The sequence below is a fragment of the Marmoricola sp. RAF53 genome (assembly GCF_052114005.1).
Taxonomy (GTDB): domain Bacteria; phylum Actinomycetota; class Actinomycetes; order Propionibacteriales; family Nocardioidaceae; genus Marmoricola.
The window spans coordinates 109,480-165,179 of sequence record NZ_JBFRDX010000005.1; the positions used below are offsets into that span (position 1 = coordinate 109,480).

Here is a 55,700-nt window from a genome sequence, read left to right on the forward strand (position 1 = left end):
TCGTGCTCGTGACCGTGCTCGTGCTCGTGGTGCTGACCGTGCTCGTGGCGGAACGTCGTCGCCTGCGCCGGTACGGCGCCGACGACGGTCATCCCGACGACGATCGCGCCCGCGACAGCCGCCCGTCGGACCAAGCTGGATACCTGCATGAGTGGTGCTCCTCCCTCGTGTCAGCCCTCCCTCCCGGAGGGCTGCTTTCGGCGCAACCCTCGTCCGTTACGGACCTCGTTCTCCACTCCGGGACGAGTTCGGAGGCGAATTTCTTTTCTTCGATCCAGGCCGTAAGGAAGGGGGTTCCAGATCGTCGTCCGGCCCGCCGGGACCCGCGCACCGGGCCTCAGGCGACTGGCAGCGTCACCCGCATCGTGGTCCCCTGCGGCGAGGAGTCGATGTCGATCGTGCCGTGGTGGCGCTCGACGACGATCCGGCGGGCGATGTCCAGGCCGAGCCCGGTGCCCTTGCCGACGTCCTTGGTGGTGAAGAAGGCCTCGAAGGCCCGGGCCGCGACCTCCGGGGGCATCCCGGGGCCGGTGTCGGTGAACTCGACGACGACGGCACCGTCGACGTGGCGGGTGCAGATCCGCAGGCTGCCCTCGCCGTCCATCGCGTCCACGGCGTTGTCGATGAGGTTCGTCCACAGCTGGTTCAGCTCGCCCGGGTAGGCGTCCACCCGGGGCAGCGGGTCGGCGTACGCGCGGGTGATCTCGACGCCGTCACGCAGCTTGTGCCCGAGCATCACCAGGCTGCTCTCGATCCCCTCGGTGACGTCGACGAGCTGGCGCGACGCGCGTCCCGTCTGGGAGTACGACCGCACCGAGGCGACCAGCTCGGAGACCCGCCGGGTCGCTTCCTTCACCTCGGCGAGGAGGGCGCTCATCGCGGTCGTCGCGGACACCCAGGAGATCGCCGGCGCCAGCGCCTCCTCCCGTACGGCGGCCGCCACCCGTTCGCACCAGGCGACGTCCGCACCGCCCGCGGCGAGCTCGGCGCCGAGGTCCCACGCGCCGGGGACGTCGTGGTCCTCCAGCCAGGTCCCGACCGCGTCCTCGGCCTCGGCCAGCGCGAGCGGGTCGCCGGGTGCGCGGGCCCCGTCCAGGTACCGCCGGAGCTCGTCGAGGGCGTGGAACTCGGCGGCGGTCAGGCCCTCCTCCGCCATTCCGCGCAGCGCGGTGAGCACCTGGTCGTAGACGCCGGTGATCTCGCCGACCGCCCGGGTCGCCGCCGCCGCCGGGTTGTTGATCTCGTGGGCCAGCCCGGCGGCCAGCGTGCCGAGCGTGACCAGCGCGTCCCGCTGGCGGGCGGTCGCCTCGATCGAGCGGGCGGTGCCGTAGAGCCCCTGGACCAGGTGGACGCCGAACGGGAACCAGGCGGTGAACCGGTCGCGCAGCGCCTCGGCGGGCAGCCGCAGCAGCCGGCCGGGCAGGGCGCCCCGCCCGGTCGCCAGGTAGACGCCCTGGGCGTCCCACGCCTGGAAGCCGCCGGCCCAGCGCCCCGGCTGGTCCATCGCCCCGACGACGACGTCCTCGTTGCCGACGTGCCGGACCAGCTCGACCTTTCCGTCGACGAGCACCCACCAGAAGTCGGCGTGCTCGCCCTCGTGGAACAGCTCGGCGCCCGGCACGATCTCGACCGGCTCCCCCAGCTCGAGCAGCTGTCCGACCTGCTCGTCGGTGAGCCCGTCGAACAAGGGGATGGCCCGCACGTCGGCGAGATCCATGGCGGCGCTCACACCGTGGCCAGGTAGCGGTGGACGGCGTAGACGGCCATGCCGCCCTCGCCGACCGCCGAGGCGACCCGCTTCATGGAGTCCAGCCGGACGTCGCCGGCGGCGAACACACCGGGCACGCTGCTCTCCAGCGGGTACACCGGCCGGGCCAGCGGCCAGCGGTGGGCGGCCTGCGTCTCCAGGTCGCGGCCGGTCACGACGAAGCCGTGGTCGTCGCGGACCACCTCGCTGCCGAGCCAGTTGGTCCGCGGCGCGGCACCGATGAAGACGAAGAGCGCCGAGGTCGGCACCTGCTCGGTCGCGCCGCCGTCACGGGCGCAGAGCGTGAGCGACTCGAGGTGACCGTCGCCGTGCGCCGCGGCGACCTCGGTCCGGGTGCGCACCTCCACGTTCGGGGCGTTCGTGATCCGCTCGACCAGGTAGCGCGACATCGTGGCGGCGAGCGAGGGCCCGCGCACCAGGACGACGACCCGCTTCGCGAACCGGCTGAGGTTCAGGGCCGCCTGCCCGGCCGAGTTCGCGCCGCCGACCACGTAGACCTCCTCGCCGGCGTACTGCTGGGCCTCGCTGGCCATCGCGCCGTAGTAGACGCCGCGGCCGGTCAGCTCGTCCAGGCCGGCCGCGTCGAGCCGCCGGTACGACACCCCGGTGGCCACGATCACCGCCCGCGCCTCGATCTCCCCGCCGCCCTCGAGCAGCACCGCCCGCACCGGGCCGCGGACCTCGAAGCCGGCGACGTCCCGGGCGAGCACCATCTCGGCCCCGAACCGGGATGCCTGCGCGAGCGCCCGCTGGGTCAGGTCGTCGCCGGTGAGGCCCTTCGGGAAGCCGAGGTAGTTCTCGATCGCCGCGCTCTGCCCGGCCTGCCCGCCCGGCGCCTCCCGCTCGACGACGACCGTGCTCAGGCCCTCGGAGGCGGCGTACACGGCGGCCGCGAGTCCGGCCGGGCCGCCGCCGACGATGCACAGGTCGTAGAGCGGCTGCTCGGCGCGGGTGCGGAGCCCGAGCGCGTCGGCGAGCTCGAGCAGGTTCGGTGCGAGCAGCGGGTCCTGGTCCGGGACCAGCACCAGCGGCAGGTCCTCGGGCGCCGCCTGGGCGACCTCGACGAGTCGCGCCGCCTCGGGGTCGCGCTCCACGTCGCACCACAGGTACGGCACGTGGTTGCGGGCCAGGAACGTCTTGATCTCGTGGCTGCGCTCGGACCAGCGCGCTCCTACGACCCGGAGCTCGCTGGTCTGCTCGGGGTTCTCGCGGCGCCAGTCGTCGAGCAGGTCGTCGATGACCGGGAAGAGCCGGTCCTCGGGCGGGTCCCACGGCTTGAGCAGGTAGTAGTCGAGCCCGATGTCGTTGATCGCCCTGATGGCGACGTCGGTGTCGGCGTACGCGGTGAGGAGGAGCATCTTCGCGCCCGGCGCGTGCTCCCGGGCCCGCTCCAGCAGCTCGATCCCGGTCATCCGGGGCATCCGCTGGTCGGTCGCGATCAGGGCGACCGGCTCGTCGCGGAGCTCGAGCTTGCCCAGCACCTCCATGGCCTCGGCGCCGGAGGAGGCCCGGACGACGCGGAAGTCGCTGCCGTACCGGTGGCGGAGGTCGCGCGCGATCGCGGCGGCGACCTGCGGGTCGTCGTCGACGCTCAGTAGCGTCGGCCTGCTCCCCCGGGTGCTCATCGCGAACCAGGCGCGCTCAGCTGCTCGGCGCTACCGGTCGGTCGCTCACCGGCGTGATCTCGGCCATCGCGACCCCGGCTCCCGGCTTGAGGAACTCCTGGAGGTGACCGACGTCGTCTGTCTCGACCACCAGGAAGGTCGTGTGCTGGGGGAACGCCAGCCAGTAGCCGTGGATCTTCACCCCGGGGTGGTCGCCGTCGAAGAGCGACCGGGAACCGCCGCGGCCGTAGGGGCAGTCCGCCGGAGCGTGGGTCTGCTTGATGTGGAACAGCATGCGCACACCTCCCTCGGGGCGCCGGATCACTTCCCGGGTCACTTCTGGGTGACTTCTGGGTCACCCGGGTGCACCCGTTCGCGAGTCTAACCGCGATGCCGGTGTTTGCGGAGGGGTGCGGTCGTCCCGGTCCCGGCCCCCGCCGGACCGGGGCGACCCGGCTTCAGAGCACCTGGGTGAGGCGCAGGATCCCGGTGAGCGTCCCCTGGTAGAGCACCCGCCCGGGAGCGGTGGTCCCGGCCATCTGAAGCGGGTCGACCGCGGTGGTCGCGCCGTTCAGCCGCCGCCGACGTACTGGTGCCCCGGGTGGGGCTCGAACCCACACTGTGCGGTTTTTAAGACCGCTTCCTCTGCCGATTGGGATACCGGGGCCGGTACCGCGCTGGGTGCCGCTCCAGGGTCATAAGTAGGTCTTGCGCGGGTGGATCGCGTGCGCGCCTGCGGCGCGGTCCAGGAAGAGCAGGCCGTCGCAGTGGTCGATCTCGTGCTGCAGGGCGCGCGCCTCGAAGGCGTCGGTCTCGACGATCACCTCGGCGCCGGTGAGCGGCGCCTGCCCCCGTACGACGACCCGGGTCGCGCGCTTCACGTCTCCGGTGAAGTCCGGCACCGACATGCAGCCCTCGCGGGCCTTCTCGTTCCGGGAGGCGCTGACGACCTCGGCGTTGCAGAGCACGAAGGTCCCGTGCTTCAGTCGCGCCTTCGGGTGCTCGGTGACGTCGACGCAGAAGACCTTCACGCTCGCTCCGACCTGCGGGGCCGCGAGTCCCACGCAGCCGGGCGAGACCCGCATGGTGGCGACGAGGTCGGCGGCGAGCTGGACGATCTCCGGGTCGGTCGGGTCGACGGCCGCGCCCGCGCGCGCGAGTACCGGGTCGGGGGCTCGCACCACGTCGAGCACCCGCCCCTCCGGGAGGCCGGCGAGGGTCCCCAGGTCGGTCACGGTCACAGGTCGTCGCTCTCCAGGGGAAGCAGGGACACCTCGACGCCGAGCCCCTGCGCAACCGCGCGCAGCGACTCGGTCAGGGCGCCGGCGTCGGCCGCCGGCGGCAGGTCGACCTCGGCGGCGAGGACGTACAGGTCACCGGCCAGGCGGGTGGTCAGGTCGGTGATGTTGCCGCCAACCCGGGCCACCTCGCCGACGAGGCTGGAGACGATGCCTGGGCGGTCACCGCCGTGCACGCTCAACAGGTACGACGACCCGCTCGGCGCGCTCGACCCGGCCGGCACCGCTCGCACCGAGACCGACAGCGACCCGTCCGCGGTCAGCCCGCCGAGGGACTCCTCGACGGTCCCCCCGTCGGCATCCCCCGCGGTCACGAGCATCATCGCGAAGTGCCCGCGCAGCAGGGTCATCGTCGAGTCCTCGATGTTGAGACCCAGGCCCGCGAGGGCGGCGGTGGTCTCGGCGATGATCCCAGGGCGGTCGTGGCCGAAGACGGTGATGGCGAGCAGCGGCATGGGGGAAGTCTTCCACGACACCGACCCCGGTCGTCGAGCTGTGGCCGTCGAACTGTGCCCGTCGAGCCGGCGTGAGCAAGGCAGGGCCCGTCCCCGAAGCCGTCCCGATTCCCCTGTGGGCAAGCCGAATTCCGACACCAAGACTGTCGGTGCCGTTCCCTAGATTCATCCCATGACCACCGGCACCCTCGACGCAGCAACGGCACTGACCGCTGCGCGTCGTTTTCGTGCCGAGGCTGATGCTGCCGAGGTCGGCCTGCTCGTGCAGGCGGTGTCGTGGGCCAACCAGCACACCGTCACCGACCCGGACTTCGCCGCGACCTGGGGTGACACCCCGGTCCCGCTGGCGGGCGAGGGCGCGCCGCTGGTCTCGAACTTCTGCGTCACCGAGTTCTCCGCCGCGCTCGGGATGTCGGACCGCTCCGGGCGCGCGCTGATCGCCGAAGCCTTGGAGATCGCCCACCGGCTGCCCCGGGTCTGGCACCGCATCACCACCGGCACCCTGAAGGTATGGCGAGCGCGACTGATCGCCTCCAAGACCCTGCACCTGTCGATGGACGCGGCAGCGTACGTCGATGCGCAGGTGGCAGGCTTCGCCCACCGGATCGGGATCGTGGAGACCGACCGGCTGGTCGACGCAGCGATCGCGACGTTCATGCCCCAGACCGCCCGGGAGATCGCCGAACGTCGCGCTGATCAGCGCCACGTGGCCGTGGACCACCACCAGGTCTCCTTCGAAGGCACCTCCCTGATCCACGGCGAGCTCGACCTGGTCGATGCCCTCGACCTCGACGCCCGCCTCTCGGCCGACGCGGCCCAGCTCAAGGAATGGGGCTCGGAAGCCTCCCTGGACGCCCGCCGCGCCGAAGCACTGGGGAACCTGGCCCGCGGCGAGATGGTGTTGCCCGGGGGTTTCGAGACAGGCGCTGCGCGCCTTCCTCAACCACCGGTGGGCGCAGGGCGCCTTCCTCAACCACCGGTGGGCGCAGGGCGCCTTCCTCAACCACCGGTGGGCGCTGCGCGCCTTCCTCGACCACCGGTGGGCGCAGAGCGCCTTCCTCAACCACCGGCCCCCCGCCGCCCCATCACCCTCTACCTCCACCTCGACCCCCGCGAACCCTTCGGCCGCCTGGAGAACCGCGGACCCCACCTGATCTCCCAGGAACAGATCCAGGGCTGGCTCCAAGCCCCCGGCGCCCAGATCACCCTCCGCCCGGTGATCGACCTCAACGAAGAACTCGCGACCACGGCCTACCAGCCCTCCGACCGGCTCCGCGAACAAGTGATCCTCCGAGACCGCACCTGCGTCTTCCCCTACTGCACCCGCAACGCCCGCGCCTGCGACCTCGACCACATCGAGCCCTACGACCCCGACGGCAGTCCCGATCAGACCCGGACCTCGAACCTCGCCGCCCTCTGCCGCCACCACCACCGCCTCAAAACCCACGCCGGCTGGCACTACGAAATCCAGAGACCCGGCTCCTACCGCTGGCGATCACCAGCCGGCTACACCTACCTCCGCGACCAGACCGCCACCCGCCAGCTCACCGCGAGGCCCGTCGACCCACCCGGGGAGCGGCGAGGGCTGCCCCCGGACTAGCGCGCTCCCCCGGAAGGAATCACGCGGGCGTACGGTCGAAGCCGGGGAGACGCACCACGAAGGAGTGGGACATGCCCAGAGTCGTCATCGTTCATGCCATCGAGGAGAAGGACCGCTGGCTCGCCGGTCACGGCGAACGCGCCGCGGCCATCGAGGGCGCCACCGGGAGCAACGTCACGGACTTCCTCGCCGCCGACGGCAGCAACAACGCCGCGATCACCGCGGACGTCGAGGACGTGGCGGCACTGGACGGCCTGCTGTCGTCGCCGTCGCCCGAGCTCCTCGCGGTGATGCAGGCGCACGGGGTGGTGCCGCCGATCAGCGCCTACGTCCAGGCCTGAGCTCTCACACCGAGCGGTCTGCCAGTTCCCGGGCGCGCGCGAACACCGCGTCCAGCATCTCCGGCGTCAGCCGTCCGGTGAAGGTGTTGTGCTGCGAGGGGTGGTAGCAGCCGAGCAGGGTCAGCGGTCCGTGCGGGCCGGCGAGGACGATCTCGACGGCGTGCCCGAACTTCGGTTGCGGGCGCGGGACGTCGTACCCGGTGGCGCGCAGGGCCCCGACCGCAGCCGCCCAGCCGTAGGCACCGAGGGTGACGACGACGCGCAGGCCCGGGGCGACGAGGGCGACCTCGCGGTGCAGCCAGGGCGCACAGGTGTCGCGCTCGGCGGGGGTGGGCTTGTTCTCCGGCGGTGCGCACCGCACCGCCGCGACCATCCGGGCCCCGACCAGCGCCTGGCCGTCGCCGGCGTGCACCGACGTCTCCTGGGTGGCGAGGCCGACCCGGTAGAGCGAGGCGAACAGCCAGTCACCGGACGAGTCACCCGTGAAGACCCGCCCGGTCCGGTTGCCGCCGTTCGCCGCCGGCGCGAGCCCGACGATCAGGATCGCCGGGTCGGTGGCGCCCCAGCCCGCGATCGGCCGCCCCCAGTACGGCTGGTCGGCGAAGGAGGCGCGCTTGGTGACGGCGACGTCCTCGCGCCAGGACACCAGCCGCGGGCAGGCCGCGCACACGGAGACCCGGGCGTCGAGCTCGGCGAGGTCGTCGGTGCGGGCGAGCGCCGCGACCTGCGCGGCCGTGCCGGCCACCGGCGTCCCCGACGGCGCCGGGTCCTCCGGCCAGCCGGTGCCGGGCGGCACCGGGCTCGCGAACAGCTCCCCGGTGAGCGGGTGCGGCAGCCGCGTCATCAGTCCTCGTCGGGCACCGGCTGGGTGATCGGCCCGTACGGCGGCGCACCGGGCCGGCGCGGGAAGGACTCCCGCATGACGACCTTCTCCCGGCGGCGGCTCTCCCGGGCCGTCGGCGGCGGGCCGACCAGGGCGAGCAGCTCCTCGGCCGGCATCTCGGCCGCCTCGTCGGGCGCCCCGACCGGCGGGCCGTCCGGGGTCCCGCCCGGCTCCGCGACGACCTCGTCCTCGGCCGCGCGCGTGCGCCGGTTCCGGTCCCGGACGGCATCCAGCTCAGCGCCGAACAGCAGCGCCAGGTTGGTGATCCAGAGCCAGACCAGGCCGATGATCACGCCCGCGATCGAGCCGTAGGTGCGGTTGTAGGCGTTGAAGTTCGCGACGTAGAACGCGAAGCCCGTCGAGGCCGCCGCCCAGACCAGCAGTCCCAGGAAGGAGCCGAGCGAGAGCAGCTTGTACCAGGCGCCGGTGCGCACGTTCGGGGTCGCCTTGAAGAGCAGCGCGACCACGAGCACCACGACCATCGCGAGCACCGGCCACTTGGCGATCTCGTAGATGTCGACGACGTTCTGGTCGACGCCCAGCTCGTCGGCCAGCGACGTGGCGATCGGTCCGGACGCCACGATGATGAACAGGGCCAGCGCGATCATCACCACCGACAGCACGGTGATCAGCAGCATCAGCGGCTTGAGCTTCCAGAACGGCCGGGTCTCCTCGACCTCGCGGACGGTGTTCATCGCCCGGCCGAAGCAGCTCACGTAGCTCGAGGCCGACCACAGCGCCGCGATGACACCGACGGCGAAGGTGAGCGGTGCTCCCGAGGACCGGACCATGCTGTTCAGCAGCGGTTCGAGGTTGTCGATCGTGTTCTGCGAGACCAGCGGCTCGAGCACGTCGATCACGGCGGTCACCACGGCGTCGGCCTCGCCGACCAGGCCGAGCAGCGACAGCAGCGCGAGCAGCGCCGGGAAGATGGCGAGCATCGAGTAGTAGGTGAGCCCGGCGGCGACGTCCTGCCCGCGGTGCCTCAGGAGGCTCCTGACGGTGTCCAGCAGCGTCCTCATCGCACCGTGCTCCAGGCGATCCCGTCGAGGATGTCGGACTCGGAGACGACCAGCGTCGACACGGCCGTCCGACGCAGCACCCGCTCCAGTATGAGCGCCCCGGCGCCGATCACGTCCGCCCGGCCCGGGTGCATGTAGCCCAGCGCGCGCCGTTCGGCCACGGTCATGGCGACCAGCTCGTCGACGGTCGCGTAGACCTCCTCGACGTCGAGGGCGGCCAGGTGGACCCGGTCCCGGTCGTACGCCGGCAGCGCGAGGACGCCGGCGGCCACCGTGGTCACCGTGCCGGCCACCCCGACGACGGTGCGCGCGAGCCCGGGGTCGACCCGGCAGGTGTCCAGGACCGCGTCGACGTCGGCCCGCAGCGCCGCGACCTCCGCTGCCGTCGGCGGGTCGGAGTGCAGGTGCCGCTCGGTCAGCCGGACCGAGCCGATGTCCAGCGAGTGCTCGAGCTCGACGGCACCGTCGGTCGACCCGAGGATCAGCTCGGTCGAGCCACCGCCGATGTCCAGCACCAGGCAGGGGCCCTCGACCGGGACCGACGCCTGGTGCAGCACCCGCGTCGCCCCCTCGTACGACGCCCGCGCCTCCTCGTCGCCGCCGATCACCTCGACGTCCACGCCGATCCGGCTGCGCACCGCGTCGACGAACCCGGCGGCGTTCTCCGCGTCGCGGGCGGCGGAGGTGGCGCAGAACCGGATCACGTCCGGCTCGTACTCGGTGACGAGCATGGCGTACTCGTCGAGCGCGCCGAGGGCACGCTCCATCGACTCCGCGGAGATCCGGCCGGTGCGGTCCACGCCCTGGCCGAGGCGGACGATCCGCATCTCCCGGACGTGCTCGACCAGCTCCCCGGTCCCGGGGTCGAGGTCGGCGATCAGCAGCCGCAGCGAGTTGGTCCCGCAGTCGAAGGCCGCGACCCGGGTCATGCGTCGCCCGGGGTGGACTCCGGGGTGGACTCCGGGGTCACGCACGGGCCCTTGGCCCACCAGTCGCCCAGCTGGTCGAGGACCTCGTCCCCGAGCGGGTTCACGCCGCGTCCCTGAGCCAGTGACTGGCCGGCGAGGACGTGCAGGCACTTCACCCGGTCCGGCATGCCGCCGGCCGAGATCCCGGCGATCTCCGGGACGTCGTGCCCGGCCTGCCGTTCGATCTCGCCACGCGCGGCCAGGTAGGCCTCGTGCGCGGCCCGGTAGGCGGCGGCCAGCTCGGTGTCCTCGGCGAGGCGGTCGCTCATCTCCTTCATCAGGCCGGACGCCTCCAGCGTGCCGATCAGCGAGGAGGCGCGCGGGCAGGTCAGGTAGAAGGTCGTCGGGAACGGGGTCCCGTTGTCGAGCCGCGGCTCGGTGGTCACCACGTCGGGGTTGCCGCAGGGGCACCGGTGCCCGACGGCGTGGATCGACCGTGGCGCGCGGCCGAGCTGCGCGTGGATCGCGCGCTCGTCGGCGGCGTCGATGGGACTCACGGGGTGGTGTCCTTCGGCGTGATCCGGTCGGCCGGAACCGGCTTCACCAGCTTCTCCGGGTGGTCGGCCGCGTCGACCGAGTCGTGCAGCTTGACCCACCACGCGGTCGGCTTCTCCGGCGCGACCGAGGCCGGGTCGGTGAGCTCGTCGTCACCGGTGAGCGGCCGTCCGTCCGCGTCGAGCACCTGGTAGGCGACCTCCCCCGGCAGGACCCAGCCGAAGCGGCCGCGCGCCTGCTGCTCGACGTACGAGGGGTCCTTCCAGCGGCGCTTCTCCCGCTCGGCGGCGGCGATCTCCGCCTGGGAGTGCGCGATCTGGACCTTGAGGTCGTTGATGTGCGCACGCTGCTGCAGGTAGGCGCGCATCGAGGAGGCGTAGGAGACCATCAGGACGGCGAAGACGACGAGCAGGATCGCGGCCCGGTTGGTGAACCGCGGCCGCGCCACGACCTGGTCGGGCCGTCGCGTGCGCACCGCCCCGCCCCGTTGTCCGGGGCGGGTGTTGCGGGGTGCTCCCCCGCGCGGCGGCTTGCGACGGTCCGAGGCCATGGCTCTCCGGGTTCCCTCTGGGTCTCCCGGGCTCAGCCCTGGTAGCGCGGGAACGAGCCGCGACCCGCGTAGCGGGCGGCGTCGCCGAGCTCGGACTCGATGCGGAGCAGCTGGTTGTACTTCGCCACCCGCTCGGACCGGGCCGGAGCGCCGGTCTTGATCTGGCCGCAGTTCGTCGCGACCGCGAGGTCGGCGATCGTGGTGTCCTCGGTCTCGCCGGACCGGTGGCTCATCATCGAGCGGTAGCCGCTGCGGGTCGCGAGCGCGACCGAGTCCAGGGTCTCGGTGAGCGAGCCGATCTGGTTGACCTTGACCAGCAGGGCGTTCGCCTGGCCGCCGTCGATGCCGCGCTGGAGGCGCTCCACGTTCGTCACGAACAGGTCGTCGCCGACGAGCTGGGTCTTGGTCCCGAGCTGGTCGGTGATGGTCTTCCAGCCGTCCCAGTCGTCCTCGTCCAGCGGGTCCTCGATCGAGACGATCGGGTAGCTCGCGACCAGGTCGGCGTAGTAGGCGGTCATCTCGGCGGCGCTCTTGGACGCGCCCTCGAAGGTGTAGGCGCCGTCGGTGCAGAACTCGCTCGCCGCGACGTCGAGCGCCAGGACCACGTCCGTGCCCAGGGTCAGGCCCGCCTGGCCGATCGCGTCGGCGATCAGGTCGAGCGCGGCGCGGTTGCTGCTCAGGTCGGGCGCGAAGCCGCCCTCGTCGCCGACGCCGGTCGCCAGGCCCTGCTTCTTCAGCACCGACTTGAGCGAGTGGTAGACCTCGGCACCCATCCGCAGCGCCTCGCGGAAGGTCGGGGCGCCGATCGGGGCGATCATGAACTCCTGGATGTCCACGTTGGTGTCGGCGTGCGCGCCACCGTTGAGGATGTTCATCATCGGCACCGGCAGGACGTGCGCGTTCGGGCCGCCGACGTACTTGTAGAGCGGCAGGCCGGCGCTGCTGGCCGCGGCGGAGGCGACCGCCAGGGAGACGCCGAGGATCGCGTTGGCGCCCAGGTTGGCCTTGTTCGGGGTGCCGTCGAGGTCGAGCATCTCCTGGTCGACGAGGCGCTGGTCGCTGGCGTCGAGGCCGATGATCCGCTGCGCGATCTGCGACTCCACGGCCGCGACGGCCTTCTCGGTGCCCTTGCCCAGGTACCGGTCGCCGCCGTCACGCAGCTCGACCGCCTCGAACGCACCGGTCGAGGCACCGGACGGAACCGCGGCCCGGCCGAAGCTGTCGTCGTCGAGGATCACCTCCACCTCGACGGTGGGGTTGCCGCGGGAGTCGAGGATCTCGCGGGCGATGACGTCTTCGATGGCTGCCAATTCGGGGCTCCTGGGATGGTCACGGGACGAGCCCGGCCAGCCTATCCGGGCCGGACCGCGATCCCCGGCAGCACCCGGCCGGCGGACGCGGCGGGATCCCGGAGAGGCCGTCAGGCGTCGTTGCCGTCGAGGGGGATACGGCGGACGCCGTCGACCCCGCGCACGATCATGGCGCTGTCGTCGAAGCCGAGCACCGCGGGCGGGCTCTTCGCGTACCGGGCCGCCAGGTCGTCGGTCGCCGGGTCGCCCATGCCGTCGTACGTCGCCCGCAGGACCTTGCCGGTGCGGGCGTCGTACGCGACGGCCAGGGCGAGCCGGGTGCCGTGATCGTCCATCGGGCCGTGGCCGAGGTCGACGAACCCGATCCGGCTGCCGTCCGCGGAGGCGACCGGGCCGGTGACGTCGTCGAAGCCGGTCGAGCGCGCCTGGTCGAGGTCGGTGAACCAGAGCTCGCCGTCGTTGAGGAAGAAGATCCCGCCCGGGACCACCGCGACCTTGTCCGCGCGCAGCGGCGCCAGCCGGATCGTGCGTCCGTTCACCACCAGGTTCGTGCCCTCCGGGTGCACCGGGTCACCCGGAGCCACCTTCCCGTCGCCGACCGGGAGCGTCGGCAGGTCCGCCGGCAGCTCGGGGGAGGCCGTGGTCGTCCGGGTCGGGCGGGTGGTCTCGTCGTCGGGGGTGCCGCACGCGGTGAGGAGCAGTCCGGTCACCACCAGGAGCACGCCGGCCAGCACGGGCCCGAGACGCGCTCGGTTCATCCCGGGTCCGATCCGACCAGCGACCGGACCGCGGCGCGCAGCGCCTGCTCCGGGTCGGTGCCGGTCGCCCGGGCCTCGGCCGCCAGCGCCAGCAGCCGGACGCCGAGGTCCGCGCTCGCCGGGTCGATCTCCGGGACGCCGCCGGCACGGTCCAGCCGGTCCAGGGCCTTCACGGCCCGCAGCAGCGCGGGCAGCTCCTCCGGCACTCCGTCCATCATCCCGCCGCGGCGCTTCTCCGCGGCCTTGATCCGCTCCCACTGCTCGTTGATCGACTCCGGGTCGCCCGCGTCGGCGGACGCCTCCTCGGGCGCGAAGACGTGCGGGTTGCGGCGGCGCATCTTCGCGACCAGGTCCGCGGCCACGTCCTCGATGCCGAACCGGCCCTCCTCGGCGGCGATCTCGGCGTGGAACCAGACCTGGAGCAGCAGGTCGCCGAGCTCCTCGCGCAGGTGCTCGGAGTCGCCGGACTCGATCGCCTCGACGGTCTCGTAGGTCTCCTCCAGGAGGTAGCGCACCAGCGAGGTGTGCGTCTGGCCCGCCTTCCAGGCGCAGCCGACCCGCAGCCGCGCCATCACCTCGGTCAGCTCGACCAGCGCGGATGTTCCTGGGTCAGCGTCGGGACCGGTCACCGGACCCCCCTCGCTCAGCCGCAGCGCTGTCCCGCGGGCAGCGCCCCGATCCACTCGGCACTCGGCTGCTTGGACGCCGCCTGCTTCGCGAACGAGGACACCGGCCGGGAGAGGGAGGCGTCCACGGCGCCGGCGTTGCCGTCGGCGTCCGGCCCGTAGACCGGGTTGACGGAGATGTCGACGTCCTTGCGGAAGTCGCCCTCGATGGTGGCGATCGCGTTGGAGACCTCGTCGTCGTTCGGCTGCTGCACACCCTGGGAGGCGAGCTCCTCCTGCGCCAGCGCGTACATCTGCAGCTGGCCCTGGTAGAAGCCGCCGACCAGGTCCCGGAACCGGTCCTGGTCCTCCTTCGGGACGGCCTGGACGGCCGGCTCGAACTGGTCCATCACCTTGCGGTAGGTCGCCTGGTCGTAGGAGGCGCCCTTGTCCTCGGCGATCTGCGCGTTCAGCTCGGAGAGGACCAGCGCGTTGACCATGTCCGCCCGCACCTGGCGCGTCGTCACCGTCTGCACCTGCTGGGCCTGCGCCGGGTCCTTCGCCGCGTTGTCGAGCGCGTCGCACTGCATCCGGGTCAGGAAGTCGACGTCGGACGTGCTGATCGTGGTGTCCCCGACCGTGGCGGCCCGGCCCCCCGTCTCCGAGCAACCCGACAGACCGACGACAGCCGCGGCGGCGACGCCGACGGTTACCAGACGCATGACCTTCACGAAGGGCTCTCCTGTGTCTCGGGGGGATCGATCACGGCGTCGATCACCCGGCTCGCCCACGCCAGCAGCTCTTCGTCGCGGAGCGGTGGGGCCCCGAACGTCGTCGGCTGCGGACGCGGCACCAGCATCGTACGCACACCCGGCTTGAGAAGGCTGCCGGGGTAGACGCGGTTCAGCCGGACGGCGCGCGAGTCGGGGATCTCGACCGGAGCGAACCGGACGTGCTTCCCGGCGACGGTCACCTCGGAGATCCCGGCGCGGCGGCATCGGGCCCGGAAGCGGGCCACCTCCAGCAGCCGGGTCACCGGCGCCGGCGGGGCGCCGTACCGGTCGTTCAGCTCTTCGTGCAGCACCGCCACGTCGGCGTCGGTGCGCACCTCGGAGAGCCGCTTGTACATCTCCAGCCGCAGCCGCTCGCTCGGTACGAAGTCGTGCGGCAGGTGCGCGTCGACCGGGAGCTCGATGCGGACCTCGGTCAGCTCCTCGACGGCGCTGCCGTCCTGGCGGAACTCCGAGACCGCCTCGCCGACCAGGCGGACGTAGAGGTCGAAGCCGACGTCGGCGATGTGCCCGGACTGCTCGCCGCCGAGCAGGTTGCCGGCGCCGCGGATCTCCAGGTCCTTCATCGCGATCGCCATGCCGCCGCCGAGGTCGGAGTGCTGGGCGAGGGTGGCCAGCCGCTCGTGGGCGGTCTCGGTCAGCGGCTTGTCCGCCGGGTAGAGGAAGTACGCGTAGGCGCGCTCCCGGCTCCGGCCGACCCGGCCGCGCAGCTGGTGCAGCTGGGAGAGGCCGAGGGTGTCGGCCCGCTCGATGATCATCGTGTTCGCGTTCGAGACGTCGATGCCGGACTCGACGATCGTCGTGCACACCAGGACGTCGGAGCGCTTCTCCCAGAAGTCCAGCATCACCTGCTCGAGCTGGTGCTCGCCCATCTGGCCGTGCGCGGTCGCCACCCGGGCCTCGGGCACCAGCTCGCGGATCCGCGCGGCCGCCTTCTCGATCGAGGTGACCCGGTTGTGGATGAAGAAGACCTGGCCCTCGCGCAGCAGCTCGCGGCGGATGGCCGCGATCACCTGGCGGTCCTCGTAGGCGCCGACGTAGGTGAGCACCGGGTGCCGCTCCTCCGGCGGTGTGGTGATCGTGGACATCTCCCGGATGCCGGTGATCGCCATCTCCAGGGTCCGCGGGATCGGCGTGGCGCTCATCGAGAGCACGTCCACGCTGGTCCGCATGCGCTTCATCAGCTCCTTGTGCTCGACGCCGAAGCGCTGCTCCTCGTCGACCACGATCAGGCCCAGGTCCTTCATCCTGATGTCCGGGTTCAGCAGCCGGTGGGTGCCGATCACGACGTCGACCGAGCCGTCGGCCAGACCCTCGATGACCTCCTTGGCCTCCTTGTCGGACTGGAACCGGCTCAGCGGCTTGAGCACCACCGGGAACGCGCCCATCCGCTCGGCGAACGTCGAGTAGTGCTGGTTGACCAGCAGGGTGGTCGGCACCAGCACCGCGACCTGCTTGCCGTCCTGGACCGCCTTGAACGCCGCCCGGACGGCGATCTCGGTCTTGCCGTAGCCGACGTCGCCGCAGACCAGCCGGTCCATCGGCACCGTCCGGCGCATGTCGGCCTTGACCTCCTCCACGGTGGTCAGCTGGTCCGGGGTCTCGTGGAACGGGAACGCGTCCTCGAGCTCGCGCTGCCACGGGGTGTCCGGGCCGAAGGCGTGGCCCTTCGTGGCCTGGCGGGCGGCGTACAGCTTGATCAGCTCGGCGGCGATCTGCCGGACGGCCTTGCGGGCACGGCCCTTGCGCTTGGCCCAGTCGGCGCCGCCGAGCCGGTCCAGGCTGGGCTGCTCGCCGCCGACGTACCGGGTCACCTGGTCGAGCGCGTCGGCCGGGACGTAGAGCTTGTCGGCCGGGTGGCCCTTCTTGCTGGCGCCGTACTCGAGCACCAGGTACTCGCGCATCGCGCCGTGCACCTCGCGCTGCTTCATCTCCAGGAACCGGCCGACGCCGTGCTGCTCGTGGACCACGTAGTCGCCGGGCTTGAGCTCCAGCGGGTCGATCTGCTTCTTCCGCCGGGTCGGCATCTTGCGCATGTCCCGGGTCGAGGCCTTCTGCCCGGAGAGGTCCTCGCCGGTGAGGAACACGACGTCGCCGAGGACCAGGCCCTGGTTCAGGCAGCCCAGGGCCACCTCGACCACCCCGGGCACCGGGTCCGCGAGCACGTCGACCAAGCGGGCCGGCACGTCGTGCTCGGCGAGCACCTCGACGGTCCGCTCGGCGAGGCCGTGACCCTGCTGCAGGACCACCACGCGGCGTCCCTCGGCGAGGTGCCGCCGCAGGTCCGTCACCGCGGCCTCGATGTCGCCGCGGTACGGCTCGACGGCGGTCGCGCCGACCGCGAGCAGGTCCTCGTCCTCGATGCCGAAGGGACCCCCGGAGAAGGGACCCAGCCCCCACCAGGCCTTGCCCTGGGCCAGCACGGCCTCGCGCACCTCGGCCAGCGAGCGCAGCGAGGCCGCGCCCAGGTCGATCGGGGCCCGCCCGCCGGACGCCGCCGCGGCCCAGCTCGCGCCGAGGAACTCCTCGCTGGTCGCGACCAGGTCGTGGGCCCGGGTGCGGATCCGCTCCGGGTCCAGCAGCAGCACGTGGGTGTCGGCCGGCAGCAGGTCGACCAGGAGCTCCATCTCGTCGACGAGCGCAGGGGTCAGCGACTCCATGCCCTCGACCGCGACGCCCTCGGCGAGCTTGTCGGTGAGCTCGGCCAGCTCCGGGTGCGCCTCGCCGAGCGCGGCGGCCCGCTTGCGGACCTCGTCGGTGAGCAGCAGCTCGCGGCACGGCGGCGCCCAGAGCCGTTCGACTGTCGCCAGGGTGCGCTGGTCGGCGACGGCGAAGGTGCGGATCTCCTCGACCTCGTCGCCGAAGAACTCCACCCGGAGCGGGTGCTCCTCGGTCGGCGGGAAGACGTCGACGATGCCGCCGCGGACGGCGAACTCGCCACGCTTCTCCACCAGGTCCACCCGCGCGTACGCCGCGTCGGCGAGCGACCGGACGACGTCGTCGAGATCGACCTGCTGGCCGGGGACGAGCTCGACCGGGACCAGGTCGGCCAGGCCCTTGACCTGCGGCTGGAGCACCGACCGGACCGGGGCGACGACCACGTTCAGCGGGCCGTTGCTGGCGTCCGCGCCCGGGTGCACCAGCCGGCGCAGCACGGCCAGCCGGCGGCCGACCGTGTCGCTGCGCGGGCTGAGCCGCTCGTGCGGCAGCGTCTCCCAGGCCGGGAACAGGGCGAGCCCGTCCTCGGGCACGACGTCGACCAGCTCGGCGACCAGGTCCTCGGCCTCGCGCACGGTCGCGGTGACGACCAGCACGGTCCGGCCGGTGCGCGCCAGCCCGGCGACCACGAACGGCCGCAGCGCCGGCGGGCCGGTCAGGTCCAGGGTCGGGACCAGGTTGCCGCGCGCGTCGGCCAGTGCCCGGGCGAGGGTGGGTTCGGCGAGGACGGCATCGGCGAGGCCGGCGAGACGCACGAGAAGAGCTCCTTGGTGGCGGACGGGACAACGCGGAATGCCCCCGACCGGTGCGGACAGGGGGTTGCGGTCCAGTCTAGGTCGCCGGCCAGTAGCGGGCCGCGTGGGCGAGCGCGGGCGCTTCGAGGGCCTCCACCAGGCGCTCGAAGCGCGCGGTGGCATCGGGGCCGTTCCAGCCTGCCGGGAGGACCTCCCGCGGCAGGCCGGGGTCCCGGTACGGAAGCTTGCGCCACCGGTCCAGGATCCCGAGGTAGGTGACGAACGCCTCCCGGCCGTCCATCTCCTCGGGGCGGCGTTCGCGCTCCCCCGCCGCGTGGTCGTCCAGGAAGGACTGGTAGCTCCGCTGGAGCTCGTCGAGGTCCCAGGCGTCCACCAGGAGCGCGCGCAGGTCCTGTCCACCGGCGTAGTCGCCGACGAAGACGGCGCAGTGCTCCGCCAGCCCGAGCTCCGCGATCGCCTTGCCCGCCGCGGCCTGCATCCGGGCCGGGGCGATCCAGACGGCGGCGCTCACGTTGCCGAAGCCGAGCGCGGTCAGGTGCCGGCGCAGGAAGTGCCGCTTCGTCCGGGCGGACTCGGGGATCGAGAAGGTGACCACGCACCAGCCGTCCTCGAGCCGCGCGGGTTCGCGCGCGTGCCAGATGACCTCGTCGCCCTCGGCGAACTCCTCGAGGGCGTGCTCGGTGAGCCGGTAGCCGCGGACGCCGGCGCGGTTCTCCGCCTCCAGCCAGCCGCGCTTCTTCAGGCGGGAGATCGCGGTCCGGACGCTGGCGCTGTCGAGGCCGAGCTGACCGGTCAGGTCGATGGTCCCCGCGATCGGCATCCAGTTGTCGAAGCTGCGGACGAACGCGCCGATGAACGTGACCAGGACGTTGCGCGAGCGGCGGTTCGCCGGCGCAACGCTCTCGTCCACAGGAGTCACGCCGGAGATTGTGCCCGACCCTGCCCCTGCAGCGCGGCAACCGTCCCGGCCGGCCACGGCGAGCTGCGCGCACCGTCCGGGTGGTCGTGGTCCTGCTCGACGTGCACGGTGACGTAGGACCCGCGCGCGGCCCGGCGACGGGGCCGGCCGCCGTGCTCCTCGCCCCACACCTCGAAGCCGAACGTCATCGACGAGGACCCCAGCTCGGTCACCTCGAGGTGCACGGTGACCTCCTGGCCGAAGAACAGCGGGGCCTCGAAGTCGGCGTGGTAGCTCACCCGCGGCGCGGACCGGAAGTAGTCGTGCAGCCCGGGCCCGGCCATCAGCCGGGCCTCGGCCGCCTCGACCCACCGGGCCACCGTGCTGTTGTGGTAGATCCCGGCCGCGTCGGTGTCGATCCACTCGACCTGGGTGCGGAACGTGGTCCCGGGGTGCCCGTCCACGGCCGTCATCCCCGGCCCGGCGTCCAGCGCAGGTGCACGTCCTGCCCGGCGCCCTCGCGGAGCAGCGACAGCCGCGGCGGGATCTTGTCGGTCCGCGAGGTCGGCGGCTTGCGGCGACCGGCCTCGAACGGCTTCGGCCAGGTCGCGCCCGGACCGCGGTAGTCCTGCTCGGCGGCGGCGTGCAAGGTCCACTGCGGGTCGTAGAGGTGGGTGCGGGCCAGCGCGCACAGGTCGGCGCGGCCGGCGAGCAGGATCGAGTTCACGTCGTCGTACGACGAGATCGCGCCGACGGCGATCACCTTGGCGCCGGCCGGCTCGGCCACCAGGTGACGGATCCGGTCCGCGAACGGGGTCTGGTACGAGCGCCCGAAGGCCGGCTTCTCGTCCTGGGTCACCTGCCCGGAGGAGACGTCGATCGCCGCCGCGCCGTGCTCGATGAACGCCCGGGCGATCTCGACGCCGTCGTCCTCGGTGTTGCCGTCGGGCACCCAGTCGGTCGCCGAGATCCGGACGGTCACCGGGAGCCGCGCCGGTACGACGGCCCGGACGGCGTCGAAGACCTCCAGCGGGTAGCGCAGCCGGTTCGCCAGCGAGCCCCCGTAGGAGTCGTCGCGCTTGTTCGACACCGGGGAGAGGAAGGAGGAGAGCAGGTAGCCGTGCGCGGCGTGGAGCTCGACCAGGTCGAAGCCGGCCTCGACCGCCCGCCGTGCGGCGGCGACGAACTCCTCGCGCACCGTCTCCATGTCCGCGCGGGTCATCTCCCGCGGCAGGTGGCAGCCCTCCCCGTAGGGCAGGGCCGAGGGACCGACGACCTCCCAGTTCCCCTCGGCGAGCGGCGCGTCCATCTGCTCCCACATCAGCTGGGTGGAGCCCTTCCGGCCCGAGTGACCGAGCTGCGCGCCGATCCGGGCGCCCGAGCGCTCGTGGACGAAAGCCGTGATCCTGCGGTACGCCTCGCGCTGCTCGTCGTTCCACAGTCCGGTGCACCCGGGCGTGATCCGGCCCTCCGGCGAGACGCAGATCATCTCGGTCATCACCAGGCCGGCGCCGCCGAGCGCCTTCGAGCCCAGGTGGACCAGGTGGAAGTCGTCGGCCAGGCCGTCGACGGCGGAGTACATGTCCATCGGGGAGACGACGACCCGGTTGCTCAGCTCCAGCGGCCCGATCCGGACCGGCTGGAACATCGCCGGCCCAGGATCGGAGCCCGCCTCGTCCGATCCCTGGTGCCGGGCGAACTCGGCCTCCATCCGGCCCGCGAAGTCGCGGTCGCGCTCCTTGAGGTTCTCGAACGTGATCCGGCGGGACCGGGTCAGCAGGTTGAAGACGAACTGCGCCGGGTCCTGGTCGGCGTACATGCCGATGTTCTCGAACCACTCCAGTGAGGCCTGCGCCGCGCGCTGGGTCGACTCCACGACGGGCTTCCGCTCGACCTGGTAGGCCTCCAGGGCGGCCTCGACCGACGGGTGCTCGTGGAGGCAGGCGGCGAGGGCGAGCGCGTCCTCCATCGCCAGCTTGGTCCCCGAGCCGATCGAGAAGTGCGCCGTGTGCGCGGCGTCGCCGAGCAGCACGACGTTGCCGTCGTGCCAGCGCTCGTTGCGGACGGTCTGGAAGCTGAGCCACTTCGAGTTGTTGGTGAGGATCCGGTGACCCGCGAGCTCGGGGCCGAACAGCTCGGCGATCCGCTCCACGGCGTACTCGTCGGAGACCCCGGGACCGAAGGTCTGGTGCTCGGTCGCGTCCAGTCCGGCCCGGCGCCAGACGTCCTCGTGCATCTCGACGATGAACGTCGATCCCGCCTCGGAGTAGGGGTAGCCGTGGATCTGCATCGTGCCGAACGGGGTGTGCTTGACGAAGAACTGGAACGCCTCGAAGACCAGGTCGGTGCCGAACCAGATGTACTTGTTGTTCCGCCGGTCCAGGCTCGGGCCGAAGGCGTCGGCGTACTTGGTGCGCACCGCCGAGTTCAGGCCGTCGGCCGCCAGCACCAGGTCGTACGACGCCCGCAGCTCGTCGGGGTCGGGCGCCTCGGTCCGGTAGTGCACGGTGACGCCGAGCTCGGCGACGCGCTCCTGGAGGATCCGCAGCAGCTCCTTGCGGCTCATCGCCGCGAACCCCTGGCCGCCGACGGTGAACGGGTGGTCGGTGCCGTCGGCGTCGGTGACGGTGACGTCGATGTCGGTCCAGCGCGCGAACCGGCTCTCCATCGCCTCGTGCACGACCCGGTCGGCGCCCTCGATGCTGCCGAGGGTCTCGTCGGAGAACACCACCCCGAACCCGAAGGTGTCGTCCGGGGCGTTCCGTTCCCAGACGGTGATCTCGTGACCCGCGTCGAGGCCCTTCATCAGGGCGGCGAAGTACAGCCCGCCGGGTCCGCCGCCGACGATCGCGATCCTCATGCGCCTGCTTCTTCCTTGACCTGGCGGCGCAGCAGGTTGTGCTGCAGCTTTCCGCTGACGTTGCGCGGGAGCACTTCGATGAAGCGCACCTGCCGGGGGTACTTGTACGGCGCCAGGGTCTGCTTCACGAAGTCCTGCAGCTCGGTGGCCTTGGCGTCGTCGCCGGCCACCCCCTCGCGAAGCACCACGAACGCGCAGACCACCGAGCCGCGCTCGGCGTCGGGTGCCGCGACCACCGCGGACTCGGCCACGTCGGGGTGCTCGTTGAGCGCCGCCTCGACCTCGGGGCCGCCGATGTTGTAGCCCGAGGAGACGATCATGTTGTCGGTCCGGGCCTCGTAGTAGTAGTAGCCGTCCTCGTCGCGCACGAAGGTGTCCCCGGTGACGTTCCAGCCGTTCTGCACGTAGGCGCTCTGCCGGTCGTCGGCGAGGTAGCGGCAGCCGACCGGCCCGATCACCGCCAGCCGGCCCTCCTGCCCGGCCGGGAGCTCGGCGCCGGTGGGGCCGAGGATCGCGGCCCGGTAGCCCGGCAGCGGCCTGCCGGTGGCCCCGGGGCGGATCTCGCCGACGCGCGCCGAGAGGAAGATGTGCAGCAGCTCGGTGCCACCGATGCCGTCGACGATCTCCAGGCCGAGCTCGTCGCGCAGGTGCTCCCACACCTGCTGCGGGATGTGCTCGCCGGCGCTCACCCCGATCCGCAGACCGCGCAGCGCGTCCGCCTTCCCGCCGGTCAGGATCGCCCGGTACGCCGTCGGCGCCGTCGCCAGGACCGTCACGCCGTGCTCGGCGACGGCGTCCGCGAGCTGCCCGGGGGTCGTCTGCTCGGTGAGCAGCGCGCAGGCGCCGGCCCGCAGCGGGAAGACGACCAGCATGCCGAGGCCGAAGGTGAACGCGAGCGGCGCGCTGCAGGCGACGACGTCCTCCGGGGTCAGCGCCAGCACGTGCCGTCCGAAGGTGTGGTCGATCGACAGCAGGTCGCGGTGGAAGTGGGTGCAGATCTTCGGCACCCCGGTGGTGCCGGAGGTCGGGCAGAAGAGCGCCACGTCGTCGGCCGAGGTCGCGACGTTGGTGAACGTGCTCGGCTTGGCGCCGGCGCGGACCAGCAGGTCGTCGTCGCCGTCGCCGTCGCCGCCGAAGGCGACGACGACCAGCGCGGGAGCGACGGACTCGACCACGGTCACGACGTCGTCGACGAAGCGGTGGTCGACCAGCGCGACGACCGGCCGGGTCTTCTCCACGACCGGGCTCAGGTCGCGGGCGCGGAGCGCCGCGAAGGTGACGACCGGGATGCCGCCGGCCTTGAGGACGGCGAGCCACGCGGCGACCGCGACCGGGTTGTTCGGTGAGCGGAGGAGCACCCGGTTCCCCGGGACCACGCCGAGGTCCTCGACGAGGACGCGGGCGATCCGGTTCGCCCGGGTGAGGAGCTCGCCGTAGGACCAGACCTCGCCGTCCGGGGTGCGCAGCGCCGGGCGGTCCGGCCAGGTCGCGGCCGGTACGTCGATGATCTCGGTGGCCGCGTTGAGCCGGTCGGGGTACTGGAGCTCCGGGGTGGTGAACTCGATCGTCGGCCACAGCTCGGCCGGCGGCAGGTTGTCGCGCGCGAAGGTGTCGACGTGGGCGCTCGGGGCCAGGTGCTGGTGGAGAGTCATGCCCGCCCTCCTCGGGGCTCGCGGATCATGCCTTCCTGGACCACGGTGGCCAGGTGACGGTGGTCGGGGGTGAAGAACCGGCCGAGCCCGACCCCGCGGCCGTCGTCGGCGGCGACCGCCTCCTGGGCGTAGAGGAGCCAGCCGTCGAGGTCGCCCGGGGCCGGAGCGCGGTGCAACCACATCGCGTGGTCGAGGCTCGCGGTGACCAGGCCCTGGTCGGCCCAGGCGAGGTCGAGGACCCGCAGCACCGGCTCCAGGATCGTGTAGTCGCAGACGTAGGCGAGCGCGGCGAGGTCGCGCTGGGTGTCGGTGAGACCCGCGACCGGCCGGAGCGCGTCGAAGGGCTTGACCCAGATCGCCTGGTGCGGACGGGCCCCGCCCTCGACGGTCAGGTAGACCGGACCGGGGACGTGCCGCATGTCGAAGGACCGGCCGTGCGACCAGTAGCCCCGGGACTCCTCGGTCATCGTGCCGCCGGTGCGGTCGTGCAGGTACGCCGCCGAGCTGGGCAGCGACTCCGGGTCGGGGACCGCGGCGAGCTCGTCGCCGGGAGCCGCCGCGAACGTGCCGCCGCCCTCGCCGGCCGCGAAGCCGACCAGGCAGACGTAGAGCGGCTTTCCGTTCTGGTAGCCGCGTACCTGGCGGGTGCTGTAGCCGCGGCCGTCGCGGAGCAGCTCGACCTCGTAGCGCACCTCGGCGCCGATCTCGGCGGGCCGCATGAAGTAGGAGTGCATCGAGTGCATCACCTTGCCGTCCTCGACGGTGCGCATCGCGGCGGCGACGGCCGGCGCGACCAGGTCGCCGCCGTACGCCTTGGGCCACGGGCACGGCTGGGTGACGGCGGTGAACGCGACGTCGAAGAGCTCGGGCGTCGCCGGCTCGAGGGTGATCGCGTCGGTGAAGATCCGCGAGCCGGGCAGGTCGGGGGCGCTCACGGCCGGGTGCTCCAGTCGCGCAGCTGGTCGTCGGGGAGGTCGGGCAGGTTGACCACGATGTTCTCCGGCGTCCGGCAGGTCATCCAGGTCAGCGGGTCGTTGCGGTCCAGGTTGCACTCGATGTGCGGCATGAACGGGGGCACGAAGACCCAGTCGCCCTCGGCGAAGTCGTAGTAGTCGACGAACTTCTCGCCGAAGTAGATCCGGGCCCTGCCGGACAGGACGTATCCCCCGGTCTCGGCCTCGCCGTGGTGGTGCGGTGCCGAGCGGTAGCCGGCGAGGTTGTGCACCTGCCCGAACCAGAGCTTGGTCGCGGGGGTGTGCTGGATGCTCACGCCCGAGACGCGGGTGGCGCCCTCGGACTGGCTGGTGTCACCCGGCTCCTCCCCGCGGCGGGTCACGACCGGTACGACGAGCCCGTGCTCGTTCGCGTACCTCGTGTTGTCACCCTCCAGCACGTACCCGTCCATCGCTGCTCCCTCTTCCCGCGGGCCCTTCCCTCCGGGCCCGTTGTGCCAGTATCGTCACGACCGTCACGATCTTGTCAATACTTTCGGAGCGAGGACGACCATGGCTGCACAGACGAACGGCGGCGACCTGACACCGGTCCCGATCAACCCCGCCGCACTGCCCGTCCCGCGGGGGTACTCCCACGGCACGCTGTCCGGGAACACGCTCTACCTGGGTGGCCAGACCGCGCTCGACCAGGACATGAGGATCGTTCCCGGCGGGATCGTCGAGCAGTTCCGGCAGGCGTTCGGCAACGTGCTGACCACGCTGGCCGAGGCCGGCGGTGTCCCGGACGACCTGGTGAGCATCACGATCTTCCTCACCGACATCCCCGACTACCAGGCCCACGGCAGCGAGATCGGCGCGGTCTGGCGCGAGCTCGCCGGGTCGGCGTACCCGGCGATGGCCGGCATCGGCACCACGGCGCTCTGGCAGCCCGAGGCGATGATCGAGATCCTCGGCGTCGCCGTCATCCCCGACGAGCGCCTCCGCCGGCCGGCCTGAGAACGGTGAGCACCGTACGCCGCCCGGCCCCCGCCAAGGTGATCTGCTGCGGCCTGAACTACGCCGACCACATCGCCGAGACCGGCCGGGAGACCCCGGCGTACCCGACGCTCTTCGCCAAGTACGCCGACACCCTGACCGGCCCTACCGACGACATCGTCGTCCCGGCCGGCTGCGAGCTCGACTGGGAGGCCGAGCTGACCGTCGTGATCGGGACCGAGGTCCGGCATGCCGACCGTGACGAGGCGACCGCGGCGATCGCCGGCTACGCGGTGGCCAACGACATCTCCCTGCGCGACTGGCAGCGCCGCACGCTGCAGTGGTTCCAGGGGAAGGCCTGGGACCGCACCACCCCGGTGAGCGACACGTACGTGCCCGCCGGCGAGATCGACCCGGTGGCCGGCCTCGAGATCGTCTGCCGGGTCAACGGCGAGGTCCGCCAGCGGTCGAGCACCCGCGAGCTGGTCTTCGACGCGGCGGCACTGGTCTCCTACGTCTCCACCTTCACCCGGCTCTCCCCCGGCGACCTCGTCCTCACCGGGACGCCGGGCGGGGTCGGTCTCGGCATGACCCCGCCGGCCTACCTGGCCGACGGCGACGTCGTCGAGACCGAGATCGAGGGCATCGGCAGGCTCAGGAACCGGATCGTCACGCGCGGGTGACGGCCCGAGCCTTCCGGCGTCAGCGCGCCCGGCTCGCGTAGGTGTTCGCGGCGTCGGCCACGTTCACCACGTAGGCCAGGTCGTGGTTGTAGGAGTGCACGGCCGCGTTCCAGCCGGCGCTGGTGGCCAGGTCGTGCCCGTCGGCGCAGAGGTAGCGGCCGGCCGCGAGCGCGGCGTCGTCGAGGTCGCGCGGGTCGGCGGACCCGTCGTCGTCGCCGTCGGCTCCCCACCGGTCCCAGGTCGAGGCGAGGAACTGCAGCGGACCGACCGCGTGCTCCCAGGTCGCGTCCCCGTGCCAGCGGGCCGAGGCGGCCGACGACCGGATCGCCGCGACCGGACCGGCACCGTCCAGCGCCGGGCCGAGGATCGTCGACGACGAACGCCCGTCGGCCAGCAGGGTGCGGCCGCCGATCGTGCCGTGGTGCGACTCGATCCAGCCGAGGCCGGCGAGCGTGTTCCAGCCGAGGTGGCAGCCGGGCTGCTCGGTGCCGAGCCGGAGCTGGGCGTCGGCGTACGCGCGCAGCGCGGGCAACGGGATGCCCGCCGCCGTCGAGACCCGGGCGAGCCACGCCGGGTCCACGGCGGTGCGGCCACCCGAGCGGGACGCGCCCTGACCGGTCGCCGGCCGGACCGGCTGCGGTGTGGCCGCGAGGGTCGGGGCGGGTTCGAGCACGGGCAGGTCGGTGTCGCCCACCACCGCTCCGCCGCCGAACTTCAGCACCGCGAACACGACGGAGCCGACGAGGAGCACCGAGCCCACCAGGGCCGCGATGACCACGCGGGTGACGGCGGCCGTGGAGTTCACGCGCTCCATGGTGCCCGGTGAACGCGCGGCCGGGCGAATCGGACCGGAGGGTGGATCAGCCCTCGGTCCCCGCGCGGGTCGCCTCCACCTCCGCCAGGCTGCGCAGGATGCAGAACTCGTTGCCCTCCGGGTCCGCCATCACGACCCAGCCGACGCCGGGGCCGTAGTGGTCGCTCAGGTCGTCGACGACGGTCGCGCCGATCGAGATCGCCCACGCGACCTCCTCGGCGCGGGTGCGCTCGTGCGGCCGGAGGTCGAAGTGCAGCCGGTTCTTCACGGACTTGGTGTCCGGGGTGTCGATGAACAGGATCTGGTGGCCGCCGTCGGGGCGCTGGATCAGGCACTCCTCGTGCCCGGGCAGGTTCGGGTCGTCGGGCAGGTCCTCGTAGCCGAGGAGCTGCTTCCACCACGCGGAGAGCTCGTAGGCGTTGCGGGCGTCGACGGTCGTGTGCGAGACGAAGCAGGTCATGGGACGTGTCTACCGGGGACCGCCTCGCGGGGCGAGACCTTTTAGACGGCCCACGGTCCTTCGGGGGCCTGGACCCGGGCCTCGTCGGCCTCCTGGTCGGTCAGCTTCTCCTGCGACTGCCGCTCCGCCTCGACGCGGCGCAGGTAGTGGTCGACCTCCTCGTCGATCCGGCCCTGGTCCCAGCCGAGGGCCTCGGCCATCAGCTCGGCGACCTGCGGCGCGGCGAGGACGCCGCGGTCGAAGGTCTCGATCGAGATCCGGGTACGCCGGGTCAGCACGTCGTCCAGGTGCCGGGCGCCCTCGTGGGTGACCGCGTAGACGACCTCGCCGGCGAGGTAGTCCTCGGCGTGGATCAGCGGCTCGGCGAGCTCGGGCCGGTCGGTGAGCAGGTCGAGGACCTCGTCGATCATGCCGCCGTAACGGCCGAGCAGGTGGTCGACCCGGGCCAGGTGCAGGCCGAAGGTCCGCGCCAGGGTGGCGCGCTGGTTGGTGCGGGTCTCGAAGCCGTGCGCGCCGAGCAGCGGCACCCGGTCGGTGATGCTCGGCCGGACCCCGCCGTCGAGCGCCTCCGCGGCCACGTCGACCGCGTCCTTCGCCATCACCCGGTACGTCGTCAGCTTGCCGCCCGCGATCAGCACCAGCCCGGGGACGGGCGCGACCACGGTGTGCTCGCGGGAGATCTTGGAGGTGGCCTCCTCCTCGCCCTTGAGCAGCGGGCGGAGACCGGCGTACACGCCCTCGACGTCGTCGTGGTCCAGCGGGTCCTTGAGCAGCGTGTTCACGTGCCCGAGGACGTAGTCGATGTCGGCGCGGGACGCGGCCGGGTGCGCGAGGTCGAGGTCCCACGGGGTGTCGGTGGTCCCGATGATCCAGTGCCGCCCCCACGGGATCACGAAGAGCACCGACTTCTCGGTCTTGGTGATGACGCCGGCCTCCGAGCGGATCCGGTCGCGCGGCACCACCAGGTGGATGCCCTTGCTGGCCTCGACCCGCAGTGCGCCGCGGCCGCCGACCAGGTCCTGGATCTCGTCGGTCCACACGCCGGCGGCGTTGATGACGACCTTGGCGCGGACGGTCAGCTCGACGTCGTTCTCCAGGTCGCGCGCCCGTACGCCGACGACCCGCTCGCCCTCCCGCAGGAAGCCGGTCACCTTCGTCCGCGACGCCACGTGGGCGCCGTACTGGGCGGCCGTGCGGGCGATGTTCATGACCAGGCGGGCGTCGTCGACCTGGCAGTCGTAGTAGCGGATCGCGCCGGTGAGCCGGTCGGTGCGCAGGTCCGGCGCCATCCGGGCGACCTGGCGGCGGAAGAGGTGTTTGTGCTTCGGGACGCCCATGTCGTACTTGCCGGCCATCGCCAGGCCGTCGTACAGGAGCAGGCCGGCGCCGACGTACGGGCGCTCCCAGGTGTGGTGCAGCGGGTAGAGGAACGGGACCGGGCGGACCAGGTGCGGGGCGAGCCGGGTGAGCAGCAGGCCGCGCTCCTCCAGCGCTTCGCGGACGAGTCCGAAGTCGAGCATCTCCAGGTAGCGCAGGCCGCCGTGCACCAGCTTGCTGGAGCGGCTGCTGGTGCCGCTGGCGAAGTCGCGCTGCTCGACCAGCGCGGTGGTGAGCCCCCGGGAGACCGCGTCCAGGGCCACCCCGGCTCCGACCACGCCCCCGCCGACCACGAGCACATCGACCTCGTCCGACCCCATCGCGGCCAACGCCTTCGCCCGCGAGTCCGGTCCGAGGTCCGCGATCAGGCTCATGCGGTCAGTCTGTCAGAGCCGAGCTACTGGACGACGACCTCGATGCGCTGGAACTCTTTGACCTCGGTGTAGCCGGTGGTCGCCATCGCGCGACGGAGGGCGCCGACGAGGTTCATGGTGCCGTCGGCGACGCGGGAGGGGCCGAAGAGGATCTCGGCCAGGGTGCCGACGGTCCCGATCTGCACGCGCTCTCCGCGGGGCAGCTCGGCGTGGTGGGCCTCCGCCCCCCAGTGGTAGCCGTGGCCGGGGGCGTCGGTGGCGCGGGCCAGCGGCGAGCCGATCATCACGGCGTCGGCGCCGCAGGCGATCGCCTTCGCGATGTCGCCGCTGCGGCCGATCGAGCCGTCGGCGATCACGTGCACGTAGCGGCCGCCGGACTCGTCCATGTAGTCGCGGCGGGCCGCGGCCACGTCGGCGACCGCGCTGGCCATCGGCACCGAGACGCCGAGCACCGCGTGCGTGGTGTGCGCCGCGCCGCCGCCGAACCCGACCAGGACGCCGGCAGCGCCGGTCCGCATCAGGTGCAGCGCGGCCTGGTGGGTCGCGCACCCGCCGACGATCACCGGTACGTCGAGCTCGTAGATGAACTCCTTGAGGTTCAGCGGCTCGGCCTGGCCGGAGACGTGCTCCGCGCTGACGGTGGTGCCGCGGATGACGAACATGTCGACACCGGCGTCCACGACGGTCTTGGCGAACTCCTTGGTGCGCTGCGGCGAGAGGGCGCCGGCCACGGTCACGCCGGCCTCGCGGACCTGACGCAGCCGCTCGGTGATCAGCTCGGCCTTGATCGGCTCGGCGTACACCTCCTGCATCCGGCGCACCGCGGCGTCGTCGTCGAGGCCGGAGATCTCCGCCAGCAGCGTCGCCGGCTCCTCGTACCGGGTCCAGAGACCCTCGAGGTTGAGCACGCCGAGGCCGCCGTGCTGACCGAACGCGATCGCGGTCTCCGGCGACATCACGGAGTCCATCGGCGCGGCCATGATCGGCAGGTCGAACCGGTAGGCGTCGATCTGCCAGGCCGTCGACACCTCTTCCGGGTCGCGGGTACGACGGCTCGGAACGATCGCGATGTCGTCGAAGGAATAGGCCCGACGGCCGCGCTTGGCGCGTCCGATCTCGATCTCAGTCACGGAGGGATCCTAGTGGCCCGAGTAATTGGGCGCTTCCACCGTCATCTGCACGTCGTGCGGGTGGCTCTCCTTGAGCGAGGCGGAGGTGATGCGGGTGAACCGGCCCTTCTCCTTCAGCTCCGGGATCGTCCGCGCACCGACGTAGAACATCGACTGGTTGAGGCCGCCGATGAGCTGGTGCGCGACCGCGGCGAGCGGGCCGCGGTACGCGACCTGGCCCTCGATGCCCTCGGGCACGATCTTGTCGTCGCTGGTGACCTCGGCCTGGAAGTAGCGGTCCTTGGAGTAGGACTTCTTGCCGCGGCTCGACATCGCCCCGAGCGAACCCATGCCGCGGTAGGACTTGAACTGCTTGCCGTTGACGAAGACGAGGTCGCCGGGCGACTCCTCGCAGCCGGCGAGCAGCGAGCCGAGCATGACCGACTCGGCACCGGCCACGATCGCCTTCGCGATCTCGCCGGAGTGCTTGAGACCGCCGTCGGCGATGACCGGTACGCCGGCCGGGCCGGCCGCCAGCGACGCCTCGTAGACGGCGCTCACCTGCGGGGCGCCCACCCCGGTGACGACCCGGGTGGTGCAGATCGAGCCCGGCCCGACGCCGACCTTGATGGCGTCCGCACCGGCGTCGACGAACGCCTGCGCACCGGCCCGGGTGGCGACGTTGCCGCCGATCACCTGGACGTGCTTGGTGGCCGGGTCGGTCTTGAGCCGCTGCACCATGTCGAGCAGCATCCGGACGTGGCCGTGGGCGGTGTCGGCGACGAGCACGTCGACCCCGGCCTCGATCAGCGTGGTGGCGCGCTCCCAGGCGTCGCCGAAGTAGCCGATCGCGGCGCCGACCATGAGACGGCCGTCGCCGTCCTGCGAGGCGTTCGGGAACTGCTCGCCCTTGACGAAGTCCTTGACCGTGATCAGCCCGGCCAGGCGGCCCTCGGCGTCGACGATCGGGAGCCGTTCGCGCTTGTGCTGGCGCAGGATCGCGGTGGCGTCCTCGCGGCTGATCCCGACCGGCGCTGTGATCAGCGGCATCGGGGTCATCACCTCGTCGACCTTGGTGGTGGCCCACTCCGCGACCGGGGTGAACCGCAGGTCGCGGTTGGTGATGATGCCGAGCAGCCTGTTGTCGAGGTCGACCACGGGAAGGCCGGAGACGCGGTACTCGCCGCAGGTCTGGTCGAGCTCCTCGAGGGTGGCGTCCGGGCCGATGGTGATCGGGTTGGAGATCATCCCGGTCTGGGTCCGCTTCACCAGGTCGACCTGGTAGGCCTGGTCCTCGGTCGAGAGGTTCCGGTGCAGCACGCCGATGCCGCCCTCGCGGGCCATCGCGATCGCCATCCGGGACTCGGTCACCGTGTCCATCGCCGCGCTGATCAGCGGCACCCGGATGCTGATCTCGCGGGTCAGCCGGGTGGTCGTGTCGATCTCGTTGGGATTGAGGTCGGAGAACCCGGGAAGGAGGAGGACGTCGTCGTAGGTGAGTCCGAGGGATGCGAACTTCTCGGGGACTTCGAAGGCCATGCTCCAGTCTAAGAGATGCGGAGGGGTGGTCTCGCCACCGGCTAGGAAGCCGCGAGACGGGTGATCGGACGCACGCCGGCGAGGCTGACGTGGACACTCAGCCCCTCGGGGGTCAGCCGGATCCGGCCGCGCATCCCGGAAGCGGCCAGCACGGGCACGACCCCCTCCTCGGTCGGCGGGGCCAGGAGCACCAGCTCGGCGGCGCCGCGCCCGGCCGCCAGCCCGCTGACCTGGCGCAGCAGCTGCCGGCCGATCCCGAGACGGCGCCACGCGGGTGCCACCTCGAGGCTCGCCTCCAACCCGTCGTCGACGAACGCGTGCAGGCGGGCGGCTCCGACGACGTGCACGCCGATCCTGGCCAGCACGGTCGACTCCTCGACCTCGTACTCGACCACCGAGGACCCGGCCGCCGACGCCGGCGGCGGCGCCGGTGTCCCCGCGACGCGGGCGCGCTCAGCGATCTCGGTCAGCGCCGCGGCGCGGACCTGCTCGGTCGCGGACCAGGTCACCCGCGCCCCGAGCAGCGCGGTGAGCTCGGCCCGCAGCGCTTCCGGCTCGTCCAGGACCCGCTGCACGGCGCGCAACCACGCCGTCGGCTGGTCGACGAGGTCGTGGGTGGCGCAGGGGACGACGCTCACCTCGTCTCCTCCCGCGCCACCCACGAGTTCCACGACCGCCGCGGCGGTCCAGCTCTCGGGCGTCTCGACGACCAGGTCGTCGGTCACGGCGCCCAGCTCCGGGTAGATCTGGAGCGCGAGAATGTTCACGCCGGCGTCCCCGCAGTGCTGCGCAAGCCTGGCGAGGGCACCCGGCGTGTCCGCAAGTCGCGTCCTCACCCGGTAGTACATGCACAGATCGTGCCGAAGCCGTGTTGCCTGTCGGCTGCGGCTCGGTTACGGGCAGGTCAACAACGGCTCACACGTGCGAGACTCGGGGACATGGACGCTGTCACGGCGGCGTTCGCCGCGGTCCCGCGCACCGGCTTCCTGCGCTGGGAGTCCCGCGACCGGGCAGGCGTGGACGCCCCGGTCGCGATCGGGCACGGCCAGACCAACTCGCAGCCGCGGACGGTGGCGGACATGCTGCGCCTGCTGGAGGTCCTGTCCGGGCAGCGGGTCCTCGACGTGGGCGCCGGCTCCGGCTGGACGACGGCGCTGCTGGCCGCGCTGGTCGGCCCGACCGGCCGGGTCCTCGGGGTCGAGCTGCTCCCCGACCTGGCCGCCTGGGGCGGGGAGAACGTACGCCGGGCCGGCTGCCCGTGGGCCTCGGTGCGGGCGGCGGACCCGGGCGTGCTCGGCCTGCCCGACGGGGCGCCGTACGACCGGATCCTGGTGTCGGCGGAGGCCGACGAGATCCCGGCCGCGCTGCTGGACCAGCTCGCCGACGACGCCCGGATGGTGCTGCCCGTGCGCGGGACGATGACGCTGGTGGTGCGCACGGCCGGCGCCGACCGGGTCAGCGAGCACGGGCGCTACCGGTTCGTCCCGCTCCTCGGCTGGCGCCAGGGGTGAGCGGGTGAAGCCGGCCCCAACGCGGTCGGCGGCTCCCAGCCCGGGGGGCCGAACAGGTAGCCGGCCCGTTCCCGCCAGGTCCGGGCGGCCCGGACGTTGCGGATGATCTGGCCGTAGTCGCCGTACTGGAGCTTGAGCATGTTGTAGGTCTCGACCGGCTTGGTCAGCCCGTACGTCGGCTTCTGCTTCTCCTCGACGAAGGTGCCGAACATCCGGTCCCAGACGATCAGGATGCCGGCGTAGTTCTTGTCCAGGTACTCGGGGTCGGAGCCGTGGTGGACGCGGTGGTGCGACGGCGTGTTCATCACCAGCTCGAACGGCCGCCAGAGCTTGCCGATCATCTCGGTGTGGGTGAAGAACTGGTAGATCAGGTTGAAGCCGAACGCCACGTAGATGGTCCACGGCGCGAAGCCGAGGAAGGGCAGCGGGAGCCAGAAGAAGAACTCGAACCACGGGTTCCACTTCTGCCGCAGCGCGGTCGCGAAGTTCATGTACTCGCTGGAGTGGTGCGCCTGGTGCGCCGCCCAGCCGACGTTGACCCGGTGCACGAACCGGTGCGACCAGTAGAACGCGAGGTCGACGCCGAGGATCAGCAGCACCCAGTACCACCAGGTGTCCGTGGGCAGCGCGAACGGGCTGAGGTGCACGAACACCGCCGTGTAGACGAAGAACGAGCCGACCTTCAGCGCCAGGCTGAAGAAGAGCGAGAGCGCCCCCATCCCGATGCTGGTGCGGGCGTCAGGGCCGTGGTAGCCGGTCCGCTCCTGGCCGAGGAGGGTGTCGTCGTGGTCGAGCCACTTCAGCGCGGCGAGCTCGATCAGGATGGTGAGGACGAAGAACGGGATCGCGTAGGTGACCGGGTTCTTCATCGGGTCGAGCAGGTCGTGCACGGCGTCCTCCAAGATATGACTCGCGGGTAAGTTACCACGGGTTCATATCCCGCGCTAGGGTGTCCGCATGACCGCGGGCACCAAGGGCGTCGCACGCGCCGATCGCGAGGCGCAGATCGTCGAGATCGCCTGCCGCGCCTTCGGCGAGGCCGGGTACGCCGCCACCTCGGTCGCCGGGATCGCCGCCGCCGCGGGGATCTCCAAACCGCTGATCTACAACTACTTCGGCTCCAAGGACGGCCTGCACGCGGTCTGCCTGGAGCACGCCGCCTCGGTGCTCTGGACCGAGTTCGAGCGCAGCGCGCACACCGGGACCGTCGGCCTGGCCCGGGCGATCGTCACCCTGGACGGCATGTTCCAGGCACTCGCGCCGCAGCCGTGGATCTGGCGGCTCGTCTTCGACCCGACGGCGCCGACCGAGGGGCCGAGGCGGGAGGCCTACCTCGCCTACGAGCGCCGGCTGTTCACGCTCGGCGAGGACGGCGTGACCGAGCTGATGAGGCTCGCCGGCAACGACGACAGCGGCGACACCTCGGCGATGCACGCCGTCTGGGAGAGCATGTTCCGCGCGCTGGTGAACTGGTGGCTCGACCACCCCGACGTCTCCCCCGGTGCGATGACCGACCGGTGCATCCGGCTCTTCGGCACCGTCTTCGGCGACGTCGACCGCGCGGTGCTGACGGCCGTCGGACGCTAGGTCGCGCCTCAGGCCGACGCCGGGACGCCCGGGAGCTCGAAGTCGATCGCGCCGAAGCGCTCCAGCGGCACGTCGAGGGCCTCCGGCCAGGCGAGCACCGCCTCGCCGTGGATCCGCAGGATCTCGGCGAGCAGGTCGGCCGGGTCGGCGAAGTCGGACGGCTCCAGCGGCTCGTGCACCTGCAGGTAGCTGCCGTCGCCGTCGCGGTGCGCGGTCACCAGGACCACCGGGCTGTTGGCGAGCATCGCCACCCGGGCCGACCCGAACGACCCCATCACCTGGCGACCGAGGAACTCGACCGGCGTCTGGCCGGCCACGTCCGGGGCCATCGCCATGATCACGCCCGGCTTCATCTCCTCGACCAGCGCCGCGGTCCCGCCGGACGCCGGGCGCACGGTCGCGCCCTTCGCGACGACCTTCATGTGCTGGCGGGCCAGCGCGCGCTCGTCGTCGATCACCCAGGGAGCGGTGAGCACGGTGACCTCGACCCCGTGCCGCTTCAGCGACCCGAACACGCCCTCGAAGCGGTGGTGGTGCATGAAGCTGAGGACGACCGGGCGGCTGGTGTCGCGGCGGGTGGTCAGCCACTCGACCCCGCGCACCTCCTGCCGCATGGTCTTCCGCGGGTGGTACCGCATGTACCGCCGCTCGATGGCCGCCACGGCGTGGGCCCGGGCCAGCGCGGGGATCTCGTCGGCTCGGGAGGACTCCCCGAGCAGGAAGGTCATCGCCAGCTCGTTGTACTCGCGGTACCAGGGCCGGTCGTAGATCTTCCCCACCCGGCGACGGGCCACGGCCGGGACGAAGCGCGCGGGCATCAGGGCCCGCACGTGCTGCAGGGCGTCGGTCATCGAGGGCACGCGCGGAATCTAACAGCGGGCGCGGGGCCGCGAAGGCGAAACGGACCCAACGGACCCAGTCGGGCCGGCCCCGGAAGAAGCCTCGGGAGAACCCCCGGAAATGCAGCGCTGCCGCACCGGGAGTCCGGTGCGGCAGCGGCTGTTCGTGCTGGGGAGGCCGGCCTCAGTGGCCGTGACCGTGGCCGTGACCGGCCGCGGCGGGCTCCTCCTCGACGGGCTTGTCGACGACCAGCGTCTCGGTCGTGAGCAGCATGCCCGCGATCGAGGTCGCGTTGGTCAGGGCCGACTTGGTGACCTTGACCGGGTCCAGGACGCCCTGGGCGACCAGGTCGCCGTACTCGCCGGTGGCGGCGTTGTAGCCGGTGCCGGGACCGCCCTCGCGGACCTTGGAGACGATGACGTAGCCGTTCTCGCCCCCGTTCTCGGCGATCCAGCGGAGCGGCTCGTCGACGGCCTTGCGGACGATCCGGACGCCGAACGCCTCGTCGCCGGTCAGGCCGAGGTCGTCGTCGAGCACCGCGGCGGCGTGGATGATCGCGGAGCCACCGCCGGGGACGATGCCCTCCTCGATCGCGGCGCGCGTCGCGGAGACGGCGTCCTCGATCCGGTGCTTCTTCTCCTTGAGCTCCACCTCGGTGGCGGCGCCGACCTTGACGACGCAGACGCCGCCGGCCAGCTTGGCCAGCCGCTCCTGCAGCTTCTCGCGGTCCCAGTCGGAGTCGCTGGCGTCGATCTCGGCCTTGATCTGGTTGACCCGACCGGCGACCTCGGCGGCGTCACCGGCGCCCTCGACGATCGTGGTGTTGTCCTTGGTCACCACGACGCGGCGGGCGGTGCCGAGCACGTCGAGGCCGACCTGGTCGAGCTTGAGACCGACCTCGGGGGCGACGACCTGCGCGCCGGTGAGGACCGCGATGTCCTGCATCATCGCCTTGCGGCGGTCACCGAAGGCCGGCGACTTCACCGCGACGGCGTTGAACGTGCCGCGGATCTTGTTCACGACCAGGGTGGACAGGGCCTCGCCCTCGATGTCCTCGGCCAGGATGAACAGCGGCTTCCCGGCCTGGATGACCTTCTCCAGCAGCGGGAGCAGCTCGGCGATCGCCGAGATCTTGCCCTGGTGCAGCAGGATGTACGGGTCGTCGAGGACGGCCTCCATCGACTCCGGGTCGGTCACGAAGTACGGCGACAGGTAGCCCTTGTCGAACTGCATGCCCTCGGTGAAGTCGAGCTCGGTGCCCATGGTGTTGGACTCCTCGACGGTGATGACACCGTCCTTGCCGACCTTGTCGAAGGCCTGCGCGAGCAGCGCGCCGATCTCCTCGTCGCGGCTGGACACGGTCGCGACCGCGGCCATCTCCTCGACCGAGTCGACCTCGCGGGCCGCGTCGGACAGCGCGTCGGACAGCGCCGCGGCGGCGGCGTCCATGCCGCGCTTGAGACCCATCGGGTTCACGCCGGCCGCGACCGCGCGCAGACCCTCGTGGACCATCGCCTGGGCCAGCACGGTCGCGGTGGTGGTGCCGTCACCGGCGACGTCGTTCGTCTTGGTGGCGACCTCCTTGGTCAGCTGGGCGCCGAGGTTCTCGAACGGGTCGTCGAGCTCGACCTCGCGAGCGACGGTGACGCCGTCGTTGGTGATCGTGGGGGCGCCCCACTTCTTGTCGAGGACGACGTAGCGGCCCTTGGGGCCGAGGGTCACCTTGACGGTGTTGGCGAGGGCGTCGACGCCCCGCTCGAGAGCGCGTCGCGCGTTCTCGTCGAACTCAAGAATCTTGGGCACTGTTTCTCCTAGAAAGCAGTTGTGTGCCTGAGAACGCGCGGTGGCGCGTCCTCAGGCACACGACCTGATGGTTCAGGAAATGACGGCGAGGACGTCGCGCGCGGAGAGGATCAGGTACTCCGAACCGGCGTACTTGACCTCGGTGCCGCCGTACTTGCTGTAGATGACCTTGTCGCCGACGGCGACGTCCATCGGGATGCGCTCGTCGCCGTCCTCGTTGAACCGACCCGGGCCGGTCGCCACGACGAGGCCCTCCTGGGGCTTCTCCTTGGCGGTGTCCGGGATGACCAGGCCAGAGGCCGTGGTCTGCTCGGCGTCGAGCGGCTGCACGAGGATCCGGTCCTCGAGGGGCTTGATGTTGACCGACACGATGTCGACCTCCACTTTCACGCTTCGTTGGTGGTGGTTCACGTTTGCCGCCTGCGGTGTCGGCACGCCGTCGCGGGGGTCGTACCTCGGACGCAGGCGCTGGCAGACTCACGGGGAGAGTGCCAGCACCGAACTTAGCACTCGACCCGATCGAGTGCCAACGGCGGCCCCCACCGTGCCGTCGGCGCCACCCCGACCCGCGATGATGGCTCCGTGGACCTCGACGCGTTCCGGTGGCTGCTCACCCCCGAAGGCCAGCGGCTGTTGGCCCGCGCCGCCGACGCGCCCGCCGATCCGCTGCGTGCCAGCGCGTCGCTGCGCCGGCACGGGACCGCGGAGCAGGTGGCCGCGGCACTGACCCAGGCCCGCCTGCGCGAGCGGGCCGCCGACAAGTTCGGCGACCTGGCCGCCCGGATGTACTTCACCCCCGACGGGCTCGAGCAGGCGACCCGGCAGCCGGTGGCCGAGCACCGCGCCGCCCGGCTCGTGGCCGCCGGGACCTCCTCGGTCATCGACCTCGGCTGCGGCATCGGCGGCGACCTCGTCGCCGCGGCCCGCGCCGGGATCACCGCGGCCGGCGTCGACCTCGACCCGCTCCGGGTCGAGGTGGCCCGGGCCAACCTGGCAGCCCTGGACCTCGGCGGTGCGGTCGCGGTCGCGGACGCCACGACGGTCGACCACTCCCCCTTCGACGTCGCCTTCGCCGACCCGGCACGGCGCTCGGCGCGCGGCCGCAGCTTCGTCGTGGACGACTGGACCCCGCCGTGGCCGTTCGTCGAGGACCTGCTCCGGCGCACCTCCTGCGTGAAGGTCGCTCCAGGCATCCCGCACGCCCTGGTGCCCGCGGGTGTGGAGGCCGAGTGGGTCAGCGACCACGGCGAGGTGAAGGAGGCCGCGCTCTGGTCCGGTGCGCTGGCCACGGTCGCACGCCGGGCGACGGTCATCGGCAGCGGCGGCCTGGCCACCCTGACCGAGGAGGACGACCCCGGGGCGGAGGTGCGCGCGGTCGGCGACTACCTCTACGAGCCGGACGGCGCGGTGATCCGGGCCGGGCTGGTGACCGCGGTCGCCGCCGGCGTCGGCGGCGGGCTGGTCGACCCGCACATCGCCTACGTCACCGCCGACGACGCCTTCCGGACGCCGTTCGCGCGGTCCTACCGGGTCGTCGAGGAGCTGCCCTACCGGGAGAAGCAGCTGCGCGCCGCCCTGCGCGAGCGCGGCATCGGCCGGCTGACCATCAAGAAGCGCGGCGTCGACGTGGTGCCCGAGGAGCTCCGCAAGCGACTGGCGCCGACCGGTGACGCCGAGGGCACGATCGTGCTCACCCGGGTCGCCGGCCAGGGCACCTGCCTGCTGGTCCAGCCGTTCTGATCCCGGCCTCCGGGACCTACTTCCAGACGCGGAGGTAGTCGACGCTCAGCGTGGCCGGGACCGGCGCCTTGCCGGTGTAGGTGTTGCCGTTGACGCCGAGCGCCGCCGTGAAGGCCGCGATGTAGGGCTTCTGGAAGGCCGGGTCCCCGGAGGTGTTGACCAGGCAGCTCTTGCCGTTGACGAAGATCTCCAGGCGCTTGGCCGACCACTCGAGCCGGTAGGTGTTCCAGACCCCGCGGTTGGCGGTGCAGTTCCAGGCGGTGTTGGTGCCGACCAGGTTGCCGGCGGCGTCGGCGGCGTAGTGCAGGAACGGCACCGAGAGCGTCGGGTACTGCGAGTAGGTCTCGGAGATGTCGATCTCGCCGGCCCAGGGCCAGTACGCCGGGTCGGTGGTGGGCGCGACCCGGTCGTCGGGCCAGAGCCAGAACGACTCCTGCAGGCCGGGCGCGGTGGTGGCGGTGTTCTTGATCCGCGCCTCCCAGCGGCCGTACTGCTGGGAGAACATGTGGTAGCTGGAGACCATCCCGGAGCCGTACTGGGCCAGGGTCGGGTTGCTCGCGCCGCACAGCACCGGGGTGGCCAGCTTGCGCACGACCAGGTTGAGCGCGCCGTTGGCGACGTTGACGGTGCTGGGGTCGTCGAGGTGGCAGGTCTGCGCCGCTCCCTGGGCGCCCTCCACGCCGGTGCGGAAGTTGGTCTGCGGCAGCCACTTGGTGCGGTCCAGGGAGGTGCCGCCGAAGTCGTCGACGAAGCTGCACGACCACAGGGTGCCGTCGGCCTTGGCCGGCCGGGTCCCGCACGCGTCGGACGACGGCGTCGGCGTCGGGGTCGGCGTCGGCGTCGGGGTCGGCGTCGGGGTCGGCTTGGTCTTGCCGGTCGACCGGGTCACGGTCAGGGTGCGCGCGGCGCTGTACCGCCCGGAGGTGCCCACGCGGTACGACGTCGTGCCGACCACCACCGGGGCGGTCGCACGGTAGGTGCCCTTGCGGACCGCGGCGCGGCGGACCAGGACCCACCGGCTGCCGGCCTTGCGCTCGACCCGGACCTTGTGGGCGGGACCGGTGACCCGGCCCTTCACCACGACGGCCGAGCCGACGTGGCGGACGCTGATCGGCTTCACGGTCACCTGCCGCTCCGAGGCGGCGGCCGCCGGGCCGGCGGCCGCGAAGGTGCCGGCCAGCGTCAGGACGACGGCGATGGCGAGCTTCTGCATGGTGGTTCCTCCCTCTGCGAGGGACGAACCCGCGGGCGCGCACGCCTGCCGTTCCCACTCGTTCCCTCGTTCGCGGGATCGAGCGTAGTACTTTATGTCCGATTTGTCACTATTGGGAAAAAGGGGCGTTTAGTCCCCTTCTTTGGGGTCAGGGTCCGGCGAGAAGCTCGTCGAGCTTCTCGTAGCCCTCGACGATCCCGTGCTCCATGCCGCTGGCGACCATCGCGTCGCGCTCCTCGACGCTCGAGCCGATGCTGCGGTTGACCAGCCGGGTACGCCCGCCGGGCAGCGCCTCGAACCGGGCGATCTCCAGCGCCACGCCGTCCGGGAATCCGGCGTAGGTGAACGTCTGCACGATCCGCTCGTTCTCGCGGATCTCGTGGAAGGACCCGTAGAACTCGAAGGCGTCCTCGCCGCGGCGGTGCGTGTACGCCCACCGGCCGCCGGTGCGCGCGTCCCACTCCTCGACGGTCATCTCCAGGTCGCGCGGCCCCAGCCAGCGCGCCAGCAGCTCCGGGTCGACGTGCGCGCGGAAGACCTTCTCCGGCGGGGCGTCGAACTCGCGGACCAGGTCGATCCAGGGCACGCCCTCGGGGGCTTCGATCGTCGTCTCGTGCGTGCTGGTGCTCGTGTTCGTGCTCATCGCTCTCACTCCTCGTCCATCGTGGCCAGGACGGCGTCCAGGCGCTGGAATCGCTCCTCGGCGGTCCGCCGGTAGCGCTCGATCCACTTCGTCATCAGGTCGAAGACCTCCGCCTCCAGGTGCACGGGCCGGCGCTGGGCATCGCGTGAACGGCTCACCAGGCCGGCGTCCTCGAGCACCTTGAGGTGCTTGGAGACCGCCTGCAGCGAGACGTCGTACGACGCACCGAGCTCGCCGACCGTCGCGTCGGCGACCGCGAGCCGGGCGACGATGTCGCGCCGGGTCGGGTCGGCGAGCGCGCCGAAGACCTTGGTCAGCCGGTCGTCCGGTGCGGGAAGGCCCATGTACCTGCTCCTTGCTCAACTCATCGGTTGAACAACCATGCCCCCGCCGTTCTCTCTTTGTCAACCATTTGGTTGATAAAGGTCAGCAGCCGTGCCTCGGCACTCCGCGCACCGTCACCGGCAGCCGGCCCGGAGCCGGGTCCCGGCCGAGCAGGAACCGCACCACCGCACGCATCGCCGCCGGCGTCTGCCCGTACGACGCCAGCCGCACCCGCCCGACGCTCCGGCCGAGCACCCCCGGCCGGTCCAGCGCGACCACGACCGCGGCCCGCGCCCGGCCCGGGACCGGCGTCCGCACGGTGAGGGCGATCTTCGGGCCGGTCCCGAGACCCAGTCCCTCGACGCGGGCGGCCCGCCGGAACGCGCCCACCGCAGCCGGGGCCCCGGTCACACGGACCGCCCGCGGGACGACCCGCCCCCGGCAGGGACCGGAGACGGAGGTCAGCGCGGCGCTCGCGAGCCGCCGGGCAGCCTCGGCGCCGGAGCCGAACGGGGCCGGCCGGGCGCGGTCGCGCTGGTCGAGCAGCGCCGCGATCATCCGGGTCGCCGCCTGGTCGAGCCGCGCCTGCGGCAGCCGGCCGCGGCGGACGGCGGTGACGATCCCGTTGCGGGCCGCGCGGGCGTCGGCGGGCATGAGCACGACGTCGCTGCCGGCCAGCAGGGTGCGCCAGCCGACGACCCGGCTCGGGTAGCGGTCCGCGACCCCGTGCATGCCGAGCGCGTCGGTCATCACCAACCCGTCGAAGCCGAGGTCGTGGCGGAGCAGGCCGGTGATCACCTTGCGGGACACCGAGGCCGGCACGCCCGGGTCGACCGCGCGGATGTCGAGGTGGCCGATCATCACCGCGCCGGCGCCCGCCGCGATCGCCCGCCGGAACGGCACCAGGTCGCCTGCCATCAGCCGGGCCAGCGTCTTGTGCTGGACCGGCAGCGCCAGGTGGCTGTCGGTGCGCACCGACCCGTGGCCCGGGAAGTGCTTGAGGACGCCGACCACGCCCGCGTCGGCGAGGCCCTGCTGGGCCGCGACCACCTGGACCGCGACCGCCTTCGGGCGCGACCCGGCCGACCGGCTGCCGATGGCGGGGTCGCTCGCACCGGCGGTCACGTCGGCGACCGGGGCGAGCACGACGGTGAAACCGGCCGCGACCATCTCCTCGCCGAGCGCGCGGTAGGCCGCCCGGGTGAGGTCCGGTCGCCGGGCCGCGCCGGCCCCGAGGAACGCGCCGAAGCCGGTCACCGGTGCCCCGAGGCGGCTGACGGTGCCGCCCTCCTGGTCCACCCCGAGGAAGGCCGGGTAGCCGCGGGCCTCGACGACCTTCGCGACCGCCCGGTTCACGCCCCGGATCTGCGCCGGGGAGGTGATGTTGTGCGCGACCGGGACGACCCCGCCGAGGTGGAGGTCACGGACCAGCGCGACCGGCGCCCTGGTGCCGGCGTACGAGGCCACGATCACCTGGCCCGCCTTCTCGGCGAGGGTCATCCCGGCCACCAGCTGCGCCGCGCGCTGTGCCGAGGTCGTCGAGGCGGCGAGGGCGGCGCGCGGGCCGGTGGCCGGGCCGGCGGACGGCTCGGGGCGCTGCGCCTGCGTCGGCGCAGTCACCGCCACGGCCGCGGTCACGGCGAGCAGCGCTCCCCCGACCAGGGCGGCACGGACGGGATGGCTCGGCGACTTCACCGCCGCATCGTGTCAAAGCCGACCTTGCGGAGCCGTCATCCCGCGCCGAGGCGGGCCAGCTCGTCCCCGATGGTGGTGTCCTCGCCGTGGCCGGTGTGCACGATCGTCTCGGGCGGGAGCGCGAACAGCCGGTCCCGGATCGACTCCACGATCACGTCGGCGTCGCTGAACGAGCGCCCCGTCGCTCCCGGCCCCCCGTGGAACAGGGTGTCGCCGGTGAAGACGCAGCCGAGCTCGGCGGCGTAGAAGCAGACCGCCCCCGGGGCGTGCCCGGGCGTGTGCAACACCGACAGGGTGGTGCCGCCGACGTGGATCTCCTGACCGTCGGCGAGGTCGACGTCCCACAGCTCGTCGGCGTGGGTGAGCTCCCAGAGCGGCTTGTCGTCGGGGTGCAGCAGGATCGGCGCACCCTGCCCGTCATTGGCCTCCTCGCGCAGCGCGGGCGCCACTCTGACGTGGTCGTCGTGCGCGTGCGTGCAGAGGATCGCCCGGACCTTCCGGCCGGCCACCACCTTCAGGATGCCGGCGACGTCGTGCGGCGCGTCGATGACGACGCACTCCTCGTCGTCGCCGAGGACCCAGACGTTGTTGTCGACGTCGAAGGTCTGGCCGTCCAGGCTGAACGTGCCGGTGGTGACGCCGTGGTCCACCCGCGCCGTCACAGGACCACGACCGACCGGAGCACGTCGCCGTGGTGCATCTTCTCGAAGGCGGCCTCGATGTCGTCGATGCCGATCTCCTCGCTCACGAACGCGTCCAGGTCGAGCCGGCCCTGCCGGTAGAGGTCGACCAGCACCGGGAAGTCGCGCGAGGGCAGGCAGTCGCCGTACCAGCTGGACTTGAGCGCGCCGCCGCGCCCGAAGACGTCGATCAGCGGGAGGTCCGGGACCTTCATGTCCGGGGTCGGCACCCCGACCAGGACGACCGTGCCCGCCAGGTCGCGGGCGTAGAACGCCTGCTTCCAGGTCTCCGGCCGGCCCACCGCCTCGATCACCACGTCCGCGCCGAAGCCGCCGGTGAGCTCCTGGATCGCGGCGACCACGTCACCGGACCCGGCGTTGACCGTGTGCGTCGCGCCCAGGTTCCGGGCCCACTCCAGCTTCCGGTCGTCCAGGTCCACCGCGATGATCGTCCCGGCCCCGGCCAGCGCCGAGCCCGCGACCGCGGCGGCGCCGACGCCGCCGCAGCCGATCACCGCGACGCTCTTGCCGCGGGTCACGCCACCGGTATTGATCGCCGCACCGATGCCGGCCATCACCCCGCAGCCGAGCAGGCCGACCGCGGCCGGGCGGGCGTCGGGGTCGACCTTGGTGCACTGGCCGGCGGCGACCAGCGTCTTCTCCGCGAAGGCACCGATGCCGAGCGCCGGCGACAGCTCGGTGCCGTCCTCCAGCGTCATCTTCTGGGTCGCGTTGAAGGTCGCGAAGCAGTACTGCGGCTCGCCGCGGTTGCAGGCCCGGCAGTCACCGCAGACCGCGCGCCAGTTCAGGATCACGAAGTCACCGGGCGCCACCGCGGTGACGTCCGGGCCGACGGCCTCGACGATCCCGGCGGCCTCGTGGCCGAGCAGGAACGGGAAGTCGTCGTTGATCCCGCCCTCCCGGTAGTGCAGGTCGGTGTGGCAGACCCCGCAGGCCTGGATCTTCACCACCGCCTCGCCGGGCCCGGGGTCCGGCACGTTGATCGTGACGACCTCGACCGGGGCGCCCTTGCTGCGCGCCACCACCGCACGGACCTGCTGCATGCGCTCACTCCTCGCTCGCGGAAACCTGGTCCGACCCTCTCACCCGGTCCCGCGGAAAGTCCCGTACCGGCTGCAACCTTTTTCGGCGACACGACGTCAAGGAGGGCGAAGGAGGTGGACGATGCCCACGCTCACCGGAGAGCCTGCGGGGGTGACCGGACGACCCCGCGACGCCAGGCCCGAGTTCGAGGCCTGGATGGCGGCCCGCCAACGCAGGCTGCTGACCACGGCGTACCTGCTGACCGGCGACGCCCACGCCGCCGAGGACCTGCTGCAGACCGCGCTCGCCAAGGTCTACCTGTCCTGGGACCGGGTGTCCGCGGCGCAGTCCGTCGACGCCTACGCCCGCAAGATCCTGGTCAACGAGCACACCTCGGGCTGGCGCCGGCTCTGGCGGCACCGCGAGGTCGTCGCCGACACCAGCACGTACGTCGTCCCGGTGGACGACGAGCAGTACGACGGCGTCCGGGACGCCCTCTGGGCAGCCGTCCGCGGACTGCCCGAGCGACAGCGCGCGGTCGTCGTGCTCCGGTACTACGAGCAGCTCTCCGAGAAGGAGACCGCGGAGGCGCTCGGCGTCACCACCGGGACCGTGAAGTCCCAGGCGAGCCGCGCTCTCGCCACCCTGCGCCAGCACCTCGACTCCGGGACGGAGGCACCGCGATGAGCACCGAGCACGACCTGACCGAAGCGCTGAGCCACGAGGCCGAGCGGTTCACCCGGAAGGAAGCGGCCGCCGTCTCCCTCGACGGCGTCCTGGCCCGCGCCGGGGAGATCCGCCGCGGCCGCCGGCTGCGCGCCACCCTGGCGATGGCCGCGGTCGTGCTCGCGGTCGCCGTACCGGTCGGCATCAAGGTCCTCGACGACCCCGCCGCTCCGCCGCGGCCGCCGGTGCCGGCCGTCACGCCGGACCCGAGCCCGTTGTCGCTCGACAACCTGCCGACCGGCCAGGCCCCGAAGGTCACCTACGCCGAGGGCGGCACCCTGCACGACCCGGACGGCGGCACCTTCGACCTCGGCGCGCGGCCGTCGTACCTGGCGCGCTTCGACGGCGGCGTCCTGATCGGCGCCGACGACCGCGTCCGGGTCCAGGGAGTCAGCGGGAACTCCTCCGGCACCCGTCCGCTCTCCGGCGGGTTCGCGGTCTCCCCCGCCGGCCACGTCGCCGCGTTCGCGCAACCCGACGGCACCGTCGTCGCGGTGCAGGGCGAGAACGGGGAGTTCACCGACCTGGGCCGGATCACCGGCGCCGGCACCGGCGGCCTGGAGATCGCCGCGGTCGACGGCGGCTGCGACCGTGCGCTCGACGACGGCTGCACGGTCTACGTGAACCAGCGCGACGAGCACTCCCGGGTCTGGGCGCTCACCCCCGGCGCCGCTCCCGAGGTCGAGCGACGCGGCCTGATCACCCTCGTCGACCTGAGCAGCCGCGGCCGGTTCGCCGGGTACACCAAGGTGACGGACGACGGCTCGTGCTCGGGCCTGGTGGAGCCGGACGGGACCCTGTGGTGGTCGACCTGCGAGCACCGGTTCTTCTCGTTCTCGCCGGACGGCAAGCGCCTGGTCGGCGCCGGACCGTACGGCGACGGCGCGGGCGACGGCCGGCTCGCCGTCCTCGACACGGACAGCGGCAAGACCAGGCTGGAGCTGTCGACCACCACCGCCGCCGTGATCACCCAGACCCGCTGGGAGGACCAGGACCACGTGCTCGCGGTCGTGCTCCAGGGCGACCGCGCGGCGGTACTGCGGATCGGGCTCAGCGGCGAGCGCGAGTACGCCGTCGTGCCGGTGAAGGTGACCGAGGACTACGTCGCCCCGTTCCTGCTGGCCGACCGCTGATCCGGACACCTCCCGGGGGAGACTGTCCCCCGGGAGGTGAGCGATGACCTGGTTCCGCCGCGCGCGGGTGCGCCTGCGGGTGGTCGTGCTGCTCTGGGCCGTCATCGCCGTCCTCTCGATCGCCGGCGCCACCTGGGTCCTGTACGACGAGAAGGCACCGGCGCAGCGACTCTCGCTGAACTGCCTGCCGTTCCAGCCGGCGAAGGACGTGGCCGGCCTGAACCGGCAGATCGCCCGGTACCGCGCCCAGCCGGGGTTCGTGGGTGCCGACGTCGGGGCCAGCGCGACCCTGTCCGACGGGCGCTCGCTCTGGGTCTTCGGCGACACTCTGCGCCCGAAGCGGTCGGAGGGTCCGCGGTTCGTGCGCAACTCGATGCTGATGTTCTCGCCGGGCTGCGCGACCGTGGTCATGCCGAGCGACCACGGCGCCGTCGTCCCGGACCGGAAGGACGGGGTCGGCTACTGGCCGATGGACCTGGTCGCGGTCCCCCGCGGCGACCACGACCTGGTCGGGGTCAGCCTGCAGCGGGTCCGGGCGACCGGGAAGGGCGTGTTCGACTTCGAGATCCTCGGGCCGTCGTACGCGCTGTTCTCGGTGAAGCCGGGCAAGGCCCCCGAGCTGCTGCTGGTCAGCGACCGCGGCCCGGACAGCACCGACCCCACCAAGCCGCTGTGGGGCGCGGCGCTGGAGGAGGCCGACGGCTGGCTGTACGTCTACGGCACCGCGAACCCGGACCCGAAGACCGTCTTCGGCCGGTCGCTGCGGGTGGCCCGGGTCCGCCCCGAGCAGGTCGGCCTGCCCGACCACTGGCAGTACTGGGACGGGACGACCTGGCAGGCCGAGGAGTCCCGCGCCGCCGAGCTGATCGGCGCGGTCGGCGGCGTCTCCCAGGTGCTCTCGGTCTTCCACCGCGGCAAGGACTGGTACGCCGTCAGCAAGCGCGACGAGCTCCTCGGCACCGACCTGGTGATCTGGAAGGCGCCCGGCCCGACGGGCCCGTTCACCCCGAGCGCGCCGCTCGCCACCCTGCCGTCGAACTCCTCCGACGGACTGCTCCGGTACATGCCACTGGCCCACCCCGACCTGCTGCCCTCACCGGACCAGCTGGTGGTCTCCTACAGCCGCAACGTCTCCGACCTGACCCGCCTGCTCGAGAACCCGCACCTGTACCGCCCCGAGTTCCTCCAGGTGCCGCTCCCCTAGGCCGGAATCAACGTCAGCGCAGGACGAGCTCGACCGGCATCGAGGAGTCGGCGGGGAGGTCCAGCGCGGAGGGGGTGCGACCGCGGGCGACCATCTCGGACCCGAGGGCCGCGACCATGGCGCCGTTGTCGGTGCAGAGGCCGGGGCGCGGGACCCGGACGCGCAGGCCCTTCGCCTCGGCCCGCTCGACGGCCATCGCGCGCAGCCGCGAGTTCGCGGCCACCCCGCCGCCGATGAGGATGTCCTCGATGCCCTGGGTCACCGCGGCGTCGACCGCCTTGCGGGTCAGGACGTCGCAGACCGCCTCCTGGAACGACGCCGCCACGTCCGCCACCGGGACCGGCTCGCCGGACGCCTCGCGGGCCTCCACCCAGCGCGCCACCGCGGTCTTCAGGCCGGAGAACGAGAAGTCGAACCGGTGCCGCTCCAGGTCGCGCCGCGACGTGAGGCCGCGCGGGAAGTCGATCGCGACCGAGTCACCCTCGCGGGCGCTCCGGTCGATGTGCGGGCCACCGGGGAACGGCAGCCCGAGGAGCCGGGCCACCTTGTCGAAAGCCTCGCCGGCCGCGTCGTCGATCGTCGACCCGAGCGGCGTCACGCCGGTGGTCACGTCGTCGACCCGGAGCAGCGAGGAGTGCCCGCCGGAGACGAGCATCGCCAGGCACGGGTCCGGCAGCGGGCCGTGCTCGAGCTGGTCGACCGCCACGTGCGCGGCCAGGTGGTTCACGCCGTACAGCGGCTTGCCGAGGCTCAGCGCCAGCGACTTCGCCGCCGCCACGCCGACGAGCAGCGCGCCGGCCAGGCCCGGACCGGCCGTCACCGCGATCGCGTCCACGTCCCCGAGCCGGACACCGGCCGTCTCGCAGGCCCGCTCCAGGGTCGGCACCATCGCTTCCAGGTGCGCCCGCGACGCGACCTCCGGTACGACGCCGCCGAAGCGCGCGTGCTCCTCCACCGACGAGGCGACCGCGTCGGCGAGCAGGGTGTGGCCGCGGACGATGCCGATGCCGGTCTCGTCGCAGGAGGTCTCGATGCCGAGCACGAGTGGTTCGCTCACGTGCACATTCTGCCGGTTCTGGGTAGAGAACCCCCGACGGCCGTCTGCCGTCACGTGTCGAGGCGGTCACCGGACCGTTTCCCAGGAGTTCGGGAGGCCTCCATGCAGCACCCCACGTCCACCCGACGGCTGGTCGCCGTCGTCGTCAGCGGCGCCGCCGCGCTCACTCTCGGGTTCACCCTCGGGGTCGCCGCCCCGGCAGACGCCCACGAGAACCACCACCGCCACGGTCCGGCGCTGGCGCCGCGCACCCACTTCACGATGGAGCCGGACGGGTCCAGCGGCCTCACCGCGGGAGGCGCCGGGATCCCGAACATCGACTCGGTGAAGTCGACGATCCGCACCTACTACGGAGCCGGCGGCGACGGGATCGCGAACAAGACCACCTCGCCCTACATCACCGAGATGCACGCGATCGAGACCAGGGCGCTCGCCCGGCTGCGCCCGGTCTCCCCGGCCCGCAAGAAGGCCATCGTCCTCGATGCCGACGACACCACGCTGTGGACGTACGACATGGAGGACAACCTGATGCACTTCAACTTCGACCCGGCCCTGCAGGCGACCTGGGTCTTCGGCCAGAAGTTCCCGGCCACGCCGGGGATGGTCGACTTCGTCGCCGCGGCCGAGGCGAAGGGCTACGCGATCTTCGGGATCACCGGGCGCCGGTTCGCCCAGGAGGCGGCGACCGTCGCCAACCTGGAGAAGGTCGGGTACACCGCGTTCGACGCCGACAACTTCTTCACCAAGTGGGACGGCCCGGACACGAACAAGCCGGCGTACGTGACCTGCGTGGCCGCGTGCACGACGGTCGAGTACAAGGCGAACACCCGCAAGCACATCGAGCAGGACCTCGGCTACGACATCGTGCTCAACGTCGGCGACCAGTTCTCCGACCTCCAGGGCGGGTACGCCGACCGCGCGCTCAAGCTGCCGAACCCGACCTACTACCTGCCGAGCGCGAACCTGCCCGGCGTGCACGAGCCGCGGCTGGCCCCGCGCACGCACTTCCGGATGGCGCCCGACGGGACCTCCGGGCTGACCGCCGGCGGTGAGGGCATCCCGAACATCGACTCGGTGAAGTCGACGATCCGCACCTACTACGGCGCCGACAGCAACGGGATCGCGAACAAGAGCACCTCGCCGTACATCTCCGAGGTGAGCGGGATCGCGCGCAAGCAGACCGACCGGCTGGTCGACCGCTGCCGCCACGAGGTCCGCGAGGGCGAGCAGCCCGCCGTGGTCTTCGACGCCGACGACACCACCCTGTGGACCTACGACATGGAGGACGGCGCGATGCACTTCAACTTCGACCCGGTCCTCCAGGACGTCGGCTGGGTGCAGCCGCAGAAGTTCCCGGCAGTCCCCGGGATGGTCGACCTGGTCAACCGCGTCGGCGCGGCCGGGTGCACCGTCGTCGGCCTCACCGGCCGGCGGGACCCGCAGCGCGCGGCCACGCTCGGCAACCTCGCGAAGGTCGGCTACACCGCCTTCACCGACGCGCACTACTTCACCAAGTGGGCCAGCGGCGCGACGCCGCCGGCGGCCGTCTTCGCGGGGACCCCGTGCGAGAACAACCCGGGCTGCACGACCATCCAGTACAAGTCGGGGGTCCGGCGCTACGTCGAGAACCAGGGGTACGACGTGATCGCGAACTTCGGCGACCAGTTCTCCGACCTGATCGGCGGGTACGCCGACCGGACCGTGAAGCTGCCGAACCCGACCTACTACCTGCCTTAGTAGCCACAGCCCTTCAAGAGCGGCCGCCGCATCACCACGGCGGTCGCTCCGTCGCGGTAGTACCGCGGGCGCCGGTCGATCTCGACGAACCCGCGGGCGGCGTAGAAGGCCAGCGCACCGGCGTTGTCCTCGCGGACCTCGAGCAGCAGCCGGTTCGCACCGGTGGCGGGGGCGGCGACGACCACGGCGTCGAGCAGGGCGGTCGCCAGGCCGCGGCGCCGGGCCGTCTCGTCGACCCCGATCCGCTGCAGCTCGGCGATGTCGCCGGCGTACGACGCGACGGCGTAGCCGGCGACCTCTCCGTCGACCTCGGCGACGAGGTAGCTGATCGTGGGCAGGCCGCCGGTGATGCCGTCGCGGACCAGGTTCTCGCTCCAGGCGTCCTCGTCCTGGGTGGCGGCCTCCAGCGCGACGACGCGGTCGACGTCGTCGGCGCGGGCGGCCCTGATCACGACACCTTCTTCGCCGGCAGGCCGGCCACCGCGTCCGGCCGGCGCAGGTAGAGCGGCTCGGGGTCGAGCAGCTCGAAGCGCTCACCGACCACGACGTCGGCCAGCACCGCAGCGTCCGGGTGCTCCGGGCCGCGTGCGTTCGGGAAGGCGTCCGGGTAGAGGGTGCCGCCGTACCCGACGACCAGGGCGTCGGTGGCCGCGTCGAGCGGCTTCACCACGTCCGGGCCGGAGACCCGCGCGCCGTTCTCGTACGCCGCCCGGTAGACCTCCTTGCGGCGGGCGTCGGTCGCGACGACGAAGTCCGTGAGCCCGGCGTCGATCGCCTCCGCGGCGAGCACGTCGAGCGAGCAGACGCCGTAGACGGGGATCTCCAGGGCGTAGCCCATCGTGCGCGCGGTCACCAGGCCGACCCGCAGGCCGGTGAACGGCCCCGGCCCGACGCCGACGGCGACGGCGGTGATGTCCTGGCTGATCGCACCGGCCTCCGCGAGGACCGCGGCGATGCCGGGGGCGAGCATCTCGCCGTGCCGCATCGACTCGGTCGACGAGTACCGCGCGACCACCCGCTCCCCGTCGTGCAGGGCGACGGTGACGTGCGGGGTGGCGGTGTCGAAGGCGAGCAGCATGGGTCGAGGTTACCGAGCCGGCCCGGTGCCGATCTCCGAGCCGAGGTCCACGTCGCTCCACCGTCCACCGCGGGCCTGGACCCGCAGCGTCCGGACGTCGTCCGCGGCCCGGTGCAGGGTCAGCTCGAGCCGGTCGCCGGCCAGCGCCTCGGCCAGCCCGGTCCCCCACTCGACCACCGTGACGGCGAGGTCGAGGTCGGTGTCGAGGTCGAGGTCGTCGAGCTCGGCGCTGTCCCCGAGCCGGTAGGCGTCGACGTGCACGAGTGCGGGGCCGTCGGTCAGCGACGGGTGCACCCGGGCGATCACGAAGGTCGGCGAGGTCACCGGACCCCGCACGCCGAGGCCGTCGCCGAGACCCTGGGTGAACGTCGTCTTCCCGGCGCCGAGGTCGCCGGTGAGGATGAGCAGGTCCCCGGCGCGGAGCAGCGCGCCGAGCCGGCGGCCGAGCTCCTGGGTGTCCTCGGCGGTCGGCAGCGTGAGGGAGAGCGGGAGCAGTCGCTCGAAGTGGATCCGCGGGCCGTCGCGACCGACCTCGGCGTACCCGTGGCGCTCCCAGAACTGGACCGTCCGCGGCAGCTCGGCGCGAGCCTCCAGGGCCAGGCCGCGGTAGCCGCGCTGGCGGGCCACCGCCTCGGCCCGCTCGGCGAGCAGGCTGGCGACGCCGTGCTTGCGGGCGGCCGCGAGGACGCCGACCCGGCGGAGACCGAGCAGCGCGCCGCCACCGGCGAAGATCAGGGCACCGACGGGTTCGCCGTCGTGGACGGCGAGGAGGCCGCCGTGCTCCGCGAGCGCCGTACCGACCGACGCGCTGGTCTCGTCCATCGCGGTGGCCGGCGGGTCCAGGACGGGCCGGTCGCCGAAGGCGCCGTGGATGACGGCGAGGACCTCGTCGGCGTGCTCGGCGCCGATCTCGCGGATCTCGGTCATCCCTCGACCCACCTGCGCGCGGCGCGGCCGGCGTTGCCGCCGATCCGGGTGACGATCTCGTAGGAGATGGTGCCGCAGCGCTCGGCCCACTCCTGCGCGGTCGGCTCGCCGTCGGCGCCCGGGCCGAAGAGCACCACCTCGTCACCGGCCGCGACGCCCGCGGGCGCCTCGACGACGAACTGGTCCATGCAGATCCGGCCGAGGACGTCGCCGCGGACACCGCCGACGAGGACCTGGGCCGCGGACGAGGCGTGCCGCGGGATGCCGTCGCCGTACCCGAGCGGGACGAGGGCGACGTGCACCGGACGCTCGGTGACGTAGGTGTGGCCGTAGGAGATCCCGGCACCCGCGTCGAGGTCCTTGCCGAGGACCACCCGGGCGCGGACCGTCATCGCCGGGACCAGGCCGAGGTCGGCGGCCGACGCCTCCTCCGGCGCCGGGCTGAGCCCGTACGCCGCGAGCCCGAACCGGACCAGGTCGAACCGGGACGACGGGCGCAGCAGCGCGGCCGCGGAGTTCGCGAGGTGGCGCACCTCGGGTGCCAGGCCCTCCCGCTCGGCGACCTCCAGCGCGTCGCGGAAGACCGACTCCTGGGCGTCGTTCGCGGGATGCGCAGGCTCGTCGGAGCAGGCGAAGTGCGACCAGACGCCGGCGACGACGACCTCGCCGGCGAGCTCGGCGGACCGGGCGGCGGCGACCAGGGCGTCCCAGTCCGCGACCGGGGCTCCACCGCGGGACAACCCGGTGTCGACCTTGAGGTGCACCCGGGCCGGGCTGCCGAGCGCGCGGGCGGCGGTCGCGATCGCGGTCAGCTCTGCCACCGAGTACGCCGCCACGTCGACGTCCGCGGCGAGCAGCGGCGTCGGGTCCTCCCCGGGCATCCCGAGCCAGGCGAGGATCCGGCCGGTGTCGCCGGCGTCGCGCAGCGCGAGCGCCTCGTCGCGGTCGGCCACGCCGAGCCAGGTGGCGCCGCCGGCACGGGCCGCCCGGGCGGCGGCCAGCATCCCGTGTCCGTAGCCGTCGGCCTTGACCACCACCATCACCGGGACCTCGACGCGCTCGCGCAGCGTCTCGACGTTGCGACGGATCGCGCCGAGATCGACGACGATCTCGGCGCGGCGGTAGCGGGCGCTGGCTTCCATGACGCCCGTCATTCTGGCAGGCCGGAAACCACGCGCCCCACCGCGTCGGCGACCGCCTCGGGGGTGACCGGGCCGCCCCCGCCGGCGAGCACGGCCGCGGCGCCGTGGATCCACGAGCCGACCGAGGTGGCGTCGAAGGGGTCCAGGCCGGCGGCGAGCAGCGACCCGATCACGCCGGAGAGGACGTCGCCGGCGCCGGCCACGGCGAGCCACGGCAGGCCGCTGGTGGTCACCCGGACCCGTCCGTCCGGATGGGCGGTCAGCGAGTGCCGGCCCTTCAGCAGGACGACGCAGCCGAACCTCGTGGCCGCTTCGCGGGCGTGCGCGAGCTGCTCGGCCTCGACGCGCTCGCGCTCGGTGCCCAGCAGCGCGGCCAGCTCCCCGGCGTGCGGGGTGAGCACCTGCAACGGGTGACCCGGGACCGCGTGCGGCAGCGCCGCGGCGTCCACCACCACGGGAACCCCGTCGGCGAGCGCGGCGGCGAGCTCGTCGGCGACGTCGTCACCGCCGCCCGGACCGACCACCCAGGCCTGCACCCGTCCGGGCGCGAGCACGGTCCCGGGGTGACGGGCCTGGACCGCGGCACCGGCGGGGCCGAGGTAGCGGACCATCCCGGCCAGGCCGGCGGCCGCACCCGAGGTGGCCAGTACGGCCGCCCCCGGGTAGTGCTCCGAGCCGGCCCGGACGCCGACCACGCCGCGGGTGTACTTCTGCGCGAACCTGCCCGGCCGCGGCAGCAGCGCGCCGACGTCCTCGGCCTGCAGCGCGGTCACCCCGGCCCCCGGAAGGTCCAGGCCGATGTCGACGAGCACGACCGAGCCGGCGACCGAGGCGGCCGGGTCGATCAGGTGGCAGCCCTTGTGGGTGCCGAAGGTGACGGTGAGGTCCGCGAGGACGTGCGGCCCGTCGAGGGTGCCGTCGTCGACGCCGACGCCGGACGACACGTCCACCGCGACCACCGGGACCCCGGGGAAGGCGGCCACCGCGGCGGCGGCGTCGGGGCGCAGACCGGGACGGCCGCCGATGCCGACGATCCCGTCCACCACCACGTCCGGCCGGTGCGCCCCGGCGATCGCGACGACCCGTCCGCCCCGCGCGCGGAGCTCGGCCAGACCGGCCTCGTGGGCGCGCTCGGCCAGCAGGACCGCCTCGACGGCCGCTCCCCGGCGGGCCAGCAGCGCGCCGGCGTACAGGGCGTCGCCGCCGTTGTCCCCGGGCCCGACCAGCAGCAGCACCCGGCGCCCGTAGACGCCGCCGAGCAGGTCCGCGACCGCGACCGCGAGGCCCGCCGCCGCGCGCTGCATCAGCGTCCCGTCCGGGACCGTCGCCATCAGCGCGTGCTCAGCCGCGCGCACCTGCTCCACCTCATGGGCCGCCCGCATGGCCCCAGTAAACCGGGTTGTGTGCCTGAGGACGCGCCAGAGCGCGTCGAGGGGCACACGACCCGGAGTCTGTGGAGGACGAACAACCTACCGACCCGCTCTCGGGCAGCCTCGTCGGATGGAGCGGTGGGAAAGACTGGCGGCTCAGCAGGCCGGGGTCGTGGCGCGGCGACAGCTCAACGGTGTCGGGATCGATGCAGACCGGGTGCGCAACGAGATCGCCGCGCGGCGGTGGGTGGCCCGTACGCCGACAGTGATCAGCACGACCACCGGAGAGCTGACCTGGCGCCAGCGGGTGTGGCTCGGCGTCCTTCACGCCGGGGGCGACGCGCTCGTCGGCGGTCTGAGCGCATTGGAGTGGCACGGGCTCCGGAACTGGCACCGCGATGACGTCACGATCCTGGTCGACGACGAGCTGTCCTTTGACCCGGTGCCCGGCGTCCGGTTCTTCCGGACCCGCCGGCCGCTTCCCGTGTTCCGCGCCCCCGGATCCGTCATCCCTCTTTGCCGAGTCGAGCCGGCTGCCCTGTTGATGGCCGGCTACGACCGCTCCGCCCGTACGGCGCAGGGGGTGCTCGCGGCCGTCGTCCAGCAACGCCTGACGACACCGGACGCACTC

General features: G+C 72.7%; 57 protein-coding genes and 1 tRNA gene (2 of these 58 only partly in view). 12 read left to right on the forward strand and 46 right to left on the reverse strand.

Features of this window, described 5'->3' with window-relative positions; genetic code table 11:
• From AB4Y76_RS05950 to AB4Y76_RS05985, 8 genes are all read right to left on the reverse strand, one after another.
• Positions 1-149: the 5' portion of a hypothetical protein gene (locus tag AB4Y76_RS05950; RefSeq protein ID WP_441923131.1), read on the reverse strand. It extends 127 nt beyond the left edge of the window; 149 of the gene's 276 nt are visible here — the first part of the coding sequence; its start codon is at positions 147-149; its stop codon lies off the left edge, out of view.
• Positions 150-337: 188 nt separating this feature from the next.
• Entirely contained in the window at positions 338-1,717 is a 1,380-nt protein-coding gene (locus tag AB4Y76_RS05955) for a sensor histidine kinase (RefSeq protein WP_441923133.1), read from the reverse strand.
• An 8-nt stretch (positions 1,718-1,725) separates the two neighbouring features.
• Entirely contained in the window at positions 1,726-3,393 is a 1,668-nt protein-coding gene (locus tag AB4Y76_RS05960) for an FAD-dependent oxidoreductase (protein ID WP_441923135.1), read from the reverse strand.
• Positions 3,394-3,409: 16 nt separating this feature from the next.
• Positions 3,410-3,667 carry a DUF3303 domain-containing protein gene (locus AB4Y76_RS05965; protein WP_441923137.1) on the reverse strand — a complete coding sequence of 86 codons (258 nt, stop codon included), beginning with the start codon at positions 3,665-3,667 and terminating at the stop codon, positions 3,410-3,412.
• A 163-nt stretch (positions 3,668-3,830) separates the two neighbouring features.
• A complete protein-coding gene (locus AB4Y76_RS05970; protein WP_441923139.1) occupies positions 3,831-3,992 on the reverse strand; it encodes a hypothetical protein in 162 nt (53 codons plus the stop codon).
• Positions 3,963-4,039, reverse strand: a tRNA-Leu gene (locus AB4Y76_RS05975). The genes AB4Y76_RS05970 and AB4Y76_RS05975 overlap by 30 nt, the downstream gene beginning before the upstream one ends.
• 28 nt (positions 4,040-4,067) lie before the next feature.
• Positions 4,068-4,613: a peptide deformylase gene (gene def, locus AB4Y76_RS05980; protein WP_441923141.1), complete on the reverse strand. Its 546-nt coding sequence runs from the start codon at positions 4,611-4,613 to the stop codon at positions 4,068-4,070.
• Complete coding sequence (locus AB4Y76_RS05985; RefSeq protein ID WP_441923143.1) at positions 4,610-5,125, reverse strand: glycine cleavage system protein R; 516 nt, start codon at positions 5,123-5,125, stop codon at positions 4,610-4,612. Before AB4Y76_RS05985 ends, def begins: the two co-directional genes overlap by 4 nt.
• A gap of 172 nt (positions 5,126-5,297) precedes the next feature.
• Here AB4Y76_RS05985 and AB4Y76_RS05990 point away from each other — a divergent pair, with 172 nt between their 5' ends.
• On the forward strand, positions 5,298-6,725 hold the full coding sequence (locus AB4Y76_RS05990; RefSeq protein WP_441923146.1) for a DUF222 domain-containing protein: 1,428 nt from the start codon (positions 5,298-5,300) through the stop codon (positions 6,723-6,725).
• Between the two features lie 71 nt (positions 6,726-6,796).
• Positions 6,797-7,066: a hypothetical protein gene (locus AB4Y76_RS05995; RefSeq protein WP_441923148.1), complete on the forward strand. Its 270-nt coding sequence runs from the start codon at positions 6,797-6,799 to the stop codon at positions 7,064-7,066.
• A 4-nt stretch (positions 7,067-7,070) separates the two neighbouring features.
• Here the strand turns inward: AB4Y76_RS05995 and AB4Y76_RS06000 are convergent, their stop codons facing one another.
• The 16 genes from AB4Y76_RS06000 to AB4Y76_RS06075 form a co-directional block, all read right to left on the reverse strand.
• Positions 7,071-7,910, reverse strand: coding sequence for a uracil-DNA glycosylase (locus AB4Y76_RS06000; RefSeq protein ID WP_441923150.1), 840 nt, complete (start codon positions 7,908-7,910; stop codon positions 7,071-7,073).
• Positions 7,910-8,971, reverse strand: coding sequence for a YihY/virulence factor BrkB family protein (locus AB4Y76_RS06005; protein WP_441923152.1), 1,062 nt, complete (start codon positions 8,969-8,971; stop codon positions 7,910-7,912). The genes AB4Y76_RS06000 and AB4Y76_RS06005 overlap by 1 nt, the downstream gene beginning before the upstream one ends.
• Entirely contained in the window at positions 8,968-9,900 is a 933-nt protein-coding gene (locus tag AB4Y76_RS06010) for a Ppx/GppA phosphatase family protein (RefSeq protein WP_441923154.1), read from the reverse strand. Before AB4Y76_RS06010 ends, AB4Y76_RS06005 begins: the two co-directional genes overlap by 4 nt.
• Positions 9,897-10,436 (reverse strand): DUF501 domain-containing protein, encoded by a 540-nt coding sequence (locus tag AB4Y76_RS06015; RefSeq protein ID WP_441923156.1) that lies wholly within the window; start codon positions 10,434-10,436, stop codon positions 9,897-9,899. The genes AB4Y76_RS06010 and AB4Y76_RS06015 overlap by 4 nt, the downstream gene beginning before the upstream one ends.
• Positions 10,433-10,909, reverse strand: a complete 477-nt coding sequence (locus AB4Y76_RS06020) for an FtsB family cell division protein (RefSeq protein WP_441923158.1) — start codon at positions 10,907-10,909, stop codon at positions 10,433-10,435. Before AB4Y76_RS06020 ends, AB4Y76_RS06015 begins: the two co-directional genes overlap by 4 nt.
• 107 nt (positions 10,910-11,016) lie before the next feature.
• Positions 11,017-12,294, reverse strand: coding sequence for a phosphopyruvate hydratase (eno, locus tag AB4Y76_RS06025; RefSeq protein WP_441923160.1), 1,278 nt, complete (start codon positions 12,292-12,294; stop codon positions 11,017-11,019).
• Between the two features lie 110 nt (positions 12,295-12,404).
• Positions 12,405-13,052, reverse strand: a complete 648-nt coding sequence (locus tag AB4Y76_RS06030; protein ID WP_441923162.1) for a hypothetical protein — start codon at positions 13,050-13,052, stop codon at positions 12,405-12,407.
• On the reverse strand, positions 13,049-13,681 hold the full coding sequence (locus tag AB4Y76_RS06035) for a MazG family protein (protein ID WP_441923164.1): 633 nt from the start codon (positions 13,679-13,681) through the stop codon (positions 13,049-13,051). The genes AB4Y76_RS06030 and AB4Y76_RS06035 overlap by 4 nt, the downstream gene beginning before the upstream one ends.
• Positions 13,682-13,695: 14 nt before the next feature.
• Entirely contained in the window at positions 13,696-14,379 is a 684-nt protein-coding gene (locus AB4Y76_RS06040) for a SurA N-terminal domain-containing protein (RefSeq protein ID WP_441923166.1), read from the reverse strand.
• A gap of 5 nt (positions 14,380-14,384) precedes the next feature.
• Complete coding sequence (mfd, locus tag AB4Y76_RS06045; RefSeq protein WP_441923168.1) at positions 14,385-17,921, reverse strand: transcription-repair coupling factor; 3,537 nt, start codon at positions 17,919-17,921, stop codon at positions 14,385-14,387.
• A gap of 76 nt (positions 17,922-17,997) precedes the next feature.
• On the reverse strand, positions 17,998-18,840 hold the full coding sequence (locus tag AB4Y76_RS06050; RefSeq protein ID WP_441923170.1) for a PaaX family transcriptional regulator: 843 nt from the start codon (positions 18,838-18,840) through the stop codon (positions 17,998-18,000).
• Positions 18,837-19,283 (reverse strand): acyl-CoA thioesterase, encoded by a 447-nt coding sequence (locus AB4Y76_RS06055; RefSeq protein ID WP_441923172.1) that lies wholly within the window; start codon positions 19,281-19,283, stop codon positions 18,837-18,839. Before AB4Y76_RS06055 ends, AB4Y76_RS06050 begins: the two co-directional genes overlap by 4 nt.
• Positions 19,284-19,288: 5 nt before the next feature.
• Positions 19,289-21,679, reverse strand: coding sequence for a bifunctional salicylyl-CoA 5-hydroxylase/oxidoreductase (locus AB4Y76_RS06060; RefSeq protein ID WP_441923174.1), 2,391 nt, complete (start codon positions 21,677-21,679; stop codon positions 19,289-19,291).
• A complete protein-coding gene (locus tag AB4Y76_RS06065; protein ID WP_441923176.1) occupies positions 21,676-23,331 on the reverse strand; it encodes an AMP-binding protein in 1,656 nt (551 codons plus the stop codon). The genes AB4Y76_RS06060 and AB4Y76_RS06065 overlap by 4 nt, the downstream gene beginning before the upstream one ends.
• Positions 23,328-24,266, reverse strand: a complete 939-nt coding sequence (locus AB4Y76_RS06070) for an acyl-CoA thioesterase (RefSeq protein WP_441923178.1) — start codon at positions 24,264-24,266, stop codon at positions 23,328-23,330. Before AB4Y76_RS06070 ends, AB4Y76_RS06065 begins: the two co-directional genes overlap by 4 nt.
• Complete coding sequence (locus AB4Y76_RS06075; protein ID WP_441923180.1) at positions 24,263-24,736, reverse strand: cupin domain-containing protein; 474 nt, start codon at positions 24,734-24,736, stop codon at positions 24,263-24,265. Before AB4Y76_RS06075 ends, AB4Y76_RS06070 begins: the two co-directional genes overlap by 4 nt.
• Positions 24,737-24,836: 100 nt before the next feature.
• Here AB4Y76_RS06075 and AB4Y76_RS06080 point away from each other — a divergent pair, with 100 nt between their 5' ends.
• Positions 24,837-25,280: a RidA family protein gene (locus AB4Y76_RS06080; protein ID WP_441923182.1), complete on the forward strand. Its 444-nt coding sequence runs from the start codon at positions 24,837-24,839 to the stop codon at positions 25,278-25,280.
• A 5-nt stretch (positions 25,281-25,285) separates the two neighbouring features.
• Positions 25,286-25,942, forward strand: a complete 657-nt coding sequence (locus tag AB4Y76_RS06085) for a fumarylacetoacetate hydrolase family protein (RefSeq protein ID WP_441923184.1) — start codon at positions 25,286-25,288, stop codon at positions 25,940-25,942.
• Positions 25,943-25,961: 19 nt separating this feature from the next.
• Here AB4Y76_RS06085 and AB4Y76_RS06090 read toward each other — a convergent pair whose 3' ends face one another.
• From AB4Y76_RS06090 to AB4Y76_RS06115, 6 genes are read right to left on the reverse strand one after another with little or no spacing between them, the layout of a single operon-like run.
• Positions 25,962-26,747, reverse strand: coding sequence for a lytic murein transglycosylase (locus tag AB4Y76_RS06090; RefSeq protein ID WP_441923186.1), 786 nt, complete (start codon positions 26,745-26,747; stop codon positions 25,962-25,964).
• Between the two features lie 55 nt (positions 26,748-26,802).
• Positions 26,803-27,216: a VOC family protein gene (locus AB4Y76_RS06095; protein ID WP_441923188.1), complete on the reverse strand. Its 414-nt coding sequence runs from the start codon at positions 27,214-27,216 to the stop codon at positions 26,803-26,805.
• 41 nt (positions 27,217-27,257) lie between these two features.
• Entirely contained in the window at positions 27,258-28,967 is a 1,710-nt protein-coding gene (locus AB4Y76_RS06100; protein WP_441923190.1) for a glycerol-3-phosphate dehydrogenase/oxidase, read from the reverse strand.
• 23 nt (positions 28,968-28,990) lie between these two features.
• Entirely contained in the window at positions 28,991-30,097 is a 1,107-nt protein-coding gene (locus AB4Y76_RS06105) for a GuaB3 family IMP dehydrogenase-related protein (RefSeq protein ID WP_441923192.1), read from the reverse strand.
• Positions 30,098-30,106: 9 nt separating this feature from the next.
• Positions 30,107-31,615 (reverse strand): IMP dehydrogenase, encoded by a 1,509-nt coding sequence (gene guaB / locus AB4Y76_RS06110; protein WP_441923194.1) that lies wholly within the window; start codon positions 31,613-31,615, stop codon positions 30,107-30,109.
• A 41-nt stretch (positions 31,616-31,656) separates the two neighbouring features.
• On the reverse strand, positions 31,657-32,382 hold the full coding sequence (locus AB4Y76_RS06115) for a GNAT family N-acetyltransferase (RefSeq protein ID WP_441923196.1): 726 nt from the start codon (positions 32,380-32,382) through the stop codon (positions 31,657-31,659).
• 171 nt (positions 32,383-32,553) lie between these two features.
• Here AB4Y76_RS06115 and AB4Y76_RS06120 point away from each other — a divergent pair, with 171 nt between their 5' ends.
• Positions 32,554-33,126, forward strand: a complete 573-nt coding sequence (locus AB4Y76_RS06120; protein WP_441923198.1) for a protein-L-isoaspartate O-methyltransferase family protein — start codon at positions 32,554-32,556, stop codon at positions 33,124-33,126.
• Here the strand turns inward: AB4Y76_RS06120 and AB4Y76_RS06125 are convergent.
• Positions 33,087-34,016 carry a sterol desaturase family protein gene (locus tag AB4Y76_RS06125; protein WP_441923200.1) on the reverse strand — a complete coding sequence of 310 codons (930 nt, stop codon included), beginning with the start codon at positions 34,014-34,016 and terminating at the stop codon, positions 33,087-33,089. The two genes, AB4Y76_RS06120 and AB4Y76_RS06125, sit on opposite strands and share 40 nt — an antisense overlap.
• 67 nt (positions 34,017-34,083) lie before the next feature.
• Between AB4Y76_RS06125 and AB4Y76_RS06130 the strand changes: the two genes are divergently transcribed.
• On the forward strand, positions 34,084-34,713 hold the full coding sequence (locus AB4Y76_RS06130; RefSeq protein ID WP_441923202.1) for a TetR/AcrR family transcriptional regulator: 630 nt from the start codon (positions 34,084-34,086) through the stop codon (positions 34,711-34,713).
• Between the two features lie 8 nt (positions 34,714-34,721).
• On the opposite strand, the gene AB4Y76_RS06135 is transcribed toward AB4Y76_RS06130, so the two are convergent.
• The 3 genes from AB4Y76_RS06135 to groES form a co-directional block, all read right to left on the reverse strand.
• Entirely contained in the window at positions 34,722-35,564 is an 843-nt protein-coding gene (locus AB4Y76_RS06135; RefSeq protein WP_441923486.1) for an LpxL/LpxP family acyltransferase, read from the reverse strand.
• Positions 35,565-35,736: 172 nt separating this feature from the next.
• Positions 35,737-37,356, reverse strand: coding sequence for a chaperonin GroEL (gene groL / locus AB4Y76_RS06140; RefSeq protein ID WP_441923204.1), 1,620 nt, complete (start codon positions 37,354-37,356; stop codon positions 35,737-35,739).
• 72 nt (positions 37,357-37,428) lie between these two features.
• Positions 37,429-37,725, reverse strand: a complete 297-nt coding sequence (gene groES, locus AB4Y76_RS06145) for a co-chaperone GroES (protein WP_441923488.1) — start codon at positions 37,723-37,725, stop codon at positions 37,429-37,431.
• Between the two features lie 213 nt (positions 37,726-37,938).
• Here groES and AB4Y76_RS06150 point away from each other — a divergent pair, with 213 nt between their 5' ends.
• Positions 37,939-39,096 (forward strand): class I SAM-dependent methyltransferase, encoded by a 1,158-nt coding sequence (locus AB4Y76_RS06150; protein WP_441923206.1) that lies wholly within the window; start codon positions 37,939-37,941, stop codon positions 39,094-39,096.
• Between the two features lie 16 nt (positions 39,097-39,112).
• Here AB4Y76_RS06150 and AB4Y76_RS06155 read toward each other — a convergent pair whose 3' ends face one another.
• The 6 genes from AB4Y76_RS06155 to AB4Y76_RS06180 all read right to left on the reverse strand — a co-directional run bounded on the left by AB4Y76_RS06155 (position 39,113) and on the right by AB4Y76_RS06180 (position 44,715).
• A complete protein-coding gene (locus AB4Y76_RS06155; RefSeq protein WP_441923208.1) occupies positions 39,113-40,309 on the reverse strand; it encodes a glycoside hydrolase family 16 protein in 1,197 nt (398 codons plus the stop codon).
• Between the two features lie 148 nt (positions 40,310-40,457).
• A complete protein-coding gene (locus tag AB4Y76_RS06160; protein WP_441923210.1) occupies positions 40,458-40,952 on the reverse strand; it encodes an SRPBCC family protein in 495 nt (164 codons plus the stop codon).
• A gap of 5 nt (positions 40,953-40,957) precedes the next feature.
• A complete protein-coding gene (locus tag AB4Y76_RS06165) occupies positions 40,958-41,296 on the reverse strand; it encodes an ArsR/SmtB family transcription factor (RefSeq protein WP_441923212.1) in 339 nt (112 codons plus the stop codon).
• Between the two features lie 82 nt (positions 41,297-41,378).
• Positions 41,379-42,971 (reverse strand): glycoside hydrolase family 3 N-terminal domain-containing protein, encoded by a 1,593-nt coding sequence (locus AB4Y76_RS06170; RefSeq protein ID WP_441923214.1) that lies wholly within the window; start codon positions 42,969-42,971, stop codon positions 41,379-41,381.
• Positions 42,972-43,006: 35 nt separating this feature from the next.
• On the reverse strand, positions 43,007-43,633 hold the full coding sequence (locus tag AB4Y76_RS06175; RefSeq protein WP_441923216.1) for an MBL fold metallo-hydrolase: 627 nt from the start codon (positions 43,631-43,633) through the stop codon (positions 43,007-43,009).
• Positions 43,630-44,715: an S-(hydroxymethyl)mycothiol dehydrogenase gene (locus AB4Y76_RS06180; protein WP_441923218.1), complete on the reverse strand. Its 1,086-nt coding sequence runs from the start codon at positions 44,713-44,715 to the stop codon at positions 43,630-43,632. Before AB4Y76_RS06180 ends, AB4Y76_RS06175 begins: the two co-directional genes overlap by 4 nt.
• 151 nt (positions 44,716-44,866) lie before the next feature.
• Here AB4Y76_RS06180 and AB4Y76_RS06185 point away from each other — a divergent pair, with 151 nt between their 5' ends.
• Genes AB4Y76_RS06185 through AB4Y76_RS06195 form a run of 3 tightly spaced genes read left to right on the forward strand, consistent with a single transcriptional unit; the run spans position 44,867 to position 47,758 of the window.
• Positions 44,867-45,382, forward strand: a complete 516-nt coding sequence (locus AB4Y76_RS06185; protein WP_441923220.1) for a SigE family RNA polymerase sigma factor — start codon at positions 44,867-44,869, stop codon at positions 45,380-45,382.
• Positions 45,379-46,554, forward strand: a complete 1,176-nt coding sequence (locus tag AB4Y76_RS06190) for a hypothetical protein (RefSeq protein WP_441923222.1) — start codon at positions 45,379-45,381, stop codon at positions 46,552-46,554. The genes AB4Y76_RS06185 and AB4Y76_RS06190 overlap by 4 nt, the downstream gene beginning before the upstream one ends.
• 43 nt (positions 46,555-46,597) lie before the next feature.
• A complete protein-coding gene (locus AB4Y76_RS06195) occupies positions 46,598-47,758 on the forward strand; it encodes a DUF4185 domain-containing protein (RefSeq protein ID WP_441923224.1) in 1,161 nt (386 codons plus the stop codon).
• A 13-nt stretch (positions 47,759-47,771) separates the two neighbouring features.
• Here AB4Y76_RS06195 and tsaD read toward each other — a convergent pair whose 3' ends face one another.
• Positions 47,772-48,815, reverse strand: coding sequence for a tRNA (adenosine(37)-N6)-threonylcarbamoyltransferase complex transferase subunit TsaD (tsaD, locus tag AB4Y76_RS06200; protein ID WP_441923226.1), 1,044 nt, complete (start codon positions 48,813-48,815; stop codon positions 47,772-47,774).
• 102 nt (positions 48,816-48,917) lie between these two features.
• On the opposite strand from tsaD, the gene AB4Y76_RS06205 reads away from it, so the two are divergent.
• Positions 48,918-50,552, forward strand: coding sequence for an HAD family acid phosphatase (locus AB4Y76_RS06205; protein WP_441923228.1), 1,635 nt, complete (start codon positions 48,918-48,920; stop codon positions 50,550-50,552).
• Here AB4Y76_RS06205 and rimI read toward each other — a convergent pair.
• From rimI to AB4Y76_RS06230, 5 genes are read right to left on the reverse strand one after another with little or no spacing between them, the layout of a single operon-like run.
• The gene (gene rimI / locus AB4Y76_RS06210) at positions 50,549-51,004 is read right to left on the reverse strand and encodes a ribosomal protein S18-alanine N-acetyltransferase (protein WP_441923230.1); all 456 of its coding nucleotides are present in this window, start codon (positions 51,002-51,004) and stop codon (positions 50,549-50,551) included. The genes AB4Y76_RS06205 and rimI overlap by 4 nt on opposite strands.
• Positions 51,001-51,630: a tRNA (adenosine(37)-N6)-threonylcarbamoyltransferase complex dimerization subunit type 1 TsaB gene (tsaB, locus tag AB4Y76_RS06215; protein WP_441923232.1), complete on the reverse strand. Its 630-nt coding sequence runs from the start codon at positions 51,628-51,630 to the stop codon at positions 51,001-51,003. Before tsaB ends, rimI begins: the two co-directional genes overlap by 4 nt.
• A 9-nt stretch (positions 51,631-51,639) precedes the next feature.
• Positions 51,640-52,557 (reverse strand): tRNA (adenosine(37)-N6)-threonylcarbamoyltransferase complex ATPase subunit type 1 TsaE, encoded by a 918-nt coding sequence (gene tsaE / locus AB4Y76_RS06220; protein ID WP_441923234.1) that lies wholly within the window; start codon positions 52,555-52,557, stop codon positions 51,640-51,642.
• On the reverse strand, positions 52,554-53,699 hold the full coding sequence (gene alr / locus AB4Y76_RS06225) for an alanine racemase (protein WP_441923236.1): 1,146 nt from the start codon (positions 53,697-53,699) through the stop codon (positions 52,554-52,556). The genes tsaE and alr overlap by 4 nt, the downstream gene beginning before the upstream one ends.
• A gap of 8 nt (positions 53,700-53,707) precedes the next feature.
• Positions 53,708-55,054 (reverse strand): bifunctional ADP-dependent NAD(P)H-hydrate dehydratase/NAD(P)H-hydrate epimerase, encoded by a 1,347-nt coding sequence (locus tag AB4Y76_RS06230; protein WP_441923238.1) that lies wholly within the window; start codon positions 55,052-55,054, stop codon positions 53,708-53,710.
• Positions 55,055-55,199: 145 nt separating this feature from the next.
• Between AB4Y76_RS06230 and AB4Y76_RS06235 the strand changes: the two genes are divergently transcribed.
• Positions 55,200-55,700 carry the 5' portion of a DUF559 domain-containing protein gene (locus AB4Y76_RS06235; protein ID WP_441923240.1) on the forward strand. The gene runs 402 nt beyond the window's last position, so the window shows 501 of its 903 coding nt (coding positions 1-501); its start codon is at positions 55,200-55,202; the stop codon falls past the right edge of the window.

What these genes read in the sequence shown, in the direction of transcription:
- AB4Y76_RS05955 (WP_441923133.1), bottom strand. Translation starts at nt 1,717, where the DNA reads ATGGATCTCGCCGACGTGCGGGCCATCCCCTTGTTCGACGGGCTCACC.
- AB4Y76_RS05960 (WP_441923135.1), bottom strand. Translation starts at nt 3,393, where the DNA reads ATGAGCACCCGGGGGAGCAGGCCGACGCTACTGAGCGTCGACGACGAC.
- AB4Y76_RS05965 (WP_441923137.1), bottom strand. Translation starts at nt 3,667, where the DNA reads ATGCTGTTCCACATCAAGCAGACCCACGCTCCGGCGGACTGCCCCTAC.
- AB4Y76_RS05985 (WP_441923143.1), bottom strand. Translation starts at nt 5,125, where the DNA reads ATGCCGCTGCTCGCCATCACCGTCTTCGGCCACGACCGCCCTGGGATC.
- AB4Y76_RS05990 (WP_441923146.1), top strand. Translation starts at nt 5,298, where the DNA reads ATGACCACCGGCACCCTCGACGCAGCAACGGCACTGACCGCTGCGCGT.
- AB4Y76_RS05995 (WP_441923148.1), top strand. Translation starts at nt 6,797, where the DNA reads ATGCCCAGAGTCGTCATCGTTCATGCCATCGAGGAGAAGGACCGCTGG.
- AB4Y76_RS06000 (WP_441923150.1), bottom strand. Translation starts at nt 7,910, where the DNA reads ATGACGCGGCTGCCGCACCCGCTCACCGGGGAGCTGTTCGCGAGCCCG.
- AB4Y76_RS06005 (WP_441923152.1), bottom strand. Translation starts at nt 8,971, where the DNA reads ATGAGGACGCTGCTGGACACCGTCAGGAGCCTCCTGAGGCACCGCGGG.
- AB4Y76_RS06010 (WP_441923154.1), bottom strand. Translation starts at nt 9,900, where the DNA reads ATGACCCGGGTCGCGGCCTTCGACTGCGGGACCAACTCGCTGCGGCTG.
- AB4Y76_RS06030 (WP_441923162.1), bottom strand. Translation starts at nt 13,052, where the DNA reads ATGAACCGAGCGCGTCTCGGGCCCGTGCTGGCCGGCGTGCTCCTGGTG.
- AB4Y76_RS06040 (WP_441923166.1), bottom strand. Translation starts at nt 14,379, where the DNA reads ATGCGTCTGGTAACCGTCGGCGTCGCCGCCGCGGCTGTCGTCGGTCTG.
- AB4Y76_RS06060 (WP_441923174.1), bottom strand. Translation starts at nt 21,679, where the DNA reads ATGAGGATCGCGATCGTCGGCGGCGGACCCGGCGGGCTGTACTTCGCC.
- AB4Y76_RS06065 (WP_441923176.1), bottom strand. Translation starts at nt 23,331, where the DNA reads ATGACTCTCCACCAGCACCTGGCCCCGAGCGCCCACGTCGACACCTTC.
- AB4Y76_RS06075 (WP_441923180.1), bottom strand. Translation starts at nt 24,736, where the DNA reads ATGGACGGGTACGTGCTGGAGGGTGACAACACGAGGTACGCGAACGAG.
- AB4Y76_RS06080 (WP_441923182.1), top strand. Translation starts at nt 24,837, where the DNA reads ATGGCTGCACAGACGAACGGCGGCGACCTGACACCGGTCCCGATCAAC.
- AB4Y76_RS06095 (WP_441923188.1), bottom strand. Translation starts at nt 27,216, where the DNA reads ATGACCTGCTTCGTCTCGCACACGACCGTCGACGCCCGCAACGCCTAC.
- AB4Y76_RS06100 (WP_441923190.1), bottom strand. Translation starts at nt 28,967, where the DNA reads ATGAGCCTGATCGCGGACCTCGGACCGGACTCGCGGGCGAAGGCGTTG.
- guaB (WP_441923194.1), bottom strand. Translation starts at nt 31,615, where the DNA reads ATGGCCTTCGAAGTCCCCGAGAAGTTCGCATCCCTCGGACTCACCTAC.
- AB4Y76_RS06120 (WP_441923198.1), top strand. Translation starts at nt 32,554, where the DNA reads ATGGACGCTGTCACGGCGGCGTTCGCCGCGGTCCCGCGCACCGGCTTC.
- AB4Y76_RS06130 (WP_441923202.1), top strand. Translation starts at nt 34,084, where the DNA reads ATGACCGCGGGCACCAAGGGCGTCGCACGCGCCGATCGCGAGGCGCAG.
- AB4Y76_RS06135 (WP_441923486.1), bottom strand. Translation starts at nt 35,564, where the DNA reads ATGACCGACGCCCTGCAGCACGTGCGGGCCCTGATGCCCGCGCGCTTC.
- AB4Y76_RS06155 (WP_441923208.1), bottom strand. Translation starts at nt 40,309, where the DNA reads ATGCAGAAGCTCGCCATCGCCGTCGTCCTGACGCTGGCCGGCACCTTC.
- AB4Y76_RS06160 (WP_441923210.1), bottom strand. Translation starts at nt 40,952, where the DNA reads ATGAGCACGAACACGAGCACCAGCACGCACGAGACGACGATCGAAGCC.
- AB4Y76_RS06165 (WP_441923212.1), bottom strand. Translation starts at nt 41,296, where the DNA reads ATGGGCCTTCCCGCACCGGACGACCGGCTGACCAAGGTCTTCGGCGCG.
- AB4Y76_RS06180 (WP_441923218.1), bottom strand. Translation starts at nt 44,715, where the DNA reads ATGCAGCAGGTCCGTGCGGTGGTGGCGCGCAGCAAGGGCGCCCCGGTC.
- AB4Y76_RS06190 (WP_441923222.1), top strand. Translation starts at nt 45,379, where the DNA reads ATGAGCACCGAGCACGACCTGACCGAAGCGCTGAGCCACGAGGCCGAG.
- AB4Y76_RS06195 (WP_441923224.1), top strand. Translation starts at nt 46,598, where the DNA reads ATGACCTGGTTCCGCCGCGCGCGGGTGCGCCTGCGGGTGGTCGTGCTG.
- AB4Y76_RS06205 (WP_441923228.1), top strand. Translation starts at nt 48,918, where the DNA reads ATGCAGCACCCCACGTCCACCCGACGGCTGGTCGCCGTCGTCGTCAGC.
- tsaB (WP_441923232.1), bottom strand. Translation starts at nt 51,630, where the DNA reads ATGCTGCTCGCCTTCGACACCGCCACCCCGCACGTCACCGTCGCCCTG.
- tsaE (WP_441923234.1), bottom strand. Translation starts at nt 52,557, where the DNA reads ATGACCGAGATCCGCGAGATCGGCGCCGAGCACGCCGACGAGGTCCTC.
- alr (WP_441923236.1), bottom strand. Translation starts at nt 53,699, where the DNA reads ATGGAAGCCAGCGCCCGCTACCGCCGCGCCGAGATCGTCGTCGATCTC.